The 57,671-nt window shown below is 71.5% G+C and carries 47 protein-coding genes and 1 pseudogene (1 of these 48 running past the window's edge); 25 read left to right on the forward strand and 23 right to left on the reverse strand.

The window, feature by feature from the left end:
* The 3 genes and pseudogenes from ABZ406_RS25985 to ABZ406_RS25995 form a co-directional block, all read right to left on the reverse strand.
* A pseudogene (locus ABZ406_RS25985) lies at positions 1–240 on the reverse strand (phytochelatin synthase); the annotation flags it as partial.
* A gap of 703 nt (positions 241–943) precedes the next feature.
* Entirely contained in the window at positions 944–1,666 is a 723-nt protein-coding gene (locus ABZ406_RS25990) for a hypothetical protein (protein ID WP_357766682.1), read from the reverse strand.
* 66 nt (positions 1,667–1,732) lie between these two features.
* The gene (locus ABZ406_RS25995; protein WP_357766895.1) at positions 1,733–1,921 is read right to left on the reverse strand and encodes a hypothetical protein; all 189 of its coding nucleotides are present in this window, start codon (positions 1,919–1,921) and stop codon (positions 1,733–1,735) included.
* A gap of 19 nt (positions 1,922–1,940) precedes the next feature.
* Here ABZ406_RS25995 and ABZ406_RS26000 point away from each other — a divergent pair, with 19 nt between their 5' ends.
* The 5 genes from ABZ406_RS26000 to pulA all read left to right on the forward strand — a co-directional run bounded on the left by ABZ406_RS26000 (position 1,941) and on the right by pulA (position 10,385).
* The gene (locus ABZ406_RS26000; RefSeq protein ID WP_357766685.1) at positions 1,941–2,777 is read left to right on the forward strand and encodes a hypothetical protein; all 837 of its coding nucleotides are present in this window, start codon (positions 1,941–1,943) and stop codon (positions 2,775–2,777) included.
* Positions 2,778–2,814: 37 nt separating this feature from the next.
* A complete protein-coding gene (locus ABZ406_RS26005) occupies positions 2,815–3,204 on the forward strand; it encodes a hypothetical protein (protein WP_357766867.1) in 390 nt (129 codons plus the stop codon).
* Positions 3,205–3,302: 98 nt separating this feature from the next.
* Positions 3,303–3,983 (forward strand): hypothetical protein, encoded by a 681-nt coding sequence (locus ABZ406_RS26010; protein WP_357766688.1) that lies wholly within the window; start codon positions 3,303–3,305, stop codon positions 3,981–3,983.
* A 152-nt stretch (positions 3,984–4,135) separates the two neighbouring features.
* A complete protein-coding gene (locus ABZ406_RS26015; RefSeq protein ID WP_357766691.1) occupies positions 4,136–4,780 on the forward strand; it encodes a cellulose binding domain-containing protein in 645 nt (214 codons plus the stop codon).
* Between the two features lie 109 nt (positions 4,781–4,889).
* Entirely contained in the window at positions 4,890–10,385 is a 5,496-nt protein-coding gene (pulA, locus tag ABZ406_RS26020) for a pullulanase-type alpha-1,6-glucosidase (protein ID WP_357766694.1), read from the forward strand.
* A 79-nt stretch (positions 10,386–10,464) separates the two neighbouring features.
* On the opposite strand, the gene ABZ406_RS26025 is transcribed toward pulA, so the two are convergent.
* The 3 genes from ABZ406_RS26025 to ABZ406_RS26035 form a co-directional block, all read right to left on the reverse strand.
* Complete coding sequence (locus tag ABZ406_RS26025) at positions 10,465–12,123, reverse strand: hypothetical protein (protein ID WP_357766697.1); 1,659 nt, start codon at positions 12,121–12,123, stop codon at positions 10,465–10,467.
* A gap of 291 nt (positions 12,124–12,414) precedes the next feature.
* Positions 12,415–14,289 (reverse strand): hypothetical protein, encoded by a 1,875-nt coding sequence (locus ABZ406_RS26030; protein WP_357766699.1) that lies wholly within the window; start codon positions 14,287–14,289, stop codon positions 12,415–12,417.
* Between the two features lie 763 nt (positions 14,290–15,052).
* A complete protein-coding gene (locus ABZ406_RS26035; RefSeq protein WP_357766702.1) occupies positions 15,053–16,534 on the reverse strand; it encodes an aminopeptidase P family protein in 1,482 nt (493 codons plus the stop codon).
* A 132-nt stretch (positions 16,535–16,666) separates the two neighbouring features.
* On the opposite strand from ABZ406_RS26035, the gene asnB reads away from it, so the two are divergent.
* Positions 16,667–18,628, forward strand: a complete 1,962-nt coding sequence (gene asnB / locus ABZ406_RS26040) for an asparagine synthase (glutamine-hydrolyzing) (protein ID WP_357766705.1) — start codon at positions 16,667–16,669, stop codon at positions 18,626–18,628.
* A 116-nt stretch (positions 18,629–18,744) separates the two neighbouring features.
* Here asnB and ABZ406_RS26045 read toward each other — a convergent pair whose 3' ends face one another.
* Positions 18,745–19,848 (reverse strand): lytic polysaccharide monooxygenase, encoded by a 1,104-nt coding sequence (locus tag ABZ406_RS26045; RefSeq protein ID WP_357766870.1) that lies wholly within the window; start codon positions 19,846–19,848, stop codon positions 18,745–18,747.
* A 365-nt stretch (positions 19,849–20,213) separates the two neighbouring features.
* Between ABZ406_RS26045 and ABZ406_RS26050 the strand changes: the two genes are divergently transcribed.
* From ABZ406_RS26050 to ABZ406_RS26060, 3 genes are all read left to right on the forward strand, one after another.
* A complete protein-coding gene (locus tag ABZ406_RS26050) occupies positions 20,214–21,428 on the forward strand; it encodes an XdhC/CoxI family protein (RefSeq protein ID WP_357766708.1) in 1,215 nt (404 codons plus the stop codon).
* A 145-nt stretch (positions 21,429–21,573) separates the two neighbouring features.
* Positions 21,574–22,509, forward strand: coding sequence for a PfkB family carbohydrate kinase (locus ABZ406_RS26055; protein WP_357766711.1), 936 nt, complete (start codon positions 21,574–21,576; stop codon positions 22,507–22,509).
* Positions 22,510–22,701: 192 nt separating this feature from the next.
* Positions 22,702–24,528 carry an RICIN domain-containing protein gene (locus tag ABZ406_RS26060; protein WP_357766715.1) on the forward strand — a complete coding sequence of 609 codons (1,827 nt, stop codon included), beginning with the start codon at positions 22,702–22,704 and terminating at the stop codon, positions 24,526–24,528.
* Positions 24,529–24,548: 20 nt separating this feature from the next.
* On the opposite strand, the gene ABZ406_RS26065 is transcribed toward ABZ406_RS26060, so the two are convergent.
* A complete protein-coding gene (locus ABZ406_RS26065) occupies positions 24,549–25,379 on the reverse strand; it encodes an MBL fold metallo-hydrolase (RefSeq protein WP_357766718.1) in 831 nt (276 codons plus the stop codon).
* The gene (locus ABZ406_RS26070) at positions 25,376–25,780 is read right to left on the reverse strand and encodes a hotdog domain-containing protein (protein WP_030488289.1); all 405 of its coding nucleotides are present in this window, start codon (positions 25,778–25,780) and stop codon (positions 25,376–25,378) included. Before ABZ406_RS26070 ends, ABZ406_RS26065 begins: the two co-directional genes overlap by 4 nt.
* Positions 25,781–25,907: 127 nt before the next feature.
* Between ABZ406_RS26070 and ABZ406_RS26075 the strand changes: the two genes are divergently transcribed.
* Complete coding sequence (locus ABZ406_RS26075) at positions 25,908–26,993, forward strand: phosphatase PAP2 family protein (RefSeq protein WP_357766721.1); 1,086 nt, start codon at positions 25,908–25,910, stop codon at positions 26,991–26,993.
* Between the two features lie 52 nt (positions 26,994–27,045).
* Here ABZ406_RS26075 and ABZ406_RS26080 read toward each other — a convergent pair whose 3' ends face one another.
* The 5 genes from ABZ406_RS26080 to ABZ406_RS26100 form a co-directional block, all read right to left on the reverse strand.
* Positions 27,046–28,020 carry a hypothetical protein gene (locus tag ABZ406_RS26080; RefSeq protein WP_357766724.1) on the reverse strand — a complete coding sequence of 325 codons (975 nt, stop codon included), beginning with the start codon at positions 28,018–28,020 and terminating at the stop codon, positions 27,046–27,048.
* Positions 28,017–28,364, reverse strand: a complete 348-nt coding sequence (locus tag ABZ406_RS26085) for a PadR family transcriptional regulator (RefSeq protein WP_357766727.1) — start codon at positions 28,362–28,364, stop codon at positions 28,017–28,019. Before ABZ406_RS26085 ends, ABZ406_RS26080 begins: the two co-directional genes overlap by 4 nt.
* A gap of 85 nt (positions 28,365–28,449) precedes the next feature.
* Positions 28,450–29,907 (reverse strand): PH domain-containing protein, encoded by a 1,458-nt coding sequence (locus tag ABZ406_RS26090; RefSeq protein WP_357766730.1) that lies wholly within the window; start codon positions 29,905–29,907, stop codon positions 28,450–28,452.
* A gap of 43 nt (positions 29,908–29,950) precedes the next feature.
* Complete coding sequence (locus ABZ406_RS26095; RefSeq protein WP_357766872.1) at positions 29,951–30,484, reverse strand: PH domain-containing protein; 534 nt, start codon at positions 30,482–30,484, stop codon at positions 29,951–29,953.
* A 227-nt stretch (positions 30,485–30,711) separates the two neighbouring features.
* Positions 30,712–30,942 carry a hypothetical protein gene (locus ABZ406_RS26100; RefSeq protein ID WP_357766732.1) on the reverse strand — a complete coding sequence of 77 codons (231 nt, stop codon included), beginning with the start codon at positions 30,940–30,942 and terminating at the stop codon, positions 30,712–30,714.
* Positions 30,943–31,183: 241 nt separating this feature from the next.
* Between ABZ406_RS26100 and ABZ406_RS26105 the strand changes: the two genes are divergently transcribed.
* Genes ABZ406_RS26105 through ABZ406_RS26115 form a run of 3 tightly spaced genes read left to right on the forward strand, consistent with a single transcriptional unit; the run spans position 31,184 to position 34,208 of the window.
* Entirely contained in the window at positions 31,184–32,281 is a 1,098-nt protein-coding gene (locus tag ABZ406_RS26105; RefSeq protein ID WP_357766735.1) for a MoxR family ATPase, read from the forward strand.
* Positions 32,260–33,261, forward strand: a complete 1,002-nt coding sequence (locus tag ABZ406_RS26110; RefSeq protein WP_357766875.1) for a DUF58 domain-containing protein — start codon at positions 32,260–32,262, stop codon at positions 33,259–33,261. Before ABZ406_RS26105 ends, ABZ406_RS26110 begins: the two co-directional genes overlap by 22 nt.
* Positions 33,258–34,208 carry a VWA domain-containing protein gene (locus tag ABZ406_RS26115; RefSeq protein WP_357766738.1) on the forward strand — a complete coding sequence of 317 codons (951 nt, stop codon included), beginning with the start codon at positions 33,258–33,260 and terminating at the stop codon, positions 34,206–34,208. The genes ABZ406_RS26110 and ABZ406_RS26115 overlap by 4 nt, the downstream gene beginning before the upstream one ends.
* A gap of 16 nt (positions 34,209–34,224) precedes the next feature.
* Here ABZ406_RS26115 and ABZ406_RS26120 read toward each other — a convergent pair whose 3' ends face one another.
* The 5 genes from ABZ406_RS26120 to ABZ406_RS26140 all read right to left on the reverse strand — a co-directional run bounded on the left by ABZ406_RS26120 (position 34,225) and on the right by ABZ406_RS26140 (position 38,643).
* Positions 34,225–34,440, reverse strand: coding sequence for a hypothetical protein (locus ABZ406_RS26120; RefSeq protein ID WP_196925116.1), 216 nt, complete (start codon positions 34,438–34,440; stop codon positions 34,225–34,227).
* Positions 34,441–34,502: 62 nt separating this feature from the next.
* Entirely contained in the window at positions 34,503–35,768 is a 1,266-nt protein-coding gene (locus tag ABZ406_RS26125) for an acyltransferase family protein (protein WP_357766742.1), read from the reverse strand.
* On the reverse strand, positions 35,765–36,655 hold the full coding sequence (locus ABZ406_RS26130; protein ID WP_357766744.1) for an alpha/beta hydrolase: 891 nt from the start codon (positions 36,653–36,655) through the stop codon (positions 35,765–35,767). Before ABZ406_RS26130 ends, ABZ406_RS26125 begins: the two co-directional genes overlap by 4 nt.
* A 99-nt stretch (positions 36,656–36,754) precedes the next feature.
* The gene (locus tag ABZ406_RS26135) at positions 36,755–37,417 is read right to left on the reverse strand and encodes a response regulator transcription factor (protein ID WP_357766748.1); all 663 of its coding nucleotides are present in this window, start codon (positions 37,415–37,417) and stop codon (positions 36,755–36,757) included.
* Positions 37,414–38,643 carry a histidine kinase gene (locus tag ABZ406_RS26140; protein ID WP_357766751.1) on the reverse strand — a complete coding sequence of 410 codons (1,230 nt, stop codon included), beginning with the start codon at positions 38,641–38,643 and terminating at the stop codon, positions 37,414–37,416. The genes ABZ406_RS26135 and ABZ406_RS26140 overlap by 4 nt, the downstream gene beginning before the upstream one ends.
* A gap of 153 nt (positions 38,644–38,796) precedes the next feature.
* Between ABZ406_RS26140 and fabG the strand changes: the two genes are divergently transcribed.
* From fabG to ABZ406_RS26160, 4 genes are all read left to right on the forward strand, one after another.
* A complete protein-coding gene (gene fabG / locus ABZ406_RS26145) occupies positions 38,797–39,552 on the forward strand; it encodes a 3-oxoacyl-ACP reductase FabG (RefSeq protein ID WP_357766754.1) in 756 nt (251 codons plus the stop codon).
* 29 nt (positions 39,553–39,581) lie between these two features.
* Positions 39,582–40,349, forward strand: coding sequence for an enoyl-ACP reductase FabI (fabI, locus tag ABZ406_RS26150; protein ID WP_357766757.1), 768 nt, complete (start codon positions 39,582–39,584; stop codon positions 40,347–40,349).
* 99 nt (positions 40,350–40,448) lie between these two features.
* Positions 40,449–41,501 (forward strand): ferrochelatase, encoded by a 1,053-nt coding sequence (locus ABZ406_RS26155; RefSeq protein ID WP_357766759.1) that lies wholly within the window; start codon positions 40,449–40,451, stop codon positions 41,499–41,501.
* The gene (locus ABZ406_RS26160) at positions 41,494–42,273 is read left to right on the forward strand and encodes an HAD-IIA family hydrolase (RefSeq protein ID WP_357766762.1); all 780 of its coding nucleotides are present in this window, start codon (positions 41,494–41,496) and stop codon (positions 42,271–42,273) included. The genes ABZ406_RS26155 and ABZ406_RS26160 overlap by 8 nt, the downstream gene beginning before the upstream one ends.
* A gap of 32 nt (positions 42,274–42,305) precedes the next feature.
* On the opposite strand, the gene ABZ406_RS26165 is transcribed toward ABZ406_RS26160, so the two are convergent.
* On the reverse strand, positions 42,306–43,100 hold the full coding sequence (locus tag ABZ406_RS26165) for a hypothetical protein (protein WP_357766765.1): 795 nt from the start codon (positions 43,098–43,100) through the stop codon (positions 42,306–42,308).
* A gap of 184 nt (positions 43,101–43,284) precedes the next feature.
* Here ABZ406_RS26165 and ABZ406_RS26170 point away from each other — a divergent pair, with 184 nt between their 5' ends.
* Positions 43,285–44,097, forward strand: coding sequence for a DUF3097 domain-containing protein (locus ABZ406_RS26170; RefSeq protein ID WP_357766767.1), 813 nt, complete (start codon positions 43,285–43,287; stop codon positions 44,095–44,097).
* Between the two features lie 34 nt (positions 44,098–44,131).
* On the opposite strand, the gene ABZ406_RS26175 is transcribed toward ABZ406_RS26170, so the two are convergent.
* On the reverse strand, positions 44,132–45,430 hold the full coding sequence (locus ABZ406_RS26175) for a serine hydrolase domain-containing protein (protein WP_357766770.1): 1,299 nt from the start codon (positions 45,428–45,430) through the stop codon (positions 44,132–44,134).
* A gap of 120 nt (positions 45,431–45,550) precedes the next feature.
* Here ABZ406_RS26175 and ABZ406_RS26180 point away from each other — a divergent pair, with 120 nt between their 5' ends.
* The 4 genes from ABZ406_RS26180 (at position 45,551) to ABZ406_RS26195 (ending at position 50,442) form a co-directional block, all read left to right on the forward strand.
* A complete protein-coding gene (locus tag ABZ406_RS26180) occupies positions 45,551–46,024 on the forward strand; it encodes an NfeD family protein (protein WP_357766773.1) in 474 nt (157 codons plus the stop codon).
* 5 nt (positions 46,025–46,029) lie between these two features.
* On the forward strand, positions 46,030–47,136 hold the full coding sequence (locus ABZ406_RS26185) for an SPFH domain-containing protein (RefSeq protein WP_357766776.1): 1,107 nt from the start codon (positions 46,030–46,032) through the stop codon (positions 47,134–47,136).
* 133 nt (positions 47,137–47,269) lie between these two features.
* Positions 47,270–48,037 carry a hypothetical protein gene (locus ABZ406_RS26190; RefSeq protein WP_357766780.1) on the forward strand — a complete coding sequence of 256 codons (768 nt, stop codon included), beginning with the start codon at positions 47,270–47,272 and terminating at the stop codon, positions 48,035–48,037.
* Positions 48,038–48,240: 203 nt separating this feature from the next.
* A complete protein-coding gene (locus ABZ406_RS26195; protein ID WP_357766783.1) occupies positions 48,241–50,442 on the forward strand; it encodes a transglycosylase domain-containing protein in 2,202 nt (733 codons plus the stop codon).
* Between the two features lie 145 nt (positions 50,443–50,587).
* Here the strand turns inward: ABZ406_RS26195 and ABZ406_RS26200 are convergent, their stop codons facing one another.
* Entirely contained in the window at positions 50,588–52,435 is a 1,848-nt protein-coding gene (locus ABZ406_RS26200) for a thiamine pyrophosphate-requiring protein (RefSeq protein WP_357766786.1), read from the reverse strand.
* A gap of 70 nt (positions 52,436–52,505) precedes the next feature.
* Between ABZ406_RS26200 and ABZ406_RS26205 the strand changes: the two genes are divergently transcribed.
* The 3 genes from ABZ406_RS26205 to ABZ406_RS26215 are packed head-to-tail and all read left to right on the forward strand — an operon-like array spanning position 52,506 to position 56,659.
* On the forward strand, positions 52,506–53,375 hold the full coding sequence (locus ABZ406_RS26205; RefSeq protein ID WP_357766789.1) for an RNA methyltransferase: 870 nt from the start codon (positions 52,506–52,508) through the stop codon (positions 53,373–53,375).
* Positions 53,376–53,422: 47 nt separating this feature from the next.
* Complete coding sequence (gene argG, locus ABZ406_RS26210; RefSeq protein WP_357766792.1) at positions 53,423–54,874, forward strand: argininosuccinate synthase; 1,452 nt, start codon at positions 53,423–53,425, stop codon at positions 54,872–54,874.
* Positions 54,875–54,931: 57 nt separating this feature from the next.
* Entirely contained in the window at positions 54,932–56,659 is a 1,728-nt protein-coding gene (locus ABZ406_RS26215) for a PucR family transcriptional regulator (RefSeq protein ID WP_357766877.1), read from the forward strand.
* Between the two features lie 337 nt (positions 56,660–56,996).
* Here ABZ406_RS26215 and ABZ406_RS26220 read toward each other — a convergent pair whose 3' ends face one another.
* Positions 56,997–57,671: the 3' portion of a hypothetical protein gene (locus tag ABZ406_RS26220; protein ID WP_357766795.1), read on the reverse strand. 675 nt of this gene lie beyond the right edge of the window; only the last 675 of its 1,350 coding nucleotides appear in the window; its start codon lies off the right edge, out of view; it ends in the stop codon at positions 56,997–56,999.

The following is a 57,671-nucleotide window of genomic DNA, read 5'->3' on the forward strand; positions in this document are numbered from 1 at the left end:
CACGCTGAGGGCGTTGCGGGTGGCGGCGGGGCCGCAGTAGTAGAAGTTGGGTTGGGCTTCGTAGCGCACGCCGAGTTCCCGCTCGCCGTGACCGCTCTTGCGGTCGGTCTGGGTCTGGGTGGTGGGCTTGCTGGTGGTGGGTGCGGCGAACGCGGTGGTGACGGGGCCGGCGATGGCTGCGCCGGTGAACGCGAGACCAGCGGCGGTGAGGGTGGTCTTACGGATCAGATCGGTACGCATGATGGCGTGCTCCTCTGCATTCGGGGGACACCCGCGCGACCTCGGGGGTGGTCGTGTGGGGGAAAGTTCTTGGGGGTGCCCGGCGACCCGCGGAAGGGGGGGTCGGCGTCGGGACAGGGTGTAACGGGTGCTCGCGGCGGATCATTCCGCCTGCCGGCCGGGGGTCGGCCGGTGGTCGGCCGGTGGTGTTCGGCCGTGCGGGGGTGTAACGGTACCGGCCTGCGGGGGGTTCCCGCGATGCCGGGCGGTGGTGGTGCTCGGCCGTGCGAGGGTGTAACGGTCCCGGCCTGCGGGGTGTTCCCGCGTTGCCAGGGTGGTGGTGCTCGGTGGTGCGGGGGGTGTAACCGGGGCGGCTCGGCGGATGTTCCCGGCGGCTGCCCGGCGCCCTGCGACTCGACGGTCGCGGTGGTCTGCCAGGTATAACGACCTAGGCCGGCCGCCGATTCCACCGCCGGAGTGGCCCGGACCACCCGGCAGGCAACACTAAACCCGACAAACCGCCCAGTCCGACACCTTGCCGAACCTGACACGGCGGCCACACCGTCATGATCCACTCGGGTTCCGGAAAAGTGTGGTGTCCCGGCGCCAGGGACACCCCGACTTCCTGAAACCCGAGTCGATCATGCCGATCTGCGCCCGCTCCGGCCGGCTCGGCCTAAACGCCCCGGACCTCGCTGCGGATGCGGCACCACGCGGAAGGTGGTCAGGTTGCGGCGAGCAGTTCCAGGACGGCGTCGCGGGCGGCCAGTACGGCTGCCTCGGCCTGTGGGCCGGGGTTGAGGATGTCGAAGGAGTGTTGCCCGTCCGGCACGTCGATCACCTGCATCGGCCAACCCTGAGCGGTTGCCGCCGGGAGGAACGCGTCGATGCCGGCCAGTACCGGTGGGATGTCCTGGCCGGCCCGGGTCAGCACCAGTGGTACGCCGGTGCCGGCGCTGAGGGCTTCGACGGGGAGGAACCGCGCGTCGACCTCCCAACCGGGGAACGGGATGAGCAGCGGGTACGTCAGTGCGATCCCGCGTAGCCAGGGTGGCGGGACGCGGAGCCAGTCGGCGGCGAAGAGCCCTCCACCGGAGAAGAACCACAGCACCACCCGCTCGGGGTCGACCCGTGGGTCGGCGCGGACCTGATCGACCATCGCGGCGATGTCGTCGGCGGCTGCGGGTAGTGCCGACAGCTCGGACACCTGGTAGCTGACCAGCGCGGTTACCGCCCCGCTCGCGGCGAGCAGGGCACCGTAGCCGCGGTAGAGCAGCCAGTCGCGAGGGTCGGGCGCGTCGGGTGGTAGGGGAGCGCCGTGCACCACCACGACGGCCGGCCGGGGACCGGTGTCAGTGGGCAGGTGCAGGTCGACGTTGCCGTGTCGTTCGACGGGCGCGGCCGGGGTGGACAGGACGAAGGGCCGTTGTGCGACGGGCGTCGTCATTGCCACATCGTATCGATCATCAACCCTTCCCGGTTGTCCCGCCGACGGTCCACAGGGGACCGTTGGTCAGACCGTGTCACCGGGCTGCGCGTCGTCGCCCGCCTGGGCGTGCCGCTCCAGGAGACGCTGTCGGATCTCCTCCGGGGTGTACGCGCGTCGCCGCCGTTCGGCCCGCGCGATGACCACACCGGAGGCCGCGACGCCGGCGAGCCCGGCCAGCCCGAGAACCTTCCACCACCGCATTCGTTGCCGCATCGGCCTAGGCTAGACCCTCATGAGCATCAGCCTGGATGAGGCCGTCGAGTTGACCCGCACTGGCGACGTGTGGGTGTTCCGTGGTCGCAGCGTCCCGGATCGGGCTATCCAGTTCACCACCAACAGCCCGGTGAACCACGTGGGGATGGCGGTGGTGCTTGACGACATGCCGCCGCTGATGTGGCACGCGGAGTTGGGCAGGTCGTTGCCGGATCTGTGGTCGGGCCGTCACCAGCGTGGCGTCCAGCTGCACGACCTGCGGGACGCGGTCGGCGTGTGGGCCAACCGGTACGGCCAACGGGCCTGGCTGCGGCAGCTCGACCCGCCTGCCGACGGGGAGATGGAGCGGGCGGTGCTGCGGACGATCGCGCGGCTGGACGGTACGCCGTTCCCGTCGACGGCGCAGCTGGCGTGGCGCTGGGTGCGTGGTCGGGTGCCGGCGCTACCGCGCCCCGGCGGGCTGCCCGCACTGTCGCACCTCGGCCGGCTGTCGGCGCTGTCGCGCCTCGGCCAACAACCACCTCGACCGACCCCGACCGACCGCACCACCCCGACCGACCGCACCACCGGCAGGACGAACCCGTCCGGCAGCGGCAACCAGACGGGCCCCACCAACCCGGCCGACCGCGCCAATCCCGCCAATCCGCCCCGATCGGCGGGGGAGCGGGACCGGGCTCTGGAGACGGCGTACTGCGCCGAGGTGGTGGCGGTGACCTACGAGGCGATGGGGTTGCTGCCGGCGGGTCGGCGTCCGAACTGGTACGACCCGGGACGGTTCTGGAGTGGGGACGACCTTGGCCTGGCCGCCGATGCCCGCTTGGGTGCGGAGATCGAGGTGCGGGTGCCGGCGCGCTGAGGTTTGACCTGTGCGGTGACAGGCAATTGCTGTGACCGTGAACGCCTCCACGGATCTTGACACGTTGGCCGACTTCTTCGACCGGTACGGCGTGGCATTGACGTCCGGCGACCTGCCAGCCATCGCCGGCTGTTACGCCCTGCCAGGGCTGGTGGTGGCGGACACGTACAGCTTCTCGTTCACGTCCGCGGCGGCGGTGGCGCTCTCCTTCGTGGGCGCCGCGCCTGACTACCAGGACCGGGAGTTGGTAGCGGCCCACGCCCGGATCGAGGACGTGCAGCCGCTCTCCGCGCTGTTGACGATGGTGGCGGTGGAGTGGGAGTTCCTGGACAGTCGGGGGCAGGCGGTGCCGGGGGAGCGGTACCGGTACCTGCTGCGTATCTCGGATGAGGGCCCACTGATCTGCACTGTCGTCCGGACGGGCTGATCGACGGGGGCCGGTCGGCCCGATCCGTACCCGCCCGGTTTCTGGTCCGTGCGGCGCTGGCTACGCTGTCGCGTCGGTGGGGGACGAGGGGAGACCTGATGGCGGTGCGGCCGGAGGGTGTGGCTGCTTCGCGGGCGGCGCGCGTGCTGGCGTCGGTGCCGTGGATCGTGGTGCTGCTCGGTGTGTGCGCGCTCGTGGTGCTCCTGGTGATCGCCCTGTTGTCGTTTCGGACCAGGGAGCGGGACGTCCGGCCGCAGGTCGCGCCTCCGGCGTTCCTGCCGACGGTGCCGGCCGCCGCCTCGGCCACCGGAGGGCCGACTCCGGCGGGTGTGGAGCGACGTTCGGTGTCGCCGCGACCGTCGCGTAGTAGTCGGACGCCGTCGCCGCGGGCCACAGCGAGCGGCTCGCCGACTCCGGGGCGGACGAGCGTTCTGGTCGCGCCGACGGAACGGGCGGACGACACTGTCAACGCCCGGTACCAGGTCGGCACGAATGGCAGGGACGGAGACTCGGCCGTGCTGTCGATCGCCAACAATTCGGGTCAGTCGGTGGACTGGCAGGTGGAGTTGGCGTTCGACGACGACACGTGGATGCTGCGGGTGGCTGACGACTCGGGCGTCTCGGTGTGGGGGCGCGGCCACGGGGAGTTCGTGTTGCGCGGCACCCGTTCGATGAAACCTGGTGACTCTCGCACGTTGCGACTTCGCGTCGGCTGGGGTGAGTCGGCGGAACGGCCGGCCAGGTGCACGATCAACGGGGTCGACTGCCGGATCGGCTGAGTTGGCGTCGGCCCGGTGCCACGGCCGCGCCGGGCCGTCGAGGCTTTTCGGCCCGGGCCGTCGATCGTTACGCTGCCCGGACGGTCCGCTGAGGGAGGTACATGTCCGGCATGCGCCGTGCTTCGCGCTCGCCGCACGGTCCGGTCGCGATCGTGACGTCGCCCTGGATCGTGGTGGGTGCCGGTGTCGTCGTGATGGTGGTCCTGCTGTTCGTGGCTCTGGGCGCGTACCGGGGACGCAGCCCCGCGCCTGATGGCGCGCGGCCGCCGGCGCTGCCGGTGCCGTCGGCGGTGGTGGCGGCACCGACCGGGCCCACGTCGGTGCCCTCCCCGTTGCCGGCGCTGCCGGGGATATCCGGCCGGGCGAGTGGGCTGCCGCCGAGCGGCGCGGTCGGGTCCGGTGTGCCGTCGGCCGCCCCGACGGTCGGCGGGAGCGGAAGGCCGACGGCGACAGTGTCACCGAGTCGGGCGTCGTCGGGCCAGCCGGCGATGACCGGGCGGTACCGGGTGGTGCAGAGCTTCGACGGCGGTTTCATCGGCGAGGTGGCGATGGTCAACGCGTCGGCGCGGAGCCGTGGTTGGACGGTGCTGGTGGAGTTCTCCGGTGGCCGACTGGTGACGGCCTGGGTGGAGGGTGTCCCCCAGGGGACGATCCGGGAGAGCGGCGACGGTTTCACGTACGTCAGCGGGGTCGACGTGCCGCCCGGCGGGTCGGTGTCGTTGCGGTTCCACTGGGAGCGGGCGTCCAGCAACCCACGGCGGTGCACTGTGGACGGGGAGCGCTGCGGCGGGCTCTGAGCGGCGCTTCCGCAAGGAGCTGCTTTGTTGCGACCATGTTTGCAAGGTATTGCAGAATGTTTCGGCAAAGGTTAGCGTGCGGCCAATCAGCGACCAGAGGAAGGCGTCGATGAAACCCCCGCCGATACCGCGCACCGCCCTGCTGGCCCTTGCCTCCCTGCTCACCGTCACGCTCGTCGGCGCTCCGGTCGCCGTTCACCCCGCCGCCGCAGCCGTCCAACCGTCTGACCGCGCCGTACCCGCGATCGGCGGCGCTGCCCAGTGGCGCGACGAACCCACCGCCGAGGCGCTGCTGAAGGCCGGCGGCGACTCCGCCCGGGCCGAGCAGTTCTACTTCGTCCTGCCGGACCGGTTCGCCAACGGAGACAGCCGCAACGACCGGGGCGGTCTCACCGGTGACCGGCTGAAGACCGGTCTCGACCCCACTGACAAGGGCTTCTACCACGGCGGCGACCTCAAGGGTGTCATCGACAAGTTGGATTACATCCAGGGGATGGGCACCACCGCCATCTGGCTCGCCCCGATCTTCAAGAACCGGCCGGTGCAGGGCACCGGCAACGACGTCTCCGCCGGCTACCACGGCTACTGGATCACCGACTTCACCCAGGTGGACCCGCACTTCGGCACGATGGCGGAGATGAAGCGGCTGGTCAGGCTCGCCCACCAGCGCGGCATCAGGATCTACCTCGATGTGATCGTCAACCACACCGCCGACGTCATCAAGTACGCCGAGGACAAGTACGCGTACGTCGACAAGGCGACCTCGCCGTACACCGACGCGCAGGACCGCGCGTTCGAGGACCGCAACTACGCCGACGGCAGCCGCGCGTTCCCGTCTGTCGACAAGGAGTCCTTCCCGTACACGCCGACGTTCGCCGAGCCGAAGGACGCGAGCGTCAAGGTTCCCGCCTGGCTGAACGACGTCACCATGTACCACAACCGGGGAGACTCCACGTTCGCCGGTGAGAACAGCGAGTACGGCGACTTCTTCGGCCTCGACGACCTGTGGACCGAGCGTCCCGAGGTGGTCCGGGGCCTGACCAAGGCGTACGGGGACTGGATCGGCGCGACGGGTGTCGACGGGTTCCGGCTGGACACCGTGAAGCACGTCAACATGGACTTCTGGCCGCAGTTCAGTCAGGGCATCGAACGGGCCGCCGAAAAGGCCGGCAAGAAGGACTTCTTCATGTTCGGTGAGGTGTACAGCGCCGACCCGGAGATCAGCTCCAGCTACGTCCGGCAGGGTGGTCTGCCGGCCACCCTCGACTTCGCCTTCCAGGAGGCCGCGCGGGGCTTCACCGCCGGCGCCGGCTCCGCGAAGGCACTCGCCGACGTGTACGCCCGCGACGACCTCTACGCCGCCCGGAACACCGACGCGGGCCGGTCGCCCACCTTCCTCGGCAACCACGACATGGGCCGGATCGGCTCGTTCATCGCCGGTGGTGGCAGCGACCCGGCCACCCACCTGCGCCGCGACCAGCTCGCACACCAGTTGATGTTCCTGACCCGTGGCCAGCCGGTGGTCTACTCCGGCGACGAACAGGGCTTCACCGGCCCGGGTGGGGACAAGGATGCCCGCCAGGACATGTTCGCCTCGTCTGTCCCCGACTATCTCGACGACGACCTGCTCGGCACCGACCGCACCCACGCCAGTGACCAGTTCGACACGGCCCACCCGCTGTACCGGACCATCGCCGACCTGGGCCGGCTGCGTCAGGCCCACCCGGCGCTGCGCGACGGTGTGCAGGTCACCCGGTACGCGGCCGACGGGCCGGGTGTCTTCGCCGTCTCCCGGGTCGCCCCGGCCGACCGCACCGAGTACGTGGTGGCGGTGAACAACGCCGACACCGCGCAGACTGTCCCGGTGGACACCTGGTCGGCCGGCGCCACCTTCACCGGCATCTACGGCGGCTCGGGCAGTGCACAGGCCGGCGGTGACGGCGAACTGACACTGACAGTGCCGCCGCTGTCGGCGGTGGTGTACCGGGCCGGCAGCCCCATCGCGGCGGCAGCCGGCCAGCCGACGATCACCATCACCAGCCCGGCCCCGGACGCGCCGGTCGCCACCCGGGCTGCGGTGAGCGCCCAGGTGACCGGCGACCCACTCGCCACAGTCGCCGTCGCGGCCCGGGTGGCTGGCGGCCGGTGGACGCTGCTGGGCAGCGCCGACCACGCCCCCTACACGGTGCAGCACGATCTGACCGGTCTGGCCGGCGGTACCCCTGTCGAGTACAAGGCGGTGGTCCGCGACGGCCGGGGCCGTACCGCCACCGCCCGGTCCACCGCTGTGGTGGGCACACCGGCGCAGGGCAGCTCCCGGGAGTGGGCGGTGGTGCACTACCAGCGCCCCGCCGGCGGGTACGACGACTGGGGTCTGTACGCCTGGGGGGACATCGACCCGGCGTACGTCACCGAGTGGCCGAAGGGTCAGCCGTTCGCCGGGGAGGACTCCTACGGCCGGTTCGCCTGGGTGAAACTCAAGCCGGGCGCGACGTCGGTGAACTTCCTCGTTGTCGACAAGGCTGGGACGAAGGACGTCGCCCAGGACCGCAGCATCGACGTCACACGGACCGGGGAGGTCTGGCTCAAGCAGGGCGACCCGGCGATCTACCCGAACCGGCAGGCGGCGACCGGTGAGCCGGACCCGCCGGTCGAGGAGGGCACCGCGGTGCTGCACTACCGGCGGGTCGACGGCAACTACGACGGCTGGGGCCTGCACCTGTGGGACGGCGCGGCCAACCCGACCGAGTGGTCCGCCCCGCTCAAGCCCACCAGGACAGACGCGTTCGGGGCGGTGTTCCGGGTGCCGCTGGCGGCCGGTGCCACCGGCCTGAACTACATCATCCACAACGGTGACACCAAGGACCTGCCCGACGACCAGCGGCTCGACTTCGCCACCGCCGGCCGGGAGGTGTGGCTGCTCGCCGCCACCCCGGGCCGCCTGCTGCCGTCGACCGCCACCACCGCGAGCGGGGACACCGACATCAGCCGGCAGAAGGCGCACTGGATCGACAGGTCCACAGTGGCGTGGCAGACCCCACCGACCGACGGCAAAAAGTACGCGCTCGTCGCCGCGCCCACCGGCGGGGTCAGCGTGGTCGACGGCGAGCTGACCGGCACGTACACCACGCTGCCGTTGCGGGCGCAGCGCAACGGGCTGACCGAGGCCCAACGCGACAGGTTCCCGCACCTGTGGTCGTACCGAAGCTTCACCCTGGACCGGGCGGACCTGGCCAAGGTCCCGGCGGCGCTGCGGGGGCAGTTGCTCGTCACCGAACGCGACGCCGAGGGTGCGCTGCTCGCCGCGACCGGCGTGCAGATTCCCGGCGTGCTCGACGACGTGTACTCCCGGGCGACCGACGCCACCCTCGGCCCGACCTTCGCCGGTCGGACGCCGAGCCTCGCGCTGTGGGCGCCGACCGCCCAGAGCGTGCGCCTGCAGCTGTTCGAGTCGCCAAGCGCGGCACCGAAGACGGTGCCGATGCGCCGCGACGACCGCACCGGCGTCTGGTCGCTACGCGGTGAGCGCACCTGGACCGGCAGTTTCTACCGGTACGAGGTGCGGGCGTGGCAGCCGGCGGCACAGCGGGTGGTCACCGCGTCGGTCACCGACCCCTATTCGGTGGCCCTCGCCGCGGACTCCACGCACAGCCAGCTCATCGACCTGAACGACCCGGCGCTGGCCCCGACCGGCTGGCGCACCCTGCGCAAACCGGCGCCGGTTTCCCCGGCGAAGGCGCAGATCACCGAGCTGTCCGTGCGGGACTTCTCCATCGCCGACGACACGGTGCCGACCGAGCGGCGGGGGACGTTCCTCGCGTTCACCGACCCGACGACCGCCGGCATGACCCACCTGCGGGCGCTCGGCGACGCCGGGGTCACCCACCTGCACCTGTTGCCGGCGTTCGACTTCGCGACGATCCCCGAGAAGCGGGCCGACCAGCGGCAGCCGGCCTGCGACCTGGCGGCACTGCCGCCGGACTCGACCGAGCAGCAGAAGTGCGTGGCGGCGATCGCCGAGACCGACGGCTACAACTGGGGGTACGACCCGCTGCACTACACGGTGCCGGAGGGCGGCTACGCCGTCGACCCGGCCGGGTCGGCGCGGACCACCGAGTTCCGGCGGATGGTCGCCGGGGCGAACGACGCCGGGCTGCGGGTGGTGATGGACGTGGTCTACAACCACACGTCGGCGGCCGGCACCGACGCGAAGTCGGTGCTCGACCAGATCGTGCCCGGCTACTACCACCGGCTGCTGGAGGACGGCACAATCGCCAACTCCACCTGCTGCGCCAACACCGCCCCCGAGCACGCCATGATGGGCAAGCTGGTCGTCGACTCGCTCGTCACCTGGGCCCGGCAGTACAAGGTGGACGGTTTCCGGTTCGACCTGATGGGCCACCACCCGAAGGCGAACATCCTGGCCGTCCGTGCCGCCCTGGACCGGTTGACAGTCGCCCGTGACGGCGTGGACGGCAAGGCGATCATGCTCTACGGCGAGGGCTGGAACTTCGGCGAGGTCGCCAACGACGCCCGATTCGTGCAGGCCACCCAGGCCAACATGGCCGGCACGGGCATCGGCACCTTCAACGACCGGCTGCGCGACGCGGTGCGCGGCGGCGGCCCGTTCGACGCCAACCCGCGGGTGCAGGGCTTCGCCTCCGGGCTCTACACCGACCCGAACGGCGACCCGGTCAACGGGTCCCCGGCCGAGCAGAAGGCCCGGCTGCTGCACGCCCACGACCTGATCAAGGTGGGGCTAACCGGCAACCTGCGCGGCTACCGGTTCACCGACACCGGCGGGCGGCAGGTCACCGGGGCTCAGGTGGACTACAGCGGCTCCCCGGCCGGCTACACCGCAGCGCCCGGGGAGGCCGTCACCTACGCCGACGCCCACGACAACGAGATCCTGTACGACGCGTTGGCGTACAAACTGCCGCAGGCCACCACGGCGGCGGACCGCTCACGGATGCAGGTGCTGGCGTTGGGCACCGTGGTCCTGGGACAGGGCACCGGCTTCGTCACCGCCGGCACCGAACGGCTGCGGTCGAAGTCGCTGGATCGCAACTCGTTCAACTCCGGTGACTGGTTCAACCAGATCCGCTGGGGCTGTGAACGGGGCAACGGGTTCGGCGCCGGACTGCCGCCCGCCCCCGACAACGAGGACAAGTGGTCGTACGCGAAGCCACTGCTGGCCGACCCGGCGCTGGTTCCCGACTGCGCGGCGATCACCACCACCGACGCCCGGTACGCCGAGCTGCTGCGCGTCCGGGCGTCGTCGCCGGTGTTCGGGCTCGCCACCGCCGAGCAGGTGCAGCGGCGGGTGGCGTTCCCGCTGTCCGGCGCGCAGGAGACACCGGGGGTGCTGACCATGACCCTCGACGCCCGTGGGCTGGGCGGGCCGTGGACGTCGCTCACCGTCGTCTTCAACAGCACCCCGTCGGCGGCCACCCAGACGGTGACCGGGCTGCGCGGAGCGGACGTGGCACTGCACCCGGTGCTTGTCGACTCGGCCGACCCGGTGCTGCGTACCGCCTCGTTCGACAGGGCGGCCGGCACGTTCACCGTACCGGCGCGCAGCGTGGCGGTGTTCGTCCAGAACTGACGTGAACCGGCCCCCTTCCGCGTCTCGCGGAAGGGGGCCGGCTCGTTGGTGCTCTGCTATCTCGTCACCCGAAGGGTGATCAGGCGAAGCAGTTCTCGATGGTGCCGCCCGGGATGGCCAGGCAGTTCGTCGGACGGTTCGCGGTGATGGCGGACTTGTCGTCCACGTTCACCTCTCCGAAGAAGCTGAAGACACCGCCCGGCTCGAAGGTGGAGAAGTTGTGGGCGACCTTCGTCTTCGACAGGTTGACCTCGCCGAAGATGTTGAAGATGCCGCCGCCGACTCCGATCGGGCCGATGGCACGGTTGCCGGCGACCTCGCTGTCACGCAGCGTGGTGACGCTGCCGGCGTTGAAGAGCCCGCCGCCGAAGAAGCCGGCGGTGTTGTCCTTGATGCTGCTCTTCTCGAATGTGGCCACGCTGTCGAAGGCGAGGGCCACACCGCCACCGACACCGGCGGTGCTGTTCTTCTCGACAGTGACCCCGTGCAGGTTGAGCTGGCTGTCGGCTGCGGCCAGACCGCCGCCGGCCAGGACCGCGGTGTTCGAGACGAACTTGCTCTCGTACGCCGTGGTGTTGCCTTCGATGTCGAGGTAGCCACCGCCGAAGCCGAGGGTCTCGTTGTCGGTGATCTCGGCCTTCTTCAACTCGACCGTTCCACCGTCGACGTCGTCGGTGAAGATCGGCGCGGCACCGTTGGAGATACCGCCACCACCGATGATGGCGGTGTTGTCAGTGATCTTCGACTCTTCGACCTTGAGCAGCCCGGCGTTGAAGACACCACCGCCGAAGAAGAAGGCGGTGTTACGGGTGACGGTGCTGTGCCAGATCTTCGTGGTACCGAAGTTGGCCACACCGCCACCGTTGCCGCCCGACTGGTTCAGGACGACCTCGGACTCCAGGATGTCGGCGGTGCCGCCCGGCTGCACCAGGATGCCGGCACCGTCGGTGGCCTCCGGGTATTCGACGAGCGGCGTGACGACACCGGCCTTCGCGGCCGGCGCGGCCTTGGCCGCCACCTTCGGGGTCGCCTTGAGGCCCGCCTTCGGGTTGGCCTGCCGGGCGGCGAGCGCCTGGTTCAGCGGGACGCCCGCCTTGACCTGCGCCGCGATCGCCTCGGAGTCGGAGTACGACGCCCAGACGGCCGCCGGCTCGACGCTGTTGAACAGTTCGAGAGTCTGGCCACCCTTGATGGTCAGGCCCTTGATGGTGAGGTGACCGCCGCTGCCGACGTTGAGGATGCGGAAGTAGTCGGCAGTGGCCTCCCGGGCGATGGTCGTGTGCTCGCCCTTGAGCGTGATCCGCTCGGTGATGACCGGCAGGCCGTTGCCCTGGTAGTCGTTGCGGCTCAGGTTGTAGGTGCAGCCCTTGGCCAGCTCCAGCACACCGCCGTGCTTGTTGTTGGCGAACACGATCGCCTGGATCAGCTTGTCGGTGTCGCAGGGCACCTCCTTCCCGCGCTCGCGGTCCTTGTCCCGGTCCTTGTCCTTGTCCCGGTCCTTGCTCTGGTCTTCGTCCTTGTCCCAGTCGCGCGCCTCGTCAGCCCGCTGGTCGCCGTCCTTGCTGACCTGCGCGGTGTTCCAGTTGAGGCCGACCGCACCGGCGCTGCCCGCGACGCCCACCGCCGCGAGACTGATCACGCCCGTCAAACCGGCCACGCCACTGGCGAGCCAGAGCTTGCGGCGGCGCTTGGCCGTCGCCCGCCCGGAGGCTTCGTTGTTCGTTAGGTAGTTGGACATCGGAGCTCTCTGCCCTCTCCTCGTACCAGACAGGGTCGCCGCCGTCAGACGGGTGTCCCCTGCTACAAATCGGTTGTAGCTCCCAAAACCACCGTATGAGAAGCTTCCTCGCCTCGCGGGCTTATCCGAGAGAAGCCCACATTCGGTTCATGTTGCCCCCAGTCGGGCCCGGACCGACACACCGGCACCCAACCCGACCGGCACGCCCCTGACCTGCCCAAATGGGTACGCCCCTCCGAGCCGCTCACGGCTCGGAGGGGCGCGCCCTCTATATGGTTCGGCCCCACCCGATCAGGCGAAGCAGTCCAGAACGTTGAAGCAGTTGGTCGGGCGGTTGGCAATGACTGCGGACTCGTCGTCCAGCGTCACGGTGCCGCCGATGCTGTTGAAGATGCCTCCCGGCTCAAGGGTGGAGAAGTTGTACGCCACCTTCGTCCGCTGGAGCCTGACCTCGCTCCCCTCGGTGTTGACGATGCCGCCGCCGCGGCCGAACGGACCGACGGCCCGGTTGCCCGACACCTCGCTGTCGCGCAGCGTGGTGACGCTGTCGTCGTTGAAGAGGCCGGCACCGGAGAAGCCTGCGGTGTTGTCGTTGATCCTGCTGTTCTCGATCGTCGCAACGCTGTCGGAGGTCACGTACACGCCGCCGCCGTCGCGAGCGGCGCTGTTCCTGACCACCGTGGCGTCCTTGAGGGTGAGCTGGCTGTCCGCCACCGCGACACCACCACCGTCGAGCACCGCGGTGTTGTCACCGACAGTCGTCTGGTGCAACGTCGTGGTGCCCTCGACATCGAGGACGCCACCGCCGAAGCCGAGCGTCTCGTTGTCGGTGATCTCGCTCTTGTAGACCCACACCGAGCCGCCGTCGACGTCCTCGGTGAAGATCTCCGCCGCACCGTTGGAGATGCCGCCGCCGCCGACGATCCCGGTGTTGTCGGTGATCTTCGACTGGTCGACCTGGAGAACGCCGGCGTTGAAGATGCCGCCGCCGAAGAGGAACGCGGTGTTGTGCGCGACAGTCGTCTTGCTGAGCCGTGTACTGCCGAAGTTGGCCAGCCCGCCGCCGTTGCCGCCGGACTGGTTGTAGAGCACCTCGCTGTCCAGGATCTCCGCGCGACCGCCGGGCTGCACCAGCACCCCGGCACCGTCGGTGAACCCGGGCTGCTCGACCAGCGGCACCGCCGCCGGCCTGGCGGCCGGTGCCGCGATGGGCTTGGCGGCCGCTTTGGCCGGCGCTGCCTTGGCCGGCGCTGCCTTGGCCGGCGCTGCCTTCGCCGCAGCTTTGGCGGGCGCCGTTGGCTTGGCGGGCGCTGCCTTGGTGGTGGCCTTGGCGGGTGCCGTTGCCTTCGCGGCTGGCTTGGCGGTGGCTGTTGCCGGCTTCGCCGCCGCCGGCTTGGCGCCGGGTGCGGTTGTGGCCGCCGGCTTCGCGGCGGGTGCTGCCACGGCCGGCTTCGGCACGGTCGAGCGGGACAGAGCCGAGTACGGCGCCCAGACCGTCGCCGGGTCGGCGGCGACCGGGGACTGAAGGGTCTGGCCACCCCTGATGCTCAGGCCCTTGAGCGTGAGGTTCCCACCGGCGCCGACGTTGAGGATCCGGAAGTAGTCGGCAGTGGCCTCGCGGCCGATGGTGGTGTGCTCACCCTTGAGGGTGATGTGTTCGGTGATCACCGGGAGGCCGTTGCCGTCCTGGTTGCGAGTCAGGGTGTAGGTGCAGCCCCTGGCAAGTTCCAGCACGCCGCCGTCGTCGTTGTTGGCGAACGTGATCGCCTGGATCAGCTTGTCGGAGTCGCACGGCACCTGCCTGGTGCGGTCCTTGTCGCCGTCCCCGCGGTCCCTGCCGTCCTTGCGGTCCTCGCCATCCCTGCCGGACTCGTCGAAGCCACCCCAGTCGTCGCCGTCCCACTCGTCGTCCTGACCGCCGTCGTTTCCGGCGCCGTTCTTGTTCGCCCCGCTGTCGTCGCTGACGTTCTGCCTGTTTGTCGACGGCTGCGAATCGGACACCTGGTCGGACTTCGGCTTGTCGTTCCGAGCGGCGACGCCGCCGAGGGCCGCAAGGCCGACCACACCGGTCAACCCGGCGACCCCGGCGACCCAGAGCGCCCGCCTTCGCCGTGTCGGCGGAGCTGTTGAGGCCCCGCCGTCGGTACTCGTTACGTCGTTGGACATCAGAGCCTTCCGCCCTCTCCTGCTACCAGACGGGATCGCACCGCCCGAGGCGCCACGATCAGCTACAAATGGGTTTGCAGCTACTGATCCTCACCGTATGAGAACCATCTTCGCGATGCGGACTTATCCGAGATAACCACGCATTGGGCGCATCAGAGGAGACGGCGGGCGACCCTTCCGGGCCAGCATCTGAGGGCGCTGAGCAGCACAAGAGCCCAGGTGGACGCTGCCGCTGGCACACGTCGACCCGCCCGCCTGTTGCTTGATCAACTCGGTTTTGCTGACGTCGCGGTATCAGCGCGACGGGGACAGCACGATTTCAAAGAACCTGAGTGGATCACGGCCGGGATCGCTGGCCGCCAGTCGTCAGCGCCAGGCCCGGCGATGTCGGGCGGGGCGGGTGCGGGCTGAGCGGGTGCCGGCCGGCCGGTGTCGGGCGGGCGGTGTGCCCGACGAGGACGTTGCTGGACCGCGCACGTTGCTGGGCCGCGCGCGTTGCTGGGCCGCGCGCGTTGCTGAGCCGCGCACGTTGCTGGACGGCGCATGTCGCCGCTGCCGCACACGCGGGGTAGCGCCGGCGAGTGCGACGCGGGGGGAGTGCGGATGCCGCACGTGGCACCCAAGACCGTGATCCACTCGGCTTTGCTGAAGACGCGGCATCCGCTCGACGGGGACAGCGCGACTTCAAGGAAACCGAGTGGATCACGGAGCGCGCCCCGAGGGGCGGGCGGGTCAACCGGCCGCGCCCTGCGGGGAGGGCGGGTCAGCCGGGCAGGCGGGGGCCGGCTTCGCGTTGCTCGGCCAGCCAGGTCTCCACCTCGTCGGAGGTGCGGGGCAGCCCGGCCGACAGGTTCACCGCGCCGGTCGCGGTGACAAGCACGTCGTCCTCGATCCGAATGCCCACACCGCGCAGCTCGGCGGGGACCAGTTCGTCCTCCGGCTGGAAGTACAGACCGGGCTCGACGGTGAGCACGTAACCCTCACCCAGCGCCCCGTCGCGGTACGTCTCCTTGCGAGCGTTGGAGCAGTCGTGCACGTCGATGCCGAGCATGTGGCCGAAGCCGTGCAGCGTCCACCGCCGGTAGACGGTCGACTTCTCGTCCATCGCCTCGTCCACGCTCACCGGCAGCAGACCCAGGTCGGACAGCCCTTCGGCGAGGACCCGCATGCAGGTGAGGTGGACGTCCTTGAACGTCACCCCGGGGCGGATGGCCTCGATGCCGGCCTGCTGCGAGGCGTACACGATGTCGTAGACCTGGCGTTGCAGGGCGGTGAACCGGCCGTTCACCGGCAGCACCCGGGTGACGTCGGCGGTGTAGAGGTTGCGGCCCTCGACGCCCATGTCCATCAGCAGCAGGTCGCCCGGTCGGGTGGCGCCGTGGTTGTGCACCCAGTGCAGGATCGTGGCGTGTTCGCCGGCGCCGACGATCGAGCTGTACCCGACGTCGTTGCCGTCGTGGCGGGCCCGCAGCGCGAAGACGCCCTCCAGCAGCCGCTCGGAGACCGCCCGGTCGGCCGGCAGGATCCGGGCCACGTCCTCGAAGCCGCGTACGGTGGCGTCGATCGCGTCCTGGAGTTGGCCGATCTCCCACTCGTCCTTGACCAGCTTCATCTCCGAGATGGCGATGGCCAGCTCCCGGTCCCGGGCCGGCTGGCCGTCGGCGCGGGGCCCGTCGTAGGCGCGGACGGCCGCGTCCACCTGGGCGTCGAAACCGCGCAACACCCGGGTACGCCCCGGAGCGAGGTCGGCGAGCGTCGCCTCCAGGCCGGTCAGGTCGGAGGTGGGGAGACCCAGCTCGGTCGACTTCTCGTCGAGGGTGTGCCGCCGGCCCACCCACAGCTCGCCGTTGCGGTTGCGGAAGAACTCGTCGGTCTCCCGGGAGGACCGGGGCCGCATATACAGCATCGCGTCGTGCCCCGAGCCGTTCGGCCGCAGCACGAGCACGCTGTCTGCGGCGTGGTCGCCGGTCAGGTAGGCGAAGTCGCTGCCCGGCCGGAACGGGTAGTCGGTGTCGTTGGCCCGCACCTTCTCGGTGCCGGTGGGGATCACCAGCGTCTCGCCGGGGAAGGCTGCCGAGAGGGCCGCCCGACGCTTGGCGTAGTTGGGCGTCTCCGGACGGGGCGTCACGGGAAGCGCCGTGTCGCTCCAGCCCTGCCGCATGAAGGAAAGGAACGCCTCCGGGAAGTCCGGATCGTGTGATTCCGTGCCGTCCGTCGCCGTACCGTCGGTCTGTCCCTCGGTCATTGCGCCGCTCCCTCCGCTTCGTTGCTGGTCCCGACGGTACCGCGCGTCCGGTTGGCGGTGCCGCCCCCTGGGAGTCGGGTGGATCGACGGACGGCTGCAAGGGCCGACGGCGCGCGTGGAAAGATGGCCACCATGTGCGGACTTCTGGCCTTCTTCAGCGCGAACGGCAACGCCGCAGCGCATCGCGACCACATCGCCGGAGCGTTGGAATGCCTGCACCACCGCGGCCCTGACGAGACCGGGGTCGAGGTGGTCGGCGACGCCTCCGGCCGGTATGCGGACGGCGTGTTCGCCCACAAGCGGCTGGCCATCATCGACGTCGCGTCGAGCCACGAGCCACTGCCGTACGCGAACGGCCGTTACCTGCTGACGTTCAACGGTGAGATCTACAACTACATCGAGCTGCGCGAGGAGTTGATCAGGAACTTCGGTGCCCAGTTCGCCACCGCCGGTGACGGTGAGGTGATCGTCGCGGGCTACCACTTCTGGGGCGAGCAGGTGCTCACCCGGCTGCGGGGCATGTTCGCCTTCGTCATCTGGGACCGGCAGGAACGCCGGGCGTTCGGTGCCCGCGACTACTTCGGCATCAAGCCGATGCACTACCTGGAGACCGCCGACGGCCTCTACCTGGCCTCGGAGAAGAAGGCGCTGCTGCCGTTCGCGCACAGCAACTACCAGGGTGACGCGGGCGTCGACAGGGCCAACCTGAGCCACTACCTGACCCTGCAGTACGTTCCCGAGCCCGGCACCCTGCACAAGGGCATCAGCCGGATCGGCTCCGGGGAGTACCTGAACTGGACCCCGGGCGGGCGGATCGACGTACGCCGGTGGTATCGGCCGGTGTTCCGGCCGGCGCCTGTCGACGACGAGCAGAAGCTCTACCACGAGATCCGGGAGACGTTGCGGGAGAGCGTGCGCATGCACATGCGCTCCGACGTGCCGGTCGGCTCGTTCCTGTCCAGCGGCATCGACTCCACGGCGGTGGTGGCGCTGGCGCGGGAGTTCAACCCGAACATCCTCACCTTCACCGTCGGCTACGACGTGCCGGGTTACTCGGAGATCGACGTCGCCCAGGATTCGGCCCGGCACCTCGACGTCACGACGATCCCCACCAAGATCGGTCCGCAGGACATGATCGACGCGCTGCCGAAGATCGTCTGGCATCTGGACGACCCGGTGGCCGACCCGGCGTTGGTGCCGCTCTACTTCGTGGCCAAGAAGGCCGCCGAGCACGTCACCGTGGTGCTCTCCGGTGAGGGCGCGGACGAGTTCTTCGGCGGTTACACGATCTACCGGGAGCCGCTCTCGCTGGGGTCCGTCAACGGCCTGCCCGGCGGCGTGCAGAAGGGGTTGCGCGCGGTCTCCAAGGCAATCCCGCAGGGGGTCAAGGGCAAGAGCTTCCTGGAGCGCGGCACCACCCCGATCGAGGAGCGTTACTACGGCAACGCCCGGATGTTCACCGAGGAGGAGAAGCAGCACCTGATGCGCCGCTACGACCCCTCGGTGCGCTACACGGACGTCACCGCCCCGATCTACGCCGAGTGCACCGAACTCGACGACGTCACCAAGATGCAGTACGTCGACCTCTACACCTGGTTGCGCGGCGACATCCTGGTCAAGGCGGACCGGATCTCGATGTCGCACTCGCTCGAGGTGCGGGTGCCGTTCCTCGACCGTGAGGTCTTCGACGTCGCGGCCAAGATCCCGGTCGACCTGAAGCTGCCGCCGCGTTCCGACGCGACGAAGTACGCGATGCGTCAGGCGTTGCAGGGTGTCGTGCCGCCGGCCATCGTCAACCGCAAGAAGCTGGGCTTCCCGACCCCCACCCGGGTCTGGCTGCGCGGCGAGATGTACGAGTGGGCCCGGCACGTGCTCAGCACCTCGGGCGCGGGTGACCTGCTCGACCTGTCGTACGCGCTGCGGCTGCTCGACGAGCACAAGCGGGAGGAGGCCGACCACTCCCGCAAGGTGTGGACGGTGCTGATCTTCTGCATCTGGCACGCGATCTTCGTGGCCAAGACCCTCGACCCGGGTATCCAGCGCAACCAGTCCGCCCTGCTCACCAAGCCGGTAGTCGGCTCCATGGTCCGCTGACCCCGCCCCCACCCCTGCCTGACCCTGTTGATCAAGAGGTTTGCGTCATCCGGAGCGGTTCCGGTGACGCAAACCTCTTGATCATTTCAGGGTGGTGACGGTGACGGTGGTGGTGGTTAGCGGCGGGCGCAGGTTACGGTGGGGAGTCCGTTGGTTCCTGTGGAGCTGGCCAGGAAGCCGAACGTGGTGGTGCCCTCCGGTGCGACAGTGCCGTTGTAGGCGACGTTCGTCGCCGTCACCGTCGAACCGGACGTCGTCTGGGTGGCGTTCCAGACCTGACTGATCGCTTGCCCGTTGGGCCAGCTCCAGCTCGCGGTCCAACCGGAGAACGGCGTACTGCCGTGGTTCATGATCGTGACCTCGCCCTGGAAGCCGCCCTGCCAGGTGCTGGTCACCTTGTAGACGGCCATGCAGTCACCGCCGGCCGGCGGCGGGGTGGTCGGGGTCGGGGGTGAGTCGCTCGGCCCGGGCGTCGGGGTGGTCGGCGTCGGCGTCGGGGTGGTCGGCGTGGGGGTCGGCGACGTGGTGCCACCCTTGATGCCTGTCACCTGACCGTTGCCACCGTCGAACACCACGTCGGAGCAGCCGAAGAAGTTCTCCTGCGAGTCCGAGCGGACCCAGCGGGAGTAGATGATGTGCTGGCCGCTCTTGCCCGACGGCAGGTTGCCGCTGAAGTAGTAGTGCCCGTCGTTGGTGCCGACGCCTCCCCGCTGCGGCGGGTTGGTCACCGTGAGGAACGGCTCCTCCAGGTCACTCCAGGCCAGTGCCCGGGTCGGGCTCCACGTGTTCTTGGTGATGTAGAAGTAGAACGTGCCCGGGTGGTGCGCCCAGTTGCTGTACTTGAAGTCCAACCGAGCGCCGGCGGTCAGGTGGGTGAGCGGCCAGTCCGTACGGGGCAGGTCGTAGCCGCGGTAACCGGTGTTGCCACCGCTGCACAGTTGCCCGTCCGGAATGAAGCCGGTGGTCCGGCCACCGGCGTCGGAGCGCAGCACACTGAACCAGTTGTAGAGCGAGTTCGCGCCGCTCTGCGCCACCGCGGCGGAGCACGCGGGGTTTGTCGGCCTGATCTCACCTGTCGTGCTGAGGCCGTCCTGCCAGCACAGGTAGGTGCGGCTGCCGGGCGTCATCGCCGCGCCGTGCGCGGCGGCCGGCTGCGGACTGGACGCCAGGGCGACAGCGCCCAGCGCGAGGGTCATGGCCGCGGTGAGCAACGCGGCCATACGGGAACGGTTCACGGGTTCTCCTGACTCGCGAGGGGCGCTTGCCGAGCCGCCCCGCGCAATCGGGTGGGATGTGGCGTGATCGCCCCGCTGTCGTGAGCGGTGCGACGATCACGGCGGTGTGCCCCGGCGGGAAACAGCCGGTGGACGTGCGCCGTCGACGGTCCTGTCCTGGACCGGTGCCCTCGCGTCTAACCAACCCGGCAACCGGCGGTGCCGCAGCCCTCGCACCGCCCGGTACGCGTCATCCCATCACGCCGAAGGATCAGGCGCAATAGGCATTGCTCGATGCATGAGAAGAGCCACCGGTCGTCGTCGAACGCCATATCCTGCCTACGGGGAGCGGGAGCGAGGGGCGGCAGCCGGTGCCGGACGTGTTCGACGAGGTGCACCGCCGCTGCCGCGACGGCGAGGCGGTCGCGCTCGCAACCGTCGTGGCGACCTGGCACTCCGCCCCGCAGCCGCCCGGCGCCGCGATGATGGTCGCGACCGACGGCACTGTCGTCGGTAGTGTCTCCGGCGGCTGCGTCGAGGCGGACCTCTACGAACGGGCCCGCCGTGTGCTCGACACCGGGCAACCCGAGCTGTGCCGGTACGGGATCAGCGACGACGACGCGTACACAGTGGGCCTGACCTGCGGCGGCATCCTCGACGTGTTCGTGGAGCGGGTCGACGCGGGCACCGTGCCGGAGCTGGACGCGGTCGCTGCCGCGCGCCGCGCCGGCCGTCCCGCGGCGATCGTCACCTGCGTGGCCGCCGACGCGGGCCCCCGACCAGCTGGCGTCGGCGACGGCCCGTCGGCTGCCGACGGCGCACCGGCCGGCGCCGGAACTTCGACAGGTGCCGGATCGACCGACCCGGCCCGGCGGCTTGGTCGGCGGCTGGTAATGACCGGCGAGCGAACCGTCGGCTCGCTCGGCGACGACCGGCTCGACGCCGCCGCCCGCGCCGACGCCCTCGGGCTGCTCGCTGCCGGACGCGGCGGAATGCTGCGGTACGGCTACCACGGGCAGCGCCGGGGTGGCGGCCTCGGCCTCTTCGTGACCGTGTACGCCACCCCGCCCCGGATGATCGTCTTCGGGGCGATCGACTTCGCCGCCGCGGTGGCCCGGATCGGCGCGTTCCTCGGCTACCGGGTCACCGTCTGCGACGCCCGGCCGGTCTTCGCCACCGCGCGCCGCTTCCCCGAGGCGGACGAGGTGGTGGTGCAGTGGCCGCACCGCTACCTGCGTGCCGAGTTGTCGGCCGATCGGCTCGACGAGCGGACGGTGGTGTGCGTGCTCACCCACGACCCGAAGTTCGACGTGCCGTTGCTGGAGTTGGCGTTGCGCCACCGGCTGGCGTACGTGGGCGCGATGGGCTCACGGCGCACCCACGACGAGCGGCACAAGCTGCTCAGCGAGGCGGGCCTCGGCGCGTCGCAGCTGGCCCGGCTCGCGTCCCCGATCGGGTTGGACCTCGGTGGTCGTACCCCGGAGGAGACCGCTGTGAGTGTGGCCGCGCAGATCGTCGCGGCCCGGTGGGGCGGCAGCGGCCAGCCCCTCGCGGCGCTCGACGGGCCGATCCACCGGCCGGGGTAGTGCGCAGGTCGGTGCGCGGCCTTCGGCGCTCATCGGGCCGTGCGTTGTGCCAGCCTGGTGCCACGGCGGAGTTGTTGGTCGCGCTGCGCGCGTCCGGCGATCGGCTCGACGGGCGGCGGCCGGTGGCGACGACGAGAGGATCGGCATGGGATACGCGGTGGTGCTCGGCGAAGCGCTCGTTGACCTGCTCGACAGCGAACTCGACGGTGAGCGGGTCTATCGGCAGGCCATCGGTGGCGGGCCGCTCAACGTCGCCGTCGGGGTGGCCCGGCTCGGCGGTGCGGCGCAGTTCGTCGGCTCGCTCGGTGACGACGCGTTGGGCGGCCGGATCCGCTCGTTCCTCACCTCGGCCGACGTCGGGGTGGCCGGTGCGATCACGGTGGCGGCACCGACCACGCTCGCTGTGGTCACGTACGCGGGGCCGGAGCCGGATTTCCGTTTCTACGGCGAGCCTGCCTCCTACGGACTGCTCGGCCCCGACGATCTGGACGTGGCGCTGTTGGAGGGCGCGGACGTGCTCTACTGCGGCTCGATCGTGCTGCTGAAACCGGAACCGTTGGCCGCCGCCCGCCGTGCCTGGTCACTCGCCGCCGGCCTGCGGGTCTTCGACCCGAACGTTCGTCCCCGGTTGTTGAACGGGCCGTCCGCGCTGGAAGGGCTACGCGAGGTGGTGGCCGAGTTCGCCGCCGGCGCGCACCTGGTCAAGCTGAGCGCCGCCGACGCGCTGCTGCTCTATCCCGGTGAGCCGGTCGAGGGGGTGGCGGCGTACCTGCGTGAGCTGGGGGCGACCACCGTTGTGGTGACGCTCGGTGCGGCCGGTGCGGTGCTGGCCGCCGCTGACGCCGACCCGGTCCGGGTGCCCGCTCCCAAGGTCAACGCGATCGACGCCGCCGGCGCGGGTGACTCGGTGATGGCCGCGCTGATCGCCGACCTGCTCGTCGACGGCGAACCGGAGGGCCCGTCCGGTTGGGCCGACCGGGTCGCCTTCGCGCTGCGGGTGGCCGGCCTGGTCTGCGAATCCCCGGGCGGTGCCACCGCCATGCCCACCCGCGCCGCAGTACAGAACCGCTTCAACACCTGATCCCACCCGCGCCAACCCCACCCGCGCCGATCTTGCACTTTCGGTCGTCCTTTGGTCTGCCTTGCCCATTTTCAACCCCACACCAAGTGCAGGATCGCCGTAGGAGGGGCGGGGTGGGGTGGGGCGGGGATTGACCGGGCAGATTTGTGAGCGTTAACATCGACGGAACACGATGGAAACGGGGAGGCTCTGGTGCGTGTGGTTCTGGTACCCCTGGCGTTCCGCCGCGTCGCGGCCCTGCTGGTGATGCTTCTCGTGGCTGCCACGATGGTCGTCGCCGACCCGCCGGAGCGGGCGCGTGCGTGGGACAACGGCGTGGCCGACACCCCGCCGATGGGGTGGAACAGCTACGACTCGTTCAACTGGAGCGTCACCGAGGCCGACGTCCGGGCCAACGCCGACTACATGGGCACCAACCTGCGGCAGTTCGGCTGGGAGTACGTGGTCATCGACTGGGCCTGGTACTACCCCGGTCGGCACAACAACAGCCCCAACCAGGACGGCAGCCTGCAACCCCGGCTCCGGATGGACGCCAACGGGCGGCTGCTGCCGGACACCACCCGGTTCCCCTCCGCCGTCGGTGATAACGGGTTCAAACCGCTTGCCGACTATGTCCACGGGCGGGGGCTGAAGTTCGGCGTCCACCTGATGCGCGGCATACCCCGCCAGGCGGTCGCCGACAACGTCCCGATCCTCGGCACCACCTGCCGCGCCAACCAGATCAACAACACCACCACAGCGGCCTGGCTCAACCTGATGTGGGGGCTGAACATGTCGAACCCCTGCGCGCAGACCTACCTGGACTCGATGTTCCAGCTGCTGGCCTCCTGGGGGGTCGACTACGTGAAGGTGGACGACATCGCCGCGCCCACGTACCGGCAGTCGGAGATCGAGGGGTATCGAACGGCCATCGAGCGGAGTGGCCGTCCGATGGTGCTGAGCCTGTCACCCGGCCCGACTTCAGTGGCGAACGGCGCGCACGTCCAGGCCAACGCGCACATGTGGCGGATCGTCAACGACCTGTGGGACAACTGGTCGTCGGTGGACGCGCTCTTCGACCAGCTGCGCAACTGGACTCCGTACCGCACCACCGGCGCGTGGCCCGACGCCGACATGATCCCCATCGGTCGGCTCTCCAAGTACGGGCCGGTGGGGTCGCCGCGATACTCCAATCTGAGCACCGACGAGCAGCGCACCCTGATGTCACTCTGGGCGATCAACCGGGCGCCGCTGATGTGGGGTGGCAACCTGGTCGAGAACCGCGCCGCGGAGTTGGCGTTGATGACGAACGCCGCGGTCATCGGGGTCAACCAGAACAGTGCCAACAACCGTCAGCTCTCCGGTGGCAGCCAGCAGGTGTGGACCGCCGACGTGCCGGGCAGCGACCACCGGTACGTCGCCCTCTTCAACCGCGCCAGCAGCGCGGCCCAGGTGTCGGTGAACCTCGCCGACCTCGGGATCGGATCGGCCGCCGTGACCGACCTGTGGTCCGGCGCGGCAGTGGGCACGGTGACGGGCACCCTCACCCGCTCGCTGCCGGCCCACGGGTCCGGGCTGTACCGGCTGGCCCCGGACACGACAGTGCCGGTGCCGACCACGTACACCCTCACCGCCCGGCACAGCGGCAAGCTGCTGGACGTCTACAACAACGCGACCACCGACGGCGCCGAGCTGGTGCAGTGGGCCGCGAACGGTCAGCCCAATCAGCGGTGGCGCTTCCAGGACGCGGGTGGGGGCTACCAGACGGTGGTGAGCGTGCACAGCGGCAAGTGCCTCGACGTGTCCGGTGGCGCGACAGCGACCGCCGACGGGGTCCGCGTGATCCAGTGGAGCTGCAACGGCGGCACCAACCAGCAGTGGCGGGTGCAGGATCTCGGCTCCGGGTACGTGCAGCTCGTCGCCCGGCACAGCGGCAAGTGCCTGGAGGTGGTCAACGCCGCCACCACCGACGGTGCCCGCCTCGCGCAGTGGACGTGCGGCACGGGCAGCCACCAGCAGTGGCGGCGCACCCAGGCGTAGCCGCGCGGGTGTTGGGTGGGTCAGGCCGTGCCGGTCAGTTCGAGGTAACCGCGGCGGGCGGCGACAAGGGCGGGGCGGGCGCCGAAGGGGGCCTCGGCGGCCACCCGCTCCGGCGGGGCGCTGCCGGTGTGCGCGGCCCGGATCAGCCAGGCCAGCTTCGCCAACTCGGCGTGCTGGGCTTTCACGAAGTCGACGTCCACCGGGTCGCCATGGCCGGGGATGACCACGGTGCGCGCGGTGGTCAACCGCAGCAGATCCGCGACCGCGTCCGGCCACTGCAGGGGGTACGAGTCCTCGAAGGCGGGCGGGCCGCTCTGCTCCACCAGGTCCCCGGCGACCAGCACGTCGGCGTCCGGCACGTGCACCACCAGGTCGGCCTCGGTGTGCCCCCGCCCCGGGTGGCGCAGCAGCACCCGTCGGCCACCCAGGTCGAGGACCGTCTCGACGTGCACTGTGTGCGTCGGGGCGAGCAGCGGGGTGTCGGCCAGTTCGGCGGCGAGCGCCGGGTGCTCCGTGCGCAACTCCTCGTACGCCTCGCGGCGCAGCCGCTCCGGCTCGTCGCGCAGGGCGGTGGCGGCCAGTTCGTGCGCGTACACCGGGCGGGTTGGGTCACCGGCCAGGACGGCGTTGCCGAAGCAGTGGTCGTAGTGGTGGTGGGTGTTGACGAGCGTCAACGGGCGGTCGGTGACCGCCCGGACGGCCGCCGCCAACTCGGTGGCCTGGGCGGCCGACGAGAGCGTGTCCACCAGGAGCGCCTCGTCGTCGCCGACGACAAGTGTGACGTTGACCCGCAGCAGCGGCTCGGCCAGTACGTGCACCCGGTCGGCGACCTCGACGAAGCCGGCGTTCACGACGCCCGCCCGGCGCGTTCGACAAAGCGGCCCCGGTCGACCAGGATCCGGTCCACCCGCCCCCGGGCGACCGTCTGGTCACCGTCGCTGACGGTGACCTCGAACGACAGTCGGCGACCGTCGACGGTCGCCAGCAGCGCCTGCGCGCGAACCGTGCGACCGACAACTGTCGGCGCCAGGTGCTCCAACTCGACCCGGGTGCCCACTGTCGTGGAACCGGGCGGCATCCCGGTGGCCGTCGCCGCGACGGTGGCCGCCTCGGCAAGCGCCAGAACCCGCGGAGTGCCGAGCACCGGTACGTCCCCGGAACCGACCGCCTGGGCGGTGTCCGCGTCGGTGACGGTCAACTCGACCTGGGCGGTCAGACCCGGCGCGAAGGCCGGCTCGGGCTGCTCCTGCATGGTCGTCAGCCTAGGTGCTCGCCGGGCACGGTGAGCACGCGCCCGGCGATAAGGGGGCACCCACCGGCGGCGACCACGGGGTGGTCCCTGTCGGTCGATGCCGTACCCGTCGTTAACCTTGACCCCGATGGCTGTCGTGACTGACCCTGAGCCCCCCGCCCGGACCGAACCGCCCGCGTCCCCGGACGGGGGTCGTCGGCGTGTCGTCGCGATGACCGTCTGGGCGGTCGCCTTCGTCGCCGGGTGGCTGGCCATCGGCCTACCCACCGACCCGGCGTACGCCTTCGTCTGGATCTGGCTCGCGACCATCGCCTGGAACAGTGATCGGCCCTGGCGTGAGCACCTGCGGTTCGCCCGGGACTGGGTGCCCGTGGTGCTGCTGTTCGTGCTCTACAACCTCTCGCGAGGTTTCGCCGACAACGGGGCCACGCCGCACGCGATGGAGCTGATCGTCGCCGACCGGTTCATGTTCGGCTGGGCCACCGGCGGTGAGGTGCCCACCGTCTGGTTGCAGCAGCACCTCTACCACCCGCAGGTGCACTGGTGGGACGTCGCGGCGAGCTGGGTGTACTTCTCCCACTTCGTGGTGGCCCTGACCGCCGCCGCGGTGTTGTGGCTGCGCGACAGGCGCCGCTGGGCGGCGTACATGCGGCGGTGGGGTTTCCTGTGCGCGGCGGGCCTGGTCACCTACTTCATCTACCCGGCCGCCCCACCCTGGTGGGCGGCGCAGAACGGCCTGCTCACCGAGGTCGCCCGGATCTCGACCCGGGGGTGGAAGGCGTTCGGCATGCACGGCGCCGGCAACATCCTCAACGCCGGCCAGATCGCCTCCAACCCGGTCGCCGCGATGCCGTCGCTGCACACCGCGTGGGCGTTGTTCGTGGTGCTGTTCTTCCTGACCGCCACCCGTCGCCGCTGGTGGCCGCTGCTGCTCGCGTACCCGCTGGCGATGACCTTCACCCTGGTCTACTCGGGTGAGCACTACGTGATCGACGTACTGGTCGGCTGGGCGTACGTGGGGCTGACGTTCCTGGTCGTCGGTTTGGCCGAACGCGGCTGGGCGGCCTGGCGTGCCCGACACCCGAGAGCCAGGTCGGGGCCGGCGGCGGAAACCCCGCCGACACCCACCGACCCCCCGCCCGCCGAGCCCGAGCCCTCCCCACCTCGGGGACCGGACACCACCACCCATCCCGCGATCCCGGCCGACCGTTAGGTCCTGTCCCCGCGGGTCGTGAGGGCCACCGGTGCCGAGCCGAAGCCGGCGTTCAGCGGGTCACCGGTTCATCGGGTGGCAGGGACCGCGTCTCGGGCTTGAGACGATGGGTGAGCTGACTGACGCCGGCCGAGGTGGCGGCGATCATCGTGATGAGGATCGCCAGTGGTAGCGGCTGACCGTCGAAGTGCTGCATCGCCGCGTTGGAGAGCAGTGCGTCGGGGATGAGCCATCCGGCGACGAAGCCGGCGAGGCCGACGCCGATGATGACGGCGGGCCGGTGGCGGCGGACTGCGAACGCGGCTCCGGCAGCGACGGTGGCGGCGGCGAGGATCCCGATGACCGTTGGCGCGGCGGCGGGAACGTAGACGCCGTGGCGTCCCCACTCTCCGGTGCCTTTCCAGGCGAGGATCCCGAGCGGTACGAGGGCCCACCAGAACAGGCGCGGCCGGGGTGCGGTCCACCGCTCGCGGGCGGCGATCGCGAGCAGGACGAGGGCCAGGGCCGGTGGGGCGTAGGCGAAGAGGTACTCGCCGGGGTTGATTCCCAGGCCGGCGCCGTTGAGCAGGTCGAGGACGAGCCACCCGACGGTGACGGTCAGGAACATCGCTTGCAGGGTGAGGGCGGTCCGGGGTGCGCCGCAGAGCCAGGCGATCAGCGGTGCGAGGGGCAGCAGGCCGAGGGCGACCATCTGCGGCCAGCTGGCGACGACCGTCGACATGTCGGTGGCGAGGACGGCGCCGGTGAACAGGTCCAGAGTGTGACCGGCGGGCTCGGTGCCGCCGGCGACGAGCAGCGCGGTGAGCCCGGTGGTCAGCGCAGTGGTGGTGACGGGCGTGGTGAGTCGCAGGCGGATCGCCAGGGCGATGATGTGCAGTGTCTCGTGCCGGCTGGGGTGTCGGCGGCCGTTGTCGAGGTCGAGCAGCAGCCCGAGCAGTTCCTCGCCGCGGGCGGTGCGGTGCGCGGCCGGCAGCAGGCGCAGCAGCAGTCGATACCGTCGCTCCAGGGGGCTCACGTCCGGGCTCATCCGATGGTCCCGAGGCGCGGGGCGTTGCGGGCGGCACGTTTGCTGAGGCGCTCCTCGGCGAGCCGGACCGCGGTGGCCATCCGTTGGCTCTCGGCGCGGATGGCGTCGGCCCCCGCGTCGGTCAGCTTGTAGAAACGGCGCAGTCGGCCCTTCTCCACCTCGTCGCGGTCGGGTGCGATGAGCCCCTGGGTGACGAGGCGGTCGAGGGCCCCGTAGAGGGTGCCGGCGCGTAACCGGATCCTGCCGTCGGTCATCTCGTCGACCTCTGTCACCAGGCCGTAGCCGTGGCGGGGTTGGTCGGCGAGGGCGGAGAGGATCAGGAACGTCTGCTCACTGATGTCCATGGACTATATATATCGTGCGGCGATACATATAGCAATGACGACCAACAGGTGCTTCCACCGGAGAACGCTGCGGGCAGGGGGCGGGTCAGGGCTGAGTGCGGGCCTGGTGGGCTCTCGTGGTCAGGTCGGCTGCCAGGGCCCAGGCCTCGGCCAGGTCGCGGTCCTGCGCGGTGGCGCCCGAACCACCAGCGGTGTCCGCGTAGACGGTGGCCAACCCCAGCCAGCGCTGGACCGGCCCCTGAACCACCCGCACGCTCTGGATCCGGGCGTACGGCACGATCACCAACTGTCGGGTGAGCCGCCCGGACCGGGTCGCGAAGACCTGCGCGAACAGCCCCGCGCCGAACGCGGCACGGCCCACCGGGTGCAGCCAACGGGTGCGGCGCGGCGGTGGACTCAGCGGGAGCGCGTCGAGGCGTACCCCGGGAAGCACCTCGGCGACGATCATCGTCGCCGTCGGCAGGTCGCCGACCGGCAGCAGCCGGTCGGGCCGGTTGCGGTCGTCGGCCTCCGCGACGGAGTAACCGGCCACCTCCAGCCGCAGCCGCAGCCAGCCCTTCACCCGCCACAGCAGCGGCCAGGTGGCCCGCACGGTCTGCACCCGCTCCAACGGCACCGTCTGCGCCCGCGTCTCCAGCAGACCGTTGTGCACCCGCAGCGTGCCGCCGTCGCGGCCCAGCCGGAAGTTCCAGTCGTCGAGGACCCGGCGGACCGGTTGCAGCAGCACACCCGCCATCGCGGTGAGGGTGCTCGCCACCGCGACGAACGACCAGGAACCGGCGGTGAGGAACTGCACCACGACGAACGCCACACCGAACGGGAGCAGGAACGCCTGCGGGGTGAGCAGTTGGCTGATCAACAGGTCCTTGTTGCGTACCGTGTGCAGTGGACGACCCGGCACGGCCGGCGGCGCCATCGCCCCCGGGGCCACCGGAGCGGCCGGGTCGCCGGGCGCGGGCAGTTGCGCCACCCGCCCGGCCAGCGCCAGCAGACGCGCGCGCAGCACTGCCGCGTCGGCCACCCCGAGGTACGCCAGTGGCGCCTCGGTCTTGCCTCCGCCCACCACTTCCAGGCGCAGCTCGGCCAGCCCGGTGAGCTGGGCGAGCAGCGGCCGGACCACCTCCACGGCCTGGAGCCGTTCCAACGGGATGGCCCGGGTACGCCGCCAGAGCAGCCCCTCGTAGACCCGTAGTTCCCGGCCGACGACGTGGTAGCCGGTGTTGTACCAGCTGATCACCGACAGCACTGTCGCGCCGAGCGCCAGCACCGCCACCATCGCGGCGAACCAGCCGAAGCCCACCCGGGACAGCGTCGACCAGGACAGGCCGGCGATCACCACGACCAGGGACTTGGCGCCGTGCAGCACCGGGCTGAGCGGGTGCAGTCGCTGCCGGGGTTCGCCGTCGCCACCGCCGGTCGGTGCCGGCCACGGCGACTGGGCCCCCGGCGGCGGAGGGGGAGCAGCGTCAGCGGGCAGCACCGGCCCCGGTGTCGTCGGGCCGGTGGGTGGCACGGTGCTCGGCTCGGCAGGTCCGTCGCTCATCGGCGCGGCCCTCGGCGCGGCCGGTGGTCACCCGCGCGGGTGGTCACAGCCCCTCCGCCCGGTCCTCGCCGAGCGCGGTGAGCCGGTCGCGCAGCCGGGACGCCTCCGCCGGCCGCAGCCCGGGCACCCGGGCGTCGCTGGCCGCCGCCGCCGTGTGCAACTGCACTGTGGCCAGGTCGAAGGCGCGCTCCAACGGCCCGGCGCTCACGTCGACGAACTGCATCCGCGAGTACGGCACGATGGAGAGCCGGCGGACCAGCAACCCGTGCCGGACCAGCAGGTCGTTCTCCCGCTCGGCGTACCCCCAGGCCCGGACCGCGCGGACGATGGCGATGGCCCGCCACGCGCCGAGCACCAGCACGACGGCGACGGCGAGCCCGAACAGCCAGTGGCCGCTGAGCGCCCAGCCGACCGCCGTCGCCACGAGCCCGATGCCGACCACGATCGCCAGCCGGATCAGCTCCACCCAGATCAGGTCGGTGGAGATCGACTGCCAGTTGACAGTGTCCGGCCAGGGCTCCAGCGGACCCCGGTCACCTGGTGCGATCGTCGACAACGCGCCCGGCTCGGACGGCAGGAGGCCCGGGGGCGGCTGGTCGGGGGTGTTCGTCGGCCGGTGACCGGGCGGCAGCGCGCCCGGTGGCAGCGGTGCGGGTGTCGAGACGTCCGGCCCGGTGGGCTCCGGGCCGAGCGTGCCGGGGGCCGGGAAGGCGCCGGGCGGCGGCTCGACGCCGGGCGGTGCGGTGGCCGGGGTGGGCGGCCAGGACGGGGAGGTGGGGCCGGGGGAAGCCGGAGGGTCGCCGCTCACACGTCGAGCGTAGGCGATCCGGGCACCGGAGTGACGGCACGCAGGAAGCCCCGAGCGTCGAGGAAGTCGCCGAGGCTGCCCCGATGGGCGTCGCAGGCCAACCAGGTCTTGCGCCGATCGGCGTCGTGCAGACGGGGATTGTTCCACTCCAGCGCCCAGACGGCGGCGGACCGGCAGGCCCGGGCCGAGCAGACCAGGGCCTCGTCGGCGGGGGAGGGGATGCTCATCCCGGCCAGTGTAGGGCGGCGGGACGGAAAGTTTGAGCGCCGGGCGACCACGGGGGGAGCCGCCCGGCGACGGGGTGAATCGTACACGCGGTTGGCCGGTCCGTGCACTCCCGTGATTCGTGATTCGGCCGGCGGGGACGGCGCGGTCAAAATCGGCTTCTCCCCACCTCGACACTCAGCAAGGCGTGCGAGTCTTGATACCGCACGAGCCACGACGACCGACAAATGCTGTGGAGGACCGGTGGCCCAGCCGACCATGCCCGACGCTCCGACGCCGAACGGAGCGGCACCCGCGCCGGTTACCACACCCGCGCAGGACGCCACCCTGCTGGAGAAGGGCCTGTTCGAGATCAAACGTGTGATCGTCGGGCAGGACCGGATGGTGGAGCGGATGTTCGTCGCGCTGCTCGCCCGCGGTCACTGCCTGCTCGAAGGCGTGCCCGGGGTGGCCAAGACCCTGGCGGTGGAGACCCTGGCCAAGGTCGTCGGCGGGTCCTTCGCCCGGGTGCAGTTCACCCCCGATCTGGTGCCTGCCGACATCATGGGCACCCGGATCTACCGGCAGTCCAGCGAGAAGTTCGACGTCGAGCTGGGCCCGGTCTTCGTCAACTTCCTGCTCGCCGACGAGATCAACCGGGCGCCGGCGAAGGTGCAGTCCGCGCTGCTGGAGGTGATGAGCGAGCGGCAGGTGTCCATCGGTGGGGAGAGCCACCGGGTGCCCGACCCGTTCCTGGTGATGGCCACCCAGAACCCGATCGAGCAGGAGGGTGTCTACCCGCTGCCCGAGGCGCAGCGGGACCGGTTCCTCATGAAGATCGTGGTGGGCTACCCGACCGACGCGGAGGAACGGGAGATCGTCTACCGGATGGGCGTGGCCGCGCCCGAGCCGACCGCGGTGTTCGACACCCCGGAGCTGATCGCCCTGCAACGCAAGGCGGACCAGGTGTTCGTCCACAACGCACTCGTCGACTACGCGGTCCGGTTGGTGCTGGCCACCCGCGCCCCGGCCGAGCACGGCATGCCCGACGTCGCGCAACTGATCCAGTACGGTGCCAGCCCGCGCGCCTCGCTGGGCCTGGTCCGGGCGACCCGCGCCCTGGCGTTGCTGCGCGGGCGTGACTACGCGCTGCCGCAGGACGTGCAGGACATCGCGCCGGACATCCTGCGGCACCGGTTGGTGCTCAGCTACGACGCGCTCGCCGACGACGTCCCCGCCGACCACATCGTGCAGCGGGTGATGTCGACGATCCCGCTCCCGGCGGTCGCCCCCCGGCAGCAGGCCACCCCGCCGTCGATCACGCCGCCGCCGGGCGCCGGCTGGCCCGGGCAGCGGCCGTGACCTCACCCACCCCTCGTCCGGCCCCCCTCGCCGACCGCAGTGAGGCAGTGCTGTCCCGGCTGCAGTTGCTCGTCACCCGCAAGCTCGACGGTCTGCTCCAGGGCGACTACGCCGGCCTGCTGCCCGGGCCGGGCAGTGAGGCCGGCGAGTCCCGGGAGTACCGTCCCGGCGACGACGTGCGCCGGATGGACTGGCCGGTCACGGCCCGGACCACCACACCGCACGTGCGGCGTACGGTCGCCGACCGGGAGTTGGAGACCTGGCTTGCGCTCGACCTCTCCGCCAGCCTGGACTTCGGCACCGGGCAGTGGCTCAAACGGGAGGTCGTGGTCGCCGCCGCGGCGGCCATCACCCACCTGACAGTGCGCGGGGGTAACCGGATCGGCGCCGTGATCGGCACCGGGGGCGGGGCGTCCGCGCCGGCCCGACGCTGGCGCGGCGGAGCACCGCCGGCCGGGCCCGGGGTGTTCACCCGGCTGCCGGCCCGCTCCGGCCGCAAGGAGGCGCAGGGCCTGCTACGGGCCGTCGCCGGCACCGCCATCCAGCCCGGCCGTGGTGATCTGGGCGCCCTGATCGACATGCTCAACCGGCCGCCCCGCCGTCGCGGGGTGGCAGTGGTGGTCTCGGACTTCCTCGCGCCCGCCGAGCAGTGGGCGCGGCCGATGCGCAAACTGCGCGTCCGCCACGACGTGCTGGCGATCGAGGTGGTCGACCCGCGTGAGTTGGAACTGCCCGACGTGGGCGTGCTGCCGGTGGTCGACCCGGAGAGCGGCGAACTGCACGAGGTGCAGACCGCCGACCCGCGGCTGCGGCAGCGCTACGCCGAGGCCGCCACCGCGCAACGGGCCACGATCGCCGCCGCCCTGCGCGGTGCCGGGGCGGCCCACCTGCGTCTGCGTACCGACCGAGACTGGCTGCTGGACATGGTGCGATTCGTGGCCGCGCAGCGGCACGCGCGTACCCGGGGGACGACACGATGATCCGTTTTCTGCAACCGTGGTGGCTGCTGGCAGTGCTGCCGGTGGTCGCCCTCGCCGGGTTCTACGTCTGGCGGCAGTTGCACCGTCGGGCGTACGCGATGCGGTTCACCAATGTGGACCTGCTGCGGACGGTGGCGCCGAAGGGCCTGGGCTGGCGTCGCCACGTCCCGGCGACAGCGTTCCTGCTCTGCCTGCTGGTGCTGGCGACCGCGCTGGCCCGTCCCGCGGTGGACACCAAGGAGCCGCTGGAGCGGGCCACCGTGATGCTCGCCATCGACGTGTCGTTGTCCATGCAGGCCGACGACGTGGCGCCGAACCGGCTGGAGGCGGCCCAGGAGGCGGCCAAGCAGTTCGTCAGTGAGCTGCCGAAGAGCTACAACCTGGGCCTCGTGTCGTTCGCCAAGGCGGCCAACGTGCTGGTGCCGCCGGGCAAGGACCGGGACGCGGTGACGAGCGCCGTCGACGGGCTGGTGCTGGCCGAGGCGACGGCGACCGGTGAGGCGGTGTTCACCTGCCTGGAGGCGATCCGGTCGGTGCCGGCCGACGGCGCGGCGGGTATTCCGCCGGCCCGGATCGTGCTGCTCTCCGACGGTTTCCGGACCTCCGGTCGGGCGGTGGAGGAGGCGGCGGCGGCCGCGCAGGCCGCCAACGTTCCGGTCTCCACCATCGCCTTCGGCACCGACACCGGCCAGGTCGACATCGGCGGGCAGTTGCAGCGGGTGCCGGTGGACCGGTTGGCCCTCGCCGATCTGGCCGAGACCACCGAGGGTTTCTTCTACGAGGCCGCCTCGGTGAGCGAGCTGAAGCAGGTCTACCAGGACATGGGCAGCTCGATCGGGTTCCGCACCGAGCCGCGTGAGGTGACCCAGTGGTACGCCGGGATCGCGTTGCTGTTGGCGCTCTGCGCGGGCGCGCTCAGTCTGCTCTGGTCGTCCCGGATGCTGTAGCCGGCGCCGGCGGCGGTCAGTGACCGCCGCCGGCGAGCACGAAGACGATGGCCACCCAGACGGCGGCGAGGGTGAAGCCCAGCGGGGCGACGTAGCGGCTCATGACGGCTCCGGGTGGCGGCTGGACGGTCCGCGTGCGGGGGCGGACCGCAGGGGGTGGGGACGCGCACACGAAGTCGTGACCGGGCGGCTCCCGGCGACCGCCCGGGATCGGGCGGCGCGGCACACTCACCTCGGCGGCTGCCGACGTGGTGGGGAGCGGAGCGGGGTCAGCTCACCGGACTGAGTCGTGGCTCAGCGGGACTGACCATCGGCCCGGCCACGACTGGGAGGATCGCTATCTCGCACAGCGATCACCTCCTGCAAGTCGGGCGGGCCGGAACGTCGATGATCGTACACCGGCGAGGTCGACGGAACGCACTCGGCCGACCGGCCGGCGACCCCTCCACCGCCCGGCTGGCGACACCGCTCCCCACCAGCGGGTACACCCCGGTGCGACGGCCTCTGCCGGCCCACCCGCACGACGGTGACGAGCACGACGGCGAGTAACGGCAGCCAGCAGCAGCGCGCCAGGACCCACCCCGGGTCGTCCGGTGCGGTGTGCAGACCGGGCAGGGCCAGCCCGGTGCGGGCGGTGAGCGCGGTCACCGCCACCAGTACCGGCTGGTGCCACAGGTAGATCCGGATCGCGGACCTGTTCACCGCGGTCACCGCCCGGTCCGGCAGTGGCCGGGTCAGCAGCCGGTGCAGCGCCGGTCGGGCGAGCAGCCCCAACCCGACCTGGGTGACCGCCAACGCCACCACCAGCAGCGACGGTGGGTTCAGGTTGGACACCCCGGCCCCGGGTACGCCGACCGCGCTCACCGGGTAGCCCAGTGCCAGCAGCGCCACCAGCGCGACCGCCCCGCCGGCCGCCACCGCGCTGCCCGCCCGCCGGCCGGCCAGCCGTCCGTCGGCGTGCGCCACACCCAGCAGGTACGGCACCGACCAGGCCGCCAGCACGGTGACCGGGGGCAGGTCGGTGCCGGCCGGCAGCAGCCGGACGGCCAGGTCGGCGGAGGCGACCACTGCCACCGCCGGCGTCCCGCACCGCGCCACCCCCCACCGGCGGACGGCGACACGCAACGGGCCGGTCAGCGCGACCAGGACCACGAGCGGCAGCAGGAACCACAACGGGCTGACCGCCAGCCGCAGCGCGACGGTGAGCGTGTCGTCGGACGTGCCGAGGACCGTGGCGGCGAGCAGCACGGCGGCACCCACACCGAGCAGCGCCACGGCGGGCAGCAGCAGCCGACGCAGCCGCCCCGCCAGCCAACCACCCCCGCCACCCGGGTGGCGGGCCAGCGACCGGGTCGAACCGAACCCGGCGGTGAAGAAGAACAGCCCGAGCGTCTGCAACACCCAGGTCATCGGTGCCAGGTCGGGCAGGGCGGTCAGCGGGCTGGCCTGGTGCAGCCCACCGTCGTCGGCCAGCACCAGCCCGGTGACCAGCCAGTGTCCCAGCACCACCCCGCCGATGGCGTACGCCCGCAGCGCGTCGACGGCACGGTCCCGGCTCACCGGACGTCCCCGGTCCGGCCCAGCACCACCGCCACCACCGCGCCAAGCGAGGCGCTTCCCGGCGCGAGGTAGCCGTCGTGCCCCGCCACCCCGCCCACCGGCAGGGAACGGGCACCGAACGCCGGGTCGCCGGGCCGTCGGCCGAAGCCCAGGCCGGGCAGCCGCACCTGTGGCACCCGACGGATCCAGTCGGTCGGCGCCTCGGCCGCCCAGAACCGCCGCCCGCCGGGCAGGTCGTCGGCGCGCTGCACCCCGGCGCCGACGCCACCCAGGCTGACCACGTCGGTGACCTGGGACGGGGCGTCGTCAGCCGCCAGCGACACCACGAGCGCCCCGTAGCTGTGCCCGACCAGTGTGATCGCCGCCGCCGGACGCCGCCCGGCCAGCTCCCGCAGCAGCGCGGCCAGCCCGGCCGCGCCCCGCCGGGCGCTGACACCACCGGCGGCTGCCACCAGCCCGTCGGGCGGGTCGTAGCCGAGCCAGGCCAGCACCGCGACCCGCGCCGCCGGGTCAGACGCCCGCAGCTCCCGGAAGAGCCGCCCGGCCTGCACCGCCGGCGCCCGCCCGGCCACCCCGCCCAACCCCCTGTCGAAGTCGGCGAGGGTGCTGCCGACCCCCGGCACCAGCACCGCGATCCGGTCCGCGTCGGCGAGGTCGCCGAACACCTCGACCGCGCGGCCGTCCCCGCGCGCGTCGAACAGCAGGAACCGGCGTCCGTCGGCCGCCCAGTCCGCGTACGGGGGGCCGGCCGCGCGCATCGTCGCCGCCGTCACCGGGTACGCCTCGACGAACCCCGCCGCCGTGGCCGGCTCGGACCGGGTCGGCAGGACCAGGTTCACGCCGAGCAGTACGGCCGTCGCCACCCGGCTGGCACCTCGTCGTCGCATCACGTTCTCCCTCCGGAATGTCGTCCGGAGGGAGACTGCGCCCGAGGGCTGCTCCCGGTCGTCGTCCCGCGGAGCGGTTCGGAGGCTGGCTCCCCGGGGCTACTCGCCGGCGGCCACCAGACCCGTCTCGTACGCCAGCACCACGGCCTGGGCCCGGTCGCGCAGCCCCAGCTTGGCGAGGATCCGCCCGACGTGGGTCTTCACCGTCTGCTCGGCCACCACCAGGTCACCCGCGATCTCCGCGTTGTTGCGGCCCCGGGCGATCAGGCGCAGCACCTCGGTCTCGCGGGGAGTGAGCCCGGCCAGGTCGGTGGGGCGGGGTCGGCGGCGGTCCGGGCGGGCCGCGAACTCGGCGATCAGCCGACGGGTGACCGCCGGGGCGAGCAGCGCGTCGCCGGCCGCCACCACCCGCACCGCCTGCACCAGATCGGCCGCCGGGGCGTCCTTGAGCAGGAACCCGCTGGCCCCGGCACGCAACGCCTCGTACACGTAGTCGTCCAGGTCGAAGGTGGTGAGGATGAGCACCCGGGGTCGCTGCGCCGACCGGTCACCGAGCAGCCTGCGGGTGGCCTCCAACCCGTCCATCACCGGCATCCGCACGTCCATCAGCACCACGTCCGGGTCGAGGTGGCGGGCGGCGGCCACCGCCTGCGCCCCGTCGGCGGCGTCACCCACCACCAGCAGATCCGGTTGGGCGGCGAGCAGCGCGCCGAAGCCCTGCCGGACCATCGCCTGGTCGTCGACGATCAACACCCGGATCATCGGTCTCCGCCCTCCGCGTCGTACGGCAACTCGGCCGCCACCGCGTAACCCCCGTCGGGCAGCGGCCCGGCGGTGAACGTACCGCCCAGTGAGGTGGCCCGCTCCCGCATGCCGGTCAGCCCGTGCCCGGAGCCGCCGTCGGTGGCCGGTCGGACGTCGGCCGGGGAGTTTTCGACGCGTACCCCCAGACGGGACCGGCCGACGCGGACGGTGACCCGCACCGTGGCCCCGGCCGCGTGGCGGGCCGCGTTGGCCAGGCCCTCCTGCACGATGCGGTACGCGGCCAGCCCGACCGGTGCGGGCACCCGGTCGTCGTCCACCGGTTCGGCGTCCAGGGTGACCGGCAGCCCGGCCCGGCGTGCCACGTCCACCATCGCGCCCAGGTCGGCGAGGTCCGGCTGTGGCGTGGTCTGCGGTCCGCCCGTCTCACTGCGCAGCACCCCGAGCAGCCGCCGCATGTCGGTGAGCGCGTCGCGGGCCGACGCGGCGATGGCGACGAACTCGGCGGCTGCCGGGGCCGGAACGTCCGTCAGCCGGTACGGGGCCGTCTCCGCCTGCACCGCTATCAGCGACATGTGGTGGGCCACCACGTCGTGCAGTTCGCGGGCGATGCGGGTGCGTTCCTCCAGCACCGCGCGGCGTTCCTGCTCGCGTTCGCTCAGCTCGGCCTGGGCCGCCAGCGCGTGCCGGGACAGCCGGTTGCGACGGATCAGGTCGCCGACGATCGCCAGCGCGCCGAGCAGCAGCAGAACGGGGACCCGGTTCGCGGGATCGACAAGGGTGAGCACCGGCACCGTGCTGATGGTCACCACCCAGGCCAGCACCGGCCGGTCGACCCGTGCGACGACCACCGCCAGCACCGCGACCGACCCGAGCGCCAGCGGCGGGGTCCACGGCCAGGACTGGTCGGCCGGGGCGTTGAACGTGCAGATCAGCAGGGCCAGCACCGTCAGCCGCCAGGCCAGCAGCGGACGCCGCGGCAGCGCCAGCAGCGGCGCCACGGTCATCGCCGCGAACAGCAGCGCGATCGGAGGTGGTAGGCCCCAGTCGCTCTCCACGGTGAGCGTGATCAGGAAGAGGCTGAGCGCGGCGAGCAGGCCGACCGGGGCGGCGTAGCGGGCCGCTGCGGGCCACCGGGCCAGCAGCGGCCGGCCGGCCGGGGCGTCCGGGCCCAGCAGGGTCTGTCGCAGAGCCCGCAGGGCCACGGCGACCGGATGCCGGTTCACCACCCGGAGGCTACGGGCCGACCCCGTCACGACGCGTGCCACCAGGGGTTGATCGGGGTGTCGTACCTCGGTGTGACACGCCTCCCGTTAGCGCTTACCTGCCGGTAACGCCTAGGCTTTCGCGCGTCCGTGCTGACTTCGCAAGGGGGAACAGTGGCTCGCACCGTGCTGGTGACCGGGGGCAACCGGGGGATCGGCCTGGCCATCGCGCAGGCCTTCGCCAAGCAGGGTGACCGGGTGGCGGTCACCCACCGGGGTCGGGGGGTGCCCGGTGCCGGCGCAGCCGAGCCGGGGTTTGGCGCAGGCGAAGCAGGCCATCACGGCAGCCTGTTCGGTGTCCGCGCCGACGTCACCGACGCCGCCTCGATCGACGCCGCGTTCACCGCCGTCGAGGCCGAGCTGGGGCCGGTCGAGGTGCTTGTCGCCAACGCCGGCATGACCGCCGACACGCTGCTGCTGCGGATGACCGAGGAGCAGTTCACCGACGTGGTGGACACCAACCTCACCGGCGCGTTCCGGGTCGCGAAGCGGGCCTCCGGCAAGATGCTCCGCGCCAAGTGGGGTCGCATGATCTTCATCTCCTCGGTGGTCGGCCTCGCCGGCGGCGCCGGGCAGGTCAACTACGCCGCCAGCAAGGCCGGCCTCGTCGGCGTCGCCCGCTCGATCACCAGGGAGCTGGGCAGCCGCAACATCACCGCGAACGTGGTGGCGCCCGGCTTCATCGACACCGACATGACCGCCGGCCTCACCGACGACCGCAAGGCGGAGATCCTCAAGTCCATCCCGGCCGGCCGGATGGCCAGCCCGGACGAGGTCGCCGACGTGGTCACCTGGCTGGCCTCGGACAGCGCCGGCTACGTCTCCGGGGCTGTCATCCCGGTCGACGGCGGCCTCGGCATGGGCCACTGATCCCCACCTACGTACGGAGGAACCCTCGGATGTCCGGACTGCTCGCCGGTAAGCGGCTGCTCGTCACCGGTGTCATCACCGACGCCTCGATCGCCTTCTCGGTGGCGAAGCTCGCTCAGGAAAATGGCGCGCAGGTCGTGCTCACCGGCTACGGCCGGCTCTCCCTGGTCGAGCGGATCGCCAAGCGACTGCCCGAGCCTGCGCCGGTCATCGAGGTGGACGTCACGAACACCGAGCACCTGGCCGGCCTCGCCGACCGGGTCCGCGAGCACGTCGACGGGCTCGACGGTGTCGTGCACTCCATCGGCTTCGCCCCGCAGAGCTGCCTCGGTGGCGGCTTCCTCGACGCGCCGTGGGAGGACGTGGCGACCGCCCTGCACGTCTCCACCTTCTCGTACAAGTCCCTCGCCATGGCGGCGCTGCCGCTGATGTCTCCCGGCGGCGCGGTGGTCGGCCTGACCTTCGACGCGACGAAGGCCTGGCCGGTCTACGACTGGATGGGCGTCGCCAAGGCCGGCCTGGAGTCCGCGTCCCGCTACCTGGCCCTGCACCTGGGCAAGCAGGGCATCCGCAGCAACCTGGTGGCCGCCGGGCCGCTGCGCACCATCGCCGCGAAGTCGATCCCCGGCTTCGACCAGTTCGAGTCCGCCTGGGCGGAGCGGGCCCCGCTGGGCTGGAGCCTCACCGACCAGGAGCCCGCCGCGCGGGCCTGCCTGGCGTTGCTCTCCGACTGGTTCCCGGCCACCACCGGCGAGATCGTCCACGTCGACGGCGGCTACCACGCCATCGGTTCCTGACCCGCACCACGACGCCCCCTGGTCGCCGTTCGCGTGATCTACGCGTCCCGACCAGGGGGCGTCGCCGGGACGTCCCGGCCGAGGGGCAAGAATGACCCCATGTCGTACGACGCGGTGGTGCTGGTGTCCTTCGGTGGCCCCGAGCGGCCCGAGGACGTGATGCCGTTCCTGCAGAACGTGACCCGGGGCCGGGGGGTGCCGCCCGAGCGGCTGGCCGAGGTCGCCGAGCACTACCAGCACTTCGGTGGGGTGTCGCCGATCAACGAGCAGTGCCGGGACCTGTTGGTCGCGGTCCGCGCCGACTTCGCCGCGAACGGTCTCGACCTGCCCATCTACTGGGGCAACCGCAACTGGGACCCGATGCTCGCCGACACGGTGACCCAGATGCGCGACGACGGGGTCACCCGGGCGTTGGCCTTCGTCACCAGCGCGTACGGCGGCTACTCGTCCTGCCGCCAGTACCAGGAGGACATCGCCGCCGCGCGGGCCGCCGTTGGCCCGGACGCCCCGGTGATCGAGAAGCTGCGCCAGTTCTGGGACCATCCCGGCTTCGTCGAGCCGCACGTCGACGCGGTCCGGGCGGCACTGGGCCACCTCGACCCGGCGTCGCGGGACACCACGCGGTTGGTCTTCACCGCCCACTCCATCCCCAGCTCCATGGCCGCCAACGCCGGCCCGCACGGCGGCCGGTACGAGGCGCAACTGCACGAGACCGCCCGGCTCGTCGCCGCGGCCGCCGCACCCGACCTGGCGTACGACCTGGTGTGGCAGAGCCGCTCCGGCCCGCCGCAGGTGCCGTGGCTGGAACCGGACATCAACGATCACCTGGCCGCCCTCGCGCAGGGCGGCACCACGGGCGTGGTGGTCAGCCCGATCGGGTTCGTGTCCGATCACCTCGAGGTCGTGTGGGACCTGGACACCGAGGCGTTGGAGACGGCGAAGCAGCTCGGCCTGGACTTCGTCCGGGCCGGCACGCCGGGCACCGACCCGCGCTTCGTGCGGATGGTGCGTGAGCTGGTCACCGAGCGGACCGACCCGGACGGCGCGCAGCTGCGCCGCCGGCTGGGTGAGCTGCCCATGTGGGACACCTGCGCCACCGTCTGCTGCGTGCCGACCCGTCGCCCGACGCCTGCTGGGGGAACCGATGCATGACCGTAAGCCAGTGCAGAGTTGGCTGACCGACATGGACGGCGTGCTCGTGCACGAGGGCCAGCCGGTGCCCGGCGCGCCGGAGTTCATCACCCGGATGCGCGCCTCCGGCAAGCCGTTCCTGGTGTTGACGAACAACTCGATCTACACCCCACGGGATCTGACGGCCCGGCTGAGCCGGATGGGGCTGGACGTGCCGGAGGAGTCGATCTGGTCCTCGGCCCTGGCCACCGGTCAGTTCCTCGCCGACCAGCGCCCGGGTGGCACCGCGTACGTCATCGGTGAGGCCGGGCTGACCACGGCCCTGCACGCGGTCGGCTACGTGCTGACCGATTTCGCCCCCGACTACGTGGTGCTCGGCGAGACCCGCACCTACAGCTTCGAGGCGATCACCAAGGCCGTCCGTCTGATCAACGACGGCGCCCGGTTCATCTGCACCAACCCCGACGTGACCGGCCCGTCCGTGGAGGGCGCGCTACCCGCCGCCGGCTCGGTCGCCGCCATGATCTCCAAGGCGACGGGGGTCGAGCCGTACTTCGTCGGCAAACCCAACCCGATGATGATGCGCTCGGCGCTCAACACCATCAACGCGCACTCGGAGAGCACCGCGATGATCGGTGACCGGATGGACACCGACATCCTGTGCGGTCTGGAGGCCGGGCTGGAGACGATCCTGGTGCTCACCGGGATCAGCAGCCGCACGGAGGCGGAGCGTTACCCGTACCGCCCGTCCCGGATCGTCAACTCGGTAGCGGACCTGCTCGACGAGATCTGACCGACCAGGTCGCGTGGTGGTGCCGGTGCTGGTCAGGGGCGCAGGGGGGCGTTGCAGGCGGCCACCAGCGCCTGCCGGCAGGCCGCTGTGAGTGGCCGCAGTGCCGCGTCCCGTTGCTGTGCCTCGTAGTTGTTGATCGCACCGCCCGGGGCGGCGTGCCCGGCCAGTGCCAGCACCCGGTCGAGCACCGCGGCCCGGGCGAAGAGCCGGCGGGATCGCGGGTCGAAGCCCGGTGGCAGGTCGGTGGTGCCGTCCGGGCGGCGGAGCGCGGCCAGCGCACCGGCCAGCTCGGGCCGCCACTGGGCGACGTCGAGGCGGGTCAGCACGGCGGTCGTCTCGGCCAGTGCGGCGGCCAGTTCGGCCTCCGCCTCGGCGGCACCAGGGAACGACAGTGACGCGGCGGGGGCGTTGGCCGGCAGCGGGTAGACGCGCCAGAGCACCGTCTCGAAACAGTCCCCCGAGCCGGAGGTGTGCAGCCGCACGTGGGGGATCAGCCCGAGCGCGCCGGCGACCACCGCCTCGCCCGTGACCAGCGCCGCACCGGTGAAGTCGCCGGGGCCGGGCAGACCTCGGGGGTCGCCCGGCGCGGGCAGCACCAGGCGGATCTCGTCCGGGGAGAGCTTGGCCAGGGTGGGCAGCGCGGCGCCCAGCGGGACGTCGGTCCAGGTGCCCGGGGCGTCCGCGACGAGGTGTTCCTCGTCGCCGGCGATGGCGTCGGCGACCTCGTCGTACGGCACCAACCCGGCGCGCCACGCGCGCACCCAGGCAACGAACCGGCTGGACCGGCGCGGCGCGAGTGTGGCCGCGCCCGTTGCGGGGGTGGACATGCCGAAAGGGTACGTGGTCACGACCGGCCCTGTCTCGGCTGCCGCTCCGGTCGCCCGGCCTGCCCCCAACTGCCCTGTTCGCCCCAGTCCCTGCCCTCTGACACTGGTGTGTGGCCGGCGGTCGACGGCCGGGGCGGTGTGTCGGGAACCGGGGTGGGCGCGGGCGGGGTCTAGCGTGATCGACATGGCGGGGCGATACGGCGAGGACGTGTTGGCGGGCGACTGGCGACGGCGCAAGGTCACCCCCGAGGTGGACGCCGAACCGGACCTCGTGGTCGAGGACGCCGACTCCGGGTTCTGCGGAGCGGTGGTGGGCTTCGAGGCCGGCGCTGTCGTGTTGGAGGACCGGCACGGCAAACGGCGCAACTTCCCGCTGCTGCCGGCGGCGTTCCTCCTCGACGGGCGCCCGGTGACGCTACGCCGACCGACCCGGGCGGCGGTGCCGGCGGCCCGTCGGCGGACCGCGTCCGGTTCGGTGGCGGTGGACAACGTGCGCGCCCAGGTGGCCAAGGCCAGCCGCATCTGGGTGGAGGGCATCCACGACGCCGCGCTCGTCGAGCGGATCTGGGGCGACGACCTCCGGATCGAGGGCGTGGTCGTCGAGCCGTTGGACGGCATCGACGCCCTCGACGCCGAGGTACGCGACTTCGGCCCCGGCCCGACCCGGCGGCTGGGCGTGCTCGTCGACCACCTGGTGCCGGGCAGCAAGGAGAGCCGGATCGTCGCCCGGGTGAACTCACCGCACGTGCTGGTGACCGGGCACCCCTACGTGGACGTGTGGCAGGCGGTCAAGCCGGCGGCGTTGGGCATCGAGGCCTGGCCGGTGGTGCCGCCGGGACGGCCGTGGAAGGAGGGGGTCTGCGCGGCCCTCGGGGTGGCCGAACCGGCGGACATGTGGCGGCACATCCTGTCCCGGGTGAACAGCTTCGCCGACGTGGAGACGCCCCTGATCAACGCCATGGAACGTCTCATCGACTTCGTCACCGAGCCGGCCTGACCGCCCGGTCCGGCTGATCCGGCCGGGCGGCGGGTCAGGGCACCTCGTCCGGGCTGCGCGTGAAGACGAACGTGGCGATGTCGACGGCCACCGCCCGTCCGCTGTCGTCGCGCAGCACCGACAGGATCTCGCCGTTCTCCGGGCCCGAGCGCCCCCGCCAGCGGTCCGTCCCCTCGGCGGTGAACCGGCTGAGCCGCTCACCGCGTACGTGGGCCACCAGCTCGTCCGCGTCCCAGCGCAGGTCCAGCGACGTGCCCATCCACCACCAGCGACCGGTCAGCTCGGCCAACCCGGCACCGGGCGCGGCGGTGGCCGGTCGCCACGGCTGCGGCAACGGCGGTTCGGCGTCCAGCACAGTGGTCAGCAGGCGGCGGCCGAGCCCGCTGATCGGGAAGCCGTACGAGTTGGCGAAGCCGACCACAGCGGTACGGGTGGGCCGGTGCACCACGAGCGCGGCCACGTACCCGGGCATCGAGCCGCCGTGCCCGACGTACACCCGCTCGCCGTCCCGGTAGAGCTCCAGCCCCAGGCCGTGCCCGCCGGTCCAGGAGTCGTCGCTGATCACCACGGGTGAGCACATCTCGGTGAGCGTCTCGGCTGCCAACACCGACGGGTCGGGTTCGGCCAGGAACGCCGCCCAGCGGCCCAGGTCCTCGATCGTCGACCAGAGCTGCCCGGCGGGGGCCATGGCGCCGGTGTCGGTACGGGGTTCCTCGCGCAGCGTGCCGTGCCAGGGGTGGACGACGTAACCGCGGGCGTACGGCTCGGTGGCCGCGTAGGTGGTGCGACCCAGGCCCAGCGGGGTGAGGACCCGTTCGGTGAGCAGGTCGGCCCACTGTGTTCCGGTGAGCCGTTCGAGCAACCCGCCGAGCAGCCCGTACGCCAGGTTCGAGTAGTGGTACGTGCGGTGCGGCGGGTGAGCGATCTTGTCGGCGTCGACCCCGGCGAGCAGGGTGGTCAGGTCGACGCCGGCCGCCCGCTCCCACCAGTCGCCATCGGGTTCGCGCTGGATGCCGCTGGCGTGTCCGAGCAGTTGGCGCACTGTGAGCGCGCCCACGCCGGTGCCCGGCAGGTGCTGCTCCAGCCGGTCGTCGAGGGCCAGTCGGCCGGCGTCGCGCAGCTGCATGACGAGCGTGGCGGTCATCGTCTTGCTGATCGAGCCCACCCGGTACTGCAGGTCGATGTCCGGTCGAGGGTGTTCGCCGGCGGCGGCCACGTGCGCCAGCGTGCCGTCGCGGACCACGCCCAGCACCAGCGAGGGGGTACGCCCGTCGGCCTGTGCCTGAGCAACCAGGGTGTCGATCTGTCGGGCGGTCTCGGGTAGCAGGGCCAACGGGATCTCCTCGGGTCGGGCCGCCGTTTCGTGCCGTTATGGCGTGCCGGAAAGGGCCTCGCCGAGCCTACTGATCTTCGCGGGGAGGCCGCGCGTGCATTTGCGTGTCACGATCAGGGGGTGGACGCCGTGGTGTGGATCGTTGTGGGTGTGCTGCTGGCCGTCGCCGAGATCTTCACGACGACGCTATTTCTGATCATGTTCGGGGCCGGTGCGTTCGCCGCCGCCGGTGCGGCCGCCCTGGGCGCGCCGGTCGCCGTGCAGGCGCTCGTCTTCGCTGTGGTGTCGGCGTTGAGTCTGGTGGTGGTCCGGCCGGTCATCCGGCGGCACAGCCGCTCCGCGCTGGAGAACGGCGAGCAGCCGTTCGGCGTGGAGGCCATCGAGGGCTCGACGGCACTGGTGCTGGAACGGGTGGACGCCGAGCACGGTCTCGTCAAGATCGACGGCGAGTTGTGGAGCGCCCGGTCGTACGACACGACACAGTTCTACGAACCCGGTCAGCGGGTTCGGGTGATAAAGGTCCGGGGCGCTACCGCCCTGGTCTGGCAGGACGATGTTTCTTCCTCCGGCGAGCTGCCGGAATCGAGAGGGTGAACGGGATGACCTTAATCGGGGTGCTGGTGATCGCGGTGGCGTTGATCGCCGTGATAACGCTGGCCAAGGCGGTGCGGATCGTGCCGCAGCAGCGCCAGGACGTGGTGGAACGGCTCGGCAAGTACAAGCGCACCCTCAACCCCGGCCTCAACCTGCTGGTGCCGTTCATCGACGCGGTCCGCACCAAGGTCGACATGCGGGAGCAGGTGGTCAGCTTCCCGCCGCAGCCGGTGATCACCTCGGACAACCTGGTGGTCTCGATCGACACGGTTCTGTACTTCAAGGTGGTCGACTCGGTTCGGGCGACCTACGAGATCTCCAGCTTCCTCCAGGCCATCGAGCAGTTGACGGTCACCACGTTGCGTAACGTGATCGGTTCGCTGGACCTGGAGCGGGCACTGACCAGCCGGGACGAGATCAACAGGCACCTGTCGGGCGTGCTCGACGAGACCACCGGCCGCTGGGGCATCAAGGTCACCCGGGTCGAGATCAAGGCGATCGAGCCGCCGGCGAGCATCCGCGACTCGATGGAGAAGCAGATGCGCGCCGAGCGGGACCGCCGTGCGGCGATCCTGACCGCCGAGGGCCACAAGCAGTCAGTGATCCTCACCGCCGAGGGTGACAAGCAGTCGGCGGTGTTGCGGGCCGACGGTGACCGGCAGGCCCGGATCCTGCAGGCCGAGGGTCAGGCGAAGGCGATCCGGACGGTGTTCGACGCCATCCACCAGGCCAACCCGAGCCAGAAGGTGCTCGCCTACCAGTACCTGCAGGCTCTGCCGCAGATCGCCCAGGGCAGCGCCAACAAGGTCTGGATCATCCCGGCCGAGCTGACCAAGGCCCTGGAGGGGATGGGTGGCGCGCTCGGTGGGCTGAGCCAGATGGTGGGGGACCTTCCCTCGCCGGAGGCCGCCGACCACGCGAGCCAGGTGGAGCGCGAGGCCGCCGAGGCGGCGCAGGCCGCGGCGGACGCCGCTCAGCAGATCCACGACGAGGTACGCGTCGCCGAGGCGCAGGTCACCGGCAGCAAGGGGCCGCAGGGGCTGCCCGCACCGGAGCCGGTCTCGCCGAGCAGCCTCGTCGAGGACCCGGCCGACCAGCGCGAACGCGGCTGATCACGCGGTAATACGAAAAAGACTCATGGGGCGCTCCGACGCCTGCCACGATCAGTCCTAGGACGGGTGGTGACCAGGCAATCGGGGCGCCCCGGCGCGTCGGTGCACCGCTCGACGACGAGCGAGGTGACGCATGAAGGATCCGGCGAATCGGATGTGGTCCTCGGCCCCGGTGCCCGGCGCGCACGACCCGGTCGCCCCGCTGGGCTCCCGCGCAAGCGGTGGTGGGTTCGGCGTACTGCCCTTCGTCGGTGAGCCGACCCCGGGCGCCCCGGCCACGAACGCCAGTTGGGCCTTCTCGGTACGTCGGTTCGCGCGGGCGGCGGTGTGGCTGCTGCCCGCGTACGCCATCCTCTACGGCGCGGTGGCGATGGCCAGCGACGGAGGGGTGGGCAACGACCCCTATCCGGCCGACGGCCAGGCGGTCTACCTGATCGGCTGGGTGGCGGCGGTCTGGCTCGGCCTGCTCGCGTTGCTGGCCCTCACCGGGCTGCTGGCCGCGACCCGCAGCCGCCGGGTGGCCGCCGCGGGGCTGCTGGTCAGTATCGCCGGCACCGTGCTCATGCTCCCGTTCGCCGGGTTCGAGGAGCAGACGCCGGTCTTCGGCACCACCGCCCGGTCGCTGGTGCTGCTCGGCGCGACGTTCTACAGCGTGGGCTGGTTCCTCACCGGGTGGGCGGTGGCCCGCTCGGGCACCTTCAGCCTCGGCGACGGCGTCATGCTGATCATCGCCGCGCCCCTGCTCGGCCTCGGCGGTGCCCTGATCGGCTCGTTGCAGACGTTCGGCGCGATCTTCGTACTGATCGCCGGCATCGGCATCGGCTACCGCTCCGGCCGCCTGATGCCCCGCGAAACCGCCCGAGACGCCGCCAGCGCCAGCCTGAGCACCCCCAACCCCTAAAAACCCCTCCCGTCCCCCTCCCACCCACCTTTCTCGCGGTGATCAAGAGGTTTGCGTCAGATCAAGGCCGGTTCTTGACGCAAACCTCTTGATCACCGAGCCGGGTGTGGGGTTGGGGTGGGGGTGGGGGTGGGGCGTGAAGTTGGTGACACTGGGGGTTTGGGGGTGGTCGGTTGGCCGCTTTCGTGGCAATCCTGGGTTGCATGGCCGCTTCCCGCTCGCCGCTGTCGCGGCTGTTCACAGTGCTGCTCGCCGGCGTGTCGGCCGGGCTTGTCCTGGCAGTCGCCGCGCTGCCGGGCAACCTGCTGCTCGGGCTCACCGCCCGCTCCGCGCTCGGGTCGTACGCCGCGTTGCCGGCCTCGCTGAAGACCCCGGCCACCCCGCAGCGCTCGTACCTGTACGCCAATGACGGCAGGACGCTCATCACCACGTTCTACGACGTGAACCGCACCGACGTCCCCCTGTCGGAGATCGCCCCGGTCATGCGGCAGGCGATCGTGGCGGCCGAGGACCGGCGTTTCTACGACCACGGCGGCGCGGACCTGCGCGGCCTGGCCCGGGCGCTGGCGGCGAACGTCAAGGGCGGCGGCACCGAGCAGGGCGGCTCGACGCTCACCATGCAGTACGTCCGTAACGTGCTCAAGACCGACCCCACCCGCACCGCCGAGGAGCGCGCCGCAGCCACCGACCCCACCGTCGGGCGCAAGATCCAGGAGATCCGGTACGCGAGCGCGTTGGACAAGAGCCTCGGCAAGGACGAGATCCTCGACAGGTACCTGAACATCGCCTACTTCGGCTCCGGCGCGTACGGGATCGCGGCGGCCAGCCAGCGGTACTTCGGCAAGACCGCGAGCCAGTTGACCCTCGGCGAGTCGGCCCTGCTGGCGGGGCTGGTGCAGTCTCCGGACGCGTACAGCCCGATCAGCGGCGACAAGGACGAGGCGGTGACCCGCCGGTCGTACGTGCTGGACTCGATGGTCGCCACGAACGCGATCACCGCCGCGCAGGCCGCCCAGGCCAAGGCCGAGCCGCTGGCCCTGCATCCCACCGCCCAGCCCACCGGCTGCACCGCCGTCTCCCAGGGCCACGACGACTGGGGCTTCTTCTGCGACTACCTGCGCCAGTGGTGGATGACCCAGCCGGCCTTCGGGGCCACCGTCGCGGAGCGCGAGCAGGCACTGCGGTCGGGCGGCTACACGGTGGTCACCTCGCTGGACCCGAAGATCCAGGCCACCGCGCAGCAACAGGCGACAAAGGTCTACGGGTACGACAACAAGCGCGCCCTGCCCATCGCGGCGGTCCAGCCCGGCACCGGGCGGGTGTTGGCGATGGCGGTCAACAGGCACTACAGCCTCGCCGACAACCCGGCCGGGCAGGCGAACCACCCGAACACCGTCAACCCGTTGATCTCCGGCGGGGCCAGCGTCGACGGTTACCAGGCGGGTTCGACGTTCAAGCTGTTCACCATGCTCGCCGCGTTGGAGTCGGGCCGTACCCTTTCCACCGGGTTCGACGCTCCCGCCAAGCTGCCCACCCGCTACGCCGCCGAGGGGCCGGGCAGTTGTGACGGCCACTGGTGCCCGGCGAACGCCAACCCGGACTGGATGGACGGGTACCGGATGATGTGGGACGGCTTCGGCCGTTCGGTGAACACCTACTTCGTCTGGTTGGCCGAGCAGGTCGGCCAGGACAAGGTGGTCGAGATGGCGCAGCGGCTCGGCATCACGTTCCGCGCCGACTCGGATGCCGCCTTCGCGAAGAACAACGCCGCGAACTGGGGTTCGTTCACCCTCGGCGTGGCGGCCACCACCCCGCTGGACCTGGCCAACGCGTACGCCACGGTGGCCGCCGAGGGCACCTACTGCACGCCGGTGCCGGTGGTCTCGGTGACCGACGCGAGCGGTGCGAAGGTGTCGGTCGGGCAGCCGTCCTGCAAGCGGGTGCTCGACCCCGACGTCGCCCGGGCCGCTACCGACGCGGCGCGCTGCCCGGTGGGTCAGCAGTCGGCGTTCGGGCAGTGCAACGGTGGTACCGCCAACGGGGTGAACGACATCCTCGGCGGCCGGCCGGTGGCCGGTAAGACGGGTAGCTCGGAGCAGAACTCCACCGAGACGTTCGTCGGCTTCACCCCGCAGGTAGCGGTGGCCGGCATCGCCGCGAACCCGGACGATCCGGCCGACTCGGTGGGGTCGGCGGTGCAGACCAAGGTGATCGACGCGGTGGCCCGGGTCATGGCCACTGCCGTGAAGGGTCAGCCGGAGAAGGCGTTCGCCGCACCGAGCCACGAGTTGGCCGGCGACCCGCACCGCCCGGTCGAGCGCCCGAAGGCCCCGGAACGCCCGCAGACCCCCACGACCGAAGACCCCCGCTCAGCCCTGCAACGCTGGCTGGACCGCCGAGGCTGACCCCCACCCCGTCCCACCCGGTACCCCGTGCCGCGTACCCCCGCGATCTTGCATTTTCTGTTGTCGATTGACGCCCATTCGCGGCACTTGTCGGCGCAGAAAGTGCAAGATCGCGGGGAGTGGGGCGGGGGCGGGGCGGGGTGGGTCAGGGCTGGCGGCGGCGGGGGCGATAGCTGGCCAGGGTTGCCGGGAGGCCGCGGCGGATGATGCCGGCCCAGTCGGTGTCGCCGCGGAGCACCGCCGCAGCGGTCTTGCGGGCCTGCTCGACGGTGAAGTGCGGTGGCAGCATCAGCTCCGCCGGGTCGACCAGGGCATTGATCACCACCGGTCGGTCGGCGGTGAGCGCCCGGTCCCAGACGTCGCGCACCTGATCCGGCGAGTCGATCAGCTCGCCGTGCAGCCCGAGCACCCTCGCCCACTCGTGGTAGGCGATGTCCGGCAACTGCTGGCTGTCCGGGAACATCGGCGTCCCCTCGGTGGAGCGTTGTTCCCAGCTGACGAACGCCAGGTCCCGGTTGTTGAGCACCAGCACCACGAAGCGCGGGTCCGCCCAGCTCTGCCAGTACTTCGCCACGGTGATCAGCTCGTTGACGCCGTTCATCTGCATGGCACCGTCGCCGATCAGGGCGACGAGCGGTCGGTCCGGGTGGGCGAACTTGGCGCTCAGCGCGTACGGCATGGCGCCGCCCATGGACAGCAGCGTGCCGGAGAGGCTGGCCAGCATCCCGGGGCGTACCTGGATGTGTCGGGCGTACCAGGCGGTGGTGGTGCCGCAGTCGACAGCGAGCATCACGTCGTCGGGTAGGCGTTCGTTGAGGGTGTGGAAGAGCAACTGCGGGTTGACCGGGTCGGCGGTCTGTTCGGCGAGGTCGTGTTGCGCCCGGCGCCACGCCGAGGTGGCCTCGGTGATCTCCGACCGCCAGGCGGTCGGCCCGGGGCCGGGGCCCAGCTCGTCCAGCAGCGCCCGCAGTGTGGGGCGGGCGTCGCCGGTCAGGTTCACCTCGGTCGGGTATCGCAGCCCGAGCTGGGTGCCGTCCAGGTCGATCTGCACCGCGCGGGCCTGCCCGGGTTTCGGGTAGAACTCGGAGTACGGCATGTTGCTGCCCACGATCAGCAGCCGGTCGCAGCCGCTCATCAGCTGCCAGCTCGGTCGGGTGCCGAGCAACCCGATCGCGCCTGTCACCCACGGTTCGCGGTGGTCGACGGCGGTGAAGCCGAGCAACGCGGCGGCCACACCGGCCCCGAGTCGATCGGCGATCTCGTGGACCTCGTCGCGGGCGCCGAGCGCACCCTGGCCGACGAGCATTGCCACCCGCTGCCCGCCGCGCAGGACCTCGGCCGCCCGGCGTACGTCCGCCTCCGGTGGCACCGTCGGCGTGCTGCTCGGCGCGTTGCTGGTCTGGTAGTAGCCGTGTGCGTGCGGCGGGTTCGGGACGGCCGGCTCGTCCTGAATGTCCAGCGGCAGGATCAGGGCGGTGACGGTACGGCGGGCCAGCGCCGTCCGGCACGCCCGGTCGACGAGGTGGCGTACCTGCGCCGGGTGGTCGAGTTGGGCCAGGAACGCCGCGGCCACGTCCTTGTAGAGGGCGAGCAGGTCGACCTCCTGGTAGTAGCCGCCGCCCTCGGCGGTGGTCGCTGTGTGCCCGACCAGGGCGATCACCGGTTGGTGGTCGAGCTTCGCGTCGTACAGGCCGTTGAGCAGGTGGATCGCTCCCGGCCCGCTGGTGACGAGCGCGCAGCCCAGCGGCCCGCCGCCGTACTTGACGTGCGCGGAGGCGGCGAAGCCCGCGGTCTCCTCGTGGCGGACCTGGATGAACTGGGCCCGCCCGTTGGTGCGTTGCAGTGCCGAGGTCAGGCCGTTGATGCCGTCGCCGGGATAGCCGAAGTAGCGGTGGACGCCCCAGCTGAACAGTCGCGACACGATGTGGTCGGCGACGGTCGGGCGCCGGGGCAGGGTGCCCGCCTCGCCCGGCGTGGTGTCGTCTGCGCTCACCTGGATGGTCCTTCCCGTCGCGTCCGGTGCCTGCCGGCCATTCCCCTTCTTCTTCGGACAAAACACCCGGGTGGGCGGGCGTCGGAACGCGTTCCTCCACGTCCGGCAGAATCGTCGGGTGCCCGTCCACCAGATCACCGACCCTGACGACGACCGGATCGCCGACTACCGGGCGCTCACCGACGTCGAGCTGCGCACCCGCTGGGAGCCGCCGCACGGACTGTTCATCGCCGAGGGGGAGCTGGTGCTGCGCCGGGCGCTGCGCGCGGGCTACCCGGCCCGGTCGTACCTGGTCGACGCCAAGCGTGTCGACCAGCTCGCCGACCTGGACACCGGCGACGCGCCGGTCTACGCCGCGACACCTGACGTGCTGCAACAGGCCACCGGCTTCCACGTACACCGGGGGGTGCTGGCGTCGTTCCACCGCCGGCCGCTGCCGACGGCGGACGAGGTGCTGGCCACCGCGCGCCGGGTCGTGCTCCTGGAGGACGTGAACAACCACACGAACCTGGGCGCGATCTTCCGGGGTGCTGCCGCGCTCGGCGTCGACGCGGTGCTGCTCTCGCCGACCTGCGCCGACCCGCTCTACCGGCGCAGTGTCCGGGTCAGCATGGGGGAGGTCTTCGCCCTGCCGTACGCGAAGCTCGACCGCTGGCCCGAGGGCCTGGACCAGGTCCGGGAGGCCGGTTTCACGGTGCTCGCCATGACGCCCGCGCCGGACGCCGTACCGATTCAGCTGTTGAGCCCGGCGCAGCGCGAGCGGGCGGCGTTGCTGCTGGGCGCCGAGGGGCCGGGTCTCACCGCGGCGGCCCAGGCGGCCAGCGACGTGCGGGTGGTCCTTCCGATGCGCCGGGGGGTCGACTCGTTGAACGTGGCCGCCGCGGCGGCGGTGGCGTTCTGGGAGTTGAGTCGCGACGATCCGCCGTTCGGTGGCGAGTAGAACGCTTCGGCTTGCATGGCCATGCGTTCTATTGCATAATTTTCCCCGTGTCCAAGGTTCTCACCTCCCTGCCCATCGGCGAACGTGTCGGCATCGCCTTCTCCGGCGGCCTCGACACCTCGGTCGCAGTCGCGTGGATGCGCGACAAAGGCGCGATTCCCTGCGCCTACACCGCCGACATCGGCCAGTACGACGAGCCCGACATCGCCTCGGTGCCCGGTCGCGCGCTCAGCTACGGCGCGGAACTCGGCCGCCTGGTCGACTGTCGCGCCGCCCTCGTCGAGGAGGGCCTGGCCGCGTTGACCTGCGGCGCCTTCCACATCCGCAGCGGCGGGCGGGCGTACTTCAACACCACACCGCTGGGCCGCGCCGTGACCGGCACCCTGCTGGTGCGGGCGATGGTCGCCGACGACGTCCAGATCTGGGGCGACGGCTCGACCTTCAAGGGCAACGACATCGAGCGGTTCTACCGGTACGGCCTGCTGGCCAACCCGATGCTGCGCATCTACAAGCCGTGGCTCGACACCGCCTTCGTCACCGAGCTGGGTGGGCGCAAGGAAATGTCCGAGTGGCTGCTCGAACGCGGCCTGCCCTACCGGGACAGCACCGAGAAGGCCTACTCGACCGACGCCAACATCTGGGGCGCCACGCACGAGGCGAAGACCCTGGAGCACCTCGACACCGGCATCGAGACGGTCAACCCGATCATGGGCGTCCGGTTCTGGGACCCGTCGGTGGAGATCCTGACCGAGGACGTCACCATCGGCTTCGACCAGGGCCGCCCGGTCACCATCAACGGCAAGGAGTTCGGCAATGCCGTCGACCTGGTGCTGGAGGCCAACGCCATCGGCGGCCGGCACGGCCTGGGCATGTCGGACCAGATCGAGAACCGGATCATCGAGGCCAAGAGCCGCGGCATCTACGAGGCGCCCGGGATGGCGCTGCTGTACGCCGCGTACGAGCGGCTGGTCAACGCCATCCACAACGAGGACACCCTGGCGAACTACCACAGCGAGGGCCGCCGCCTCGGTCGCCTGATGTACGAGGGCCGCTGGCTGGACCCGCAGGCGCTCATGCTGCGCGAGTCGTTGCAGCGGTGGGTCGGCACGGCGGTCACCGGCGAGGTGACGTTGCGGCTGCGCCGGGGCGAGGACTACTCAATCCTGGACACCACCGGTCCGTCGTTCAGCTACCACCCGGACAAGCTGTCGATGGAGCGTACTGAGGACTCGGCGTTCGGCCCGTCGGACCGGATCGGCCAGCTCACCATGCGCAACCTGGACATCGCCGACTCCCGGTCGAAGTTGGAGCAGTACGCCTCCCTCGGCCTGGTCGGCGGCGGCAACACGCAGCGGATGATCGGCGCCGCGCAGGCCGCCTCCACCGGGTTGATCGGCGCGATGCCCGAGGGTGGCGCGGAAGCCATCGCCTCCCGGGGCGTCGCCTCGGCCGAGGACGAGGCACTGGACCGTGCCGCGATGGAGTTCGGCGTCGACTGAGCAGGTCCGACCCCTCCCGCCGGTGGCGCGTCGAGATCGGCGGTGACGCAGGGTAGCGTGGCGGCCGTGTTCCCTACCGTCCGTGAGGTCCTTGCCCTGGACCCGGTCCGCCACGGCGCGCCACGCGTCGTTGCCGGCGACGAAGGGCTGGACCGACCCGTGCGGTGGGTGCACGTCGCCGAGGTACCGGACATCGCCACCCTGCTCGGCGGCGGCGAACTGGTACTCACCACGGGCATCGGCCTGCCCGGTGACGACGCCGGGCTGCGTGCGTTCATCGGCGACCTCGCCGACGTCGGGGTCTCCGGACTCGTCGTCGAGCTGGGCCGCCGGTACGTCAGCGGGGTGCCCCGGGTGATGGCCGCCGCCGCCGAACGGCGTGGGCTGCCCCTGGTGGAGCTGCGCCGGGCCACCCCGTTCGTCCGGATCACCGAGGCGGTGCACGCGCTCATCGTCGACGCGCAGCTCACCGAACTGCGGGCCACCGAGGAGATCCACCAGCGGTTCAACGACCTGTCCGTCGAGGGCGCCGACGCCGCCGAGGTGATCCGACAGGCCGCCGAGCTGTCCGGTTGCCCGGTGGTGCTGGAGAACCTGTCCCGGCAGGTGCTCGGGTACGACCCGGCGGGGGAGAGCGCCGAGCTGCTGCTGGACGGCTGGGAGCAGCACTCCCGGCGGATCCGTCCGGCCGGGCGGACCGCGTACGACAGGGACAGCGGGTGGCTGGTGACCACCGTCGGCGCCCGGGGGCAGGACTGGGGTCGGCTGCTGCTGCGTTGGCCGGCCAGCGGGGACGTGCCGAGCGCCCGAGCGGTCGAGCCGACCACTGGCCCGCCCACCCGGCTGACCATCCTGATCGAGCGGGCCGCCTCCACTCTCGCGCTGGGCCGGCTGATCCGCCGCGACGCCGAGGGACTGGAACGGCAGATCCACCGCACCCTGCTCACCGCGCTGCTCGACCACTCCCGCCCGGTCGACGAGGTGGGGCTGCGGGCCAAGGCGCTCGGCGTGGTGCTCGACCGGCGACACCTGGTCGGCGTCATGGTCCGGCACCGGGTCGACGACCCCGCCGGTGAGGTCGGCCCCGAGGCCGGCCAGGCCCGGCTGCGGGATCTCTCCGAGGCCGTCGGCCAGGCTCTGCGGGAGGCGAAGCTGACCGCTCTGACAAGCGCCGTCGACGACAACTCGGTGGGCGCGCTGCTGGCCCTGCCGGACCCGGCCGCCGAGGACCGCGCGCTGTCCGCGTTCGCCGGCGCCCTTCGTCGGGTACGCCTCGACGCCGGCACCGGCCGCGCGTCCACCGCAGGTGTCGATCCGGCCCGGGGTGCCGACCCGGCTGCCGTGATCGTCGCCGCCGGATCGTGTGTGGGGAGCCTGCGGGAGGCCCGAAGGTCGCTCGTCGAGGCGCGGCAGATCGCCGAGGCGGCCCGAAACGACCGGCGTGACCTGCCGATCTTCCGGCTACCCCACGTCGGTCTGGCCGGGCTCCTGCACCTCCTGCGCGACGAGCCCCGCCTCCAGACGTTCGTGGAGCGCGAACTCGGCGCCCTGCTGGAGTACGACGCCCGGCACCCTCGGGAGCAGCTGCTCGACACCCTGCGCGCGTACCTGGAGCAGGGGCGCAACAAGTCCGCCGGCGCCGCCGTCGCCCACCTGTCCCGGCCGGCCTTCTACGAACGTCTGGCGCGCATCGCCCGCATCCTCAACGTGGACCTCGACTCGGTAGAGGCCACCCTGTCCCTGCACGTAGCCCTCCTGGCCCTGGAAGCAGTCCGAGCTCCGTAACGCCAGCCTCACGATGCCGGTGGGTGGTCGGCCTGGTTCGGGTCGGCCTGGTCCGGCTCGGCCTGGTCCGGCTCGGCCTGGTCGGCCTGGCGTAGGACGGGCATGTGGGGCCGGCGTGCTTTGGAGCTGATGTCGTGAACGAATCGCGCTTCCGCATGCTGCCTCGGCCTGCTGCCTCGGCTTCGGCTTGGCCGGCCAGGCTGATTCGTCTACGGCATCAGCTCCAAAGGACCAGCGACACACACTCCGTCGCCGGACGCCGCGAATCCGTGCTGGTCCCCGTGGCCAACGCGAGCGCGCGCCGACCCCGGGTTCCGAGGCGTCGGGCTGTGCCGTGTCACATGAGATGGTTCAGGGCCTTGGCGTAGGTCGGGGGAATGTGGTTGGGGCCCCCAGGGGTGAAGACGTCCGAGGTGGCCACCGTGGACCAGGCTGTTTCCGGGACGGCGTCGACAAGGGCCTGGATCACCGGTGCGTCGCGCCACTGGTCCTGCTCGGCGAGCAGGCCGAGGGCCACCACCGACTCCTCGACCTCGCCCACGCACTCGAACGGCTTGTGCCCGTCCACGCCCAACAACTCGCGGTAGCCGGGGATCTGCGACTCGTCGGCCAGCAGGTCCCCGCCGAAGATGTGGGTGACCCGCTCCCGGGGCATGAACGGCGCCATGGCCAGGAAGACGAACCGGCACTTCGGGCAGTCACGGCACCAACGCTCACTCGCGTCGCGCAGCTTGAACGCCTGGTTGCAGCTCGTCACCACGTCGTCGTACCGGGTGAACTCGGCGAACAGCCGGGCGATGTGCAGCTCGGACAGCGACCGCAGCAGGGAGAAGTACGGGTCGGTGAGGCCGGCGTGCTGGGCCAGTGACGCCCGCAGCAACCCCTCCGCCTCGACGCCCTTGGACCACTGGTGGTTGATCTCGTGGCCGTCCCAGACCAGGTTCGGGTCGGACGCCGAGCGCTCGTTGGACATCACCACCGGGCCCAGCCCGTGCAGGACGGCGGTGGCGAC

This window comes from Micromonospora sp. NPDC005710 (genome assembly GCF_040630995.1).
In the GTDB taxonomy this organism is placed as follows: Bacteria; Actinomycetota; Actinomycetes; order Mycobacteriales; family Micromonosporaceae; genus Micromonospora.

Excerpts from the sequence above, each read along its gene's own strand:
- ABZ406_RS26185 (WP_357766776.1), top strand. The coding sequence starts at position 46,030 with ATGACCTTAATCGGGGTGCTGGTGATCGCGGTGGCGTTGATCGCCGTG.
- ABZ406_RS26030 (WP_357766699.1), bottom strand. The coding sequence starts at position 14,289 with ATGTCCAACGACGTAACGAGTACCGACGGCGGGGCCTCAACAGCTCCG.
- ABZ406_RS26010 (WP_357766688.1), top strand. The coding sequence starts at position 3,303 with ATGGCGGTGCGGCCGGAGGGTGTGGCTGCTTCGCGGGCGGCGCGCGTG.
- ABZ406_RS26090 (WP_357766730.1), bottom strand. The coding sequence starts at position 29,907 with ATGAGCGACGGACCTGCCGAGCCGAGCACCGTGCCACCCACCGGCCCG.
- ABZ406_RS26100 (WP_357766732.1), bottom strand. The coding sequence starts at position 30,942 with ATGAGCATCCCCTCCCCCGCCGACGAGGCCCTGGTCTGCTCGGCCCGG.
- ABZ406_RS26035 (WP_357766702.1), bottom strand. The coding sequence starts at position 16,534 with ATGACCGAGGGACAGACCGACGGTACGGCGACGGACGGCACGGAATCA.
- ABZ406_RS26130 (WP_357766744.1), bottom strand. The coding sequence starts at position 36,655 with ATGCGACGACGAGGTGCCAGCCGGGTGGCGACGGCCGTACTGCTCGGC.
- ABZ406_RS25995 (WP_357766895.1), bottom strand. The coding sequence starts at position 1,921 with ATGCGGCAACGAATGCGGTGGTGGAAGGTTCTCGGGCTGGCCGGGCTC.
- pulA (WP_357766694.1), top strand. The coding sequence starts at position 4,890 with ATGAAACCCCCGCCGATACCGCGCACCGCCCTGCTGGCCCTTGCCTCC.
- ABZ406_RS26165 (WP_357766765.1), bottom strand. The coding sequence starts at position 43,100 with ATGTCCACCCCCGCAACGGGCGCGGCCACACTCGCGCCGCGCCGGTCC.
- ABZ406_RS26195 (WP_357766783.1), top strand. The coding sequence starts at position 48,241 with ATGGCCGCTTCCCGCTCGCCGCTGTCGCGGCTGTTCACAGTGCTGCTC.
- ABZ406_RS26190 (WP_357766780.1), top strand. The coding sequence starts at position 47,270 with ATGAAGGATCCGGCGAATCGGATGTGGTCCTCGGCCCCGGTGCCCGGC.
- ABZ406_RS26075 (WP_357766721.1), top strand. The coding sequence starts at position 25,908 with ATGGCTGTCGTGACTGACCCTGAGCCCCCCGCCCGGACCGAACCGCCC.
- ABZ406_RS26025 (WP_357766697.1), bottom strand. The coding sequence starts at position 12,123 with ATGTCCAACTACCTAACGAACAACGAAGCCTCCGGGCGGGCGACGGCC.
- ABZ406_RS26115 (WP_357766738.1), top strand. The coding sequence starts at position 33,258 with ATGATCCGTTTTCTGCAACCGTGGTGGCTGCTGGCAGTGCTGCCGGTG.
- ABZ406_RS25990 (WP_357766682.1), bottom strand. The coding sequence starts at position 1,666 with ATGACGACGCCCGTCGCACAACGGCCCTTCGTCCTGTCCACCCCGGCC.
- ABZ406_RS26000 (WP_357766685.1), top strand. The coding sequence starts at position 1,941 with ATGAGCATCAGCCTGGATGAGGCCGTCGAGTTGACCCGCACTGGCGAC.
- fabI (WP_357766757.1), top strand. The coding sequence starts at position 39,582 with ATGTCCGGACTGCTCGCCGGTAAGCGGCTGCTCGTCACCGGTGTCATC.
- ABZ406_RS26170 (WP_357766767.1), top strand. The coding sequence starts at position 43,285 with ATGGCGGGGCGATACGGCGAGGACGTGTTGGCGGGCGACTGGCGACGG.
- ABZ406_RS26135 (WP_357766748.1), bottom strand. The coding sequence starts at position 37,417 with ATGATCCGGGTGTTGATCGTCGACGACCAGGCGATGGTCCGGCAGGGC.
- ABZ406_RS26055 (WP_357766711.1), top strand. The coding sequence starts at position 21,574 with ATGGGATACGCGGTGGTGCTCGGCGAAGCGCTCGTTGACCTGCTCGAC.
- ABZ406_RS26080 (WP_357766724.1), bottom strand. The coding sequence starts at position 28,020 with ATGAGCCCGGACGTGAGCCCCCTGGAGCGACGGTATCGACTGCTGCTG.
- ABZ406_RS26070 (WP_030488289.1), bottom strand. The coding sequence starts at position 25,780 with ATGCAGGAGCAGCCCGAGCCGGCCTTCGCGCCGGGTCTGACCGCCCAG.
- ABZ406_RS26045 (WP_357766870.1), bottom strand. The coding sequence starts at position 19,848 with ATGGCCGCGTTGCTCACCGCGGCCATGACCCTCGCGCTGGGCGCTGTC.
- ABZ406_RS26155 (WP_357766759.1), top strand. The coding sequence starts at position 40,449 with ATGTCGTACGACGCGGTGGTGCTGGTGTCCTTCGGTGGCCCCGAGCGG.
- ABZ406_RS26085 (WP_357766727.1), bottom strand. The coding sequence starts at position 28,364 with ATGGACATCAGTGAGCAGACGTTCCTGATCCTCTCCGCCCTCGCCGAC.
- asnB (WP_357766705.1), top strand. The coding sequence starts at position 16,667 with ATGTGCGGACTTCTGGCCTTCTTCAGCGCGAACGGCAACGCCGCAGCG.
- ABZ406_RS26160 (WP_357766762.1), top strand. The coding sequence starts at position 41,494 with ATGCATGACCGTAAGCCAGTGCAGAGTTGGCTGACCGACATGGACGGC.